Source organism: Xenorhabdus budapestensis (assembly GCF_002632465.1).
In the GTDB taxonomy this organism is placed as follows: Bacteria; Pseudomonadota; Gammaproteobacteria; order Enterobacterales; family Enterobacteriaceae; genus Xenorhabdus; species Xenorhabdus budapestensis.
In genome coordinates this window covers 1-57671 of sequence record NZ_NIBS01000014.1, presented here as the reverse complement: position 1 = coordinate 57671, position 57671 = coordinate 1, and the positions used below count along the sequence as shown (strand labels likewise).

51 protein-coding genes, 1 tRNA gene and 2 pseudogenes (1 of these 54 running past the window's edge) are annotated in these 57671 nt (G+C 42.3%); 15 read left to right on the top strand and 39 right to left on the bottom strand.

Features of this window, described 5'->3' with window-relative positions; genetic code table 11:
• The 3 genes from Xbud_RS12945 to yfcD form a co-directional block, all read right to left on the bottom strand.
• A protein-coding gene (locus Xbud_RS12945; RefSeq protein WP_099136450.1) for a type I polyketide synthase crosses the window boundary here: on the bottom strand, positions 1–3052 show its 5' portion. The gene continues 3020 nt to the left of window position 1, outside the view; 3052 of the gene's 6072 nt are visible here — the first part of the coding sequence; its start codon is at positions 3050–3052; the stop codon falls past the left edge of the window.
• 194 nt (positions 3053–3246) lie between these two features.
• Complete coding sequence (locus Xbud_RS12940; protein WP_099136449.1) at positions 3247–4254, bottom strand: DUF6347 domain-containing protein; 1008 nt, start codon at positions 4252–4254, stop codon at positions 3247–3249.
• A 472-nt stretch (positions 4255–4726) separates the two neighbouring features.
• Complete coding sequence (yfcD, locus tag Xbud_RS12935; RefSeq protein ID WP_099136448.1) at positions 4727–5248, bottom strand: NUDIX hydrolase YfcD; 522 nt, start codon at positions 5246–5248, stop codon at positions 4727–4729.
• A 208-nt stretch (positions 5249–5456) separates the two neighbouring features.
• Here yfcD and Xbud_RS12930 point away from each other — a divergent pair, with 208 nt between their 5' ends.
• Both Xbud_RS12930 and Xbud_RS12925 read left to right on the top strand, forming a co-directional pair.
• Complete coding sequence (locus tag Xbud_RS12930; protein ID WP_099136447.1) at positions 5457–6071, top strand: glutathione binding-like protein; 615 nt, start codon at positions 5457–5459, stop codon at positions 6069–6071.
• A 197-nt stretch (positions 6072–6268) separates the two neighbouring features.
• The gene (locus tag Xbud_RS12925) at positions 6269–7183 is read left to right on the top strand and encodes a TIGR01777 family oxidoreductase (RefSeq protein ID WP_099136446.1); all 915 of its coding nucleotides are present in this window, start codon (positions 6269–6271) and stop codon (positions 7181–7183) included.
• Here Xbud_RS12925 and Xbud_RS12920 read toward each other — a convergent pair.
• The 10 genes from Xbud_RS12920 to pdxB all read right to left on the bottom strand — a co-directional run bounded on the left by Xbud_RS12920 (position 7180) and on the right by pdxB (position 16929).
• Positions 7180–7764: a UbiX family flavin prenyltransferase gene (locus Xbud_RS12920; protein WP_099136445.1), complete on the bottom strand. Its 585-nt coding sequence runs from the start codon at positions 7762–7764 to the stop codon at positions 7180–7182. The genes Xbud_RS12925 and Xbud_RS12920 overlap by 4 nt on opposite strands.
• 47 nt (positions 7765–7811) lie before the next feature.
• A complete protein-coding gene (purF, locus tag Xbud_RS12915; protein WP_099136444.1) occupies positions 7812–9329 on the bottom strand; it encodes an amidophosphoribosyltransferase in 1518 nt (505 codons plus the stop codon).
• A 32-nt stretch (positions 9330–9361) separates the two neighbouring features.
• Positions 9362–9850 carry a colicin V production protein gene (gene cvpA / locus Xbud_RS12910; RefSeq protein ID WP_038264857.1) on the bottom strand — a complete coding sequence of 163 codons (489 nt, stop codon included), beginning with the start codon at positions 9848–9850 and terminating at the stop codon, positions 9362–9364.
• A 193-nt stretch (positions 9851–10043) separates the two neighbouring features.
• Positions 10044–10751: a cell division protein DedD gene (gene dedD / locus Xbud_RS12905; RefSeq protein WP_099136443.1), complete on the bottom strand. Its 708-nt coding sequence runs from the start codon at positions 10749–10751 to the stop codon at positions 10044–10046.
• Between the two features lie 6 nt (positions 10752–10757).
• Positions 10758–12038, bottom strand: a complete 1281-nt coding sequence (gene folC / locus Xbud_RS12900) for a bifunctional tetrahydrofolate synthase/dihydrofolate synthase (protein ID WP_099136442.1) — start codon at positions 12036–12038, stop codon at positions 10758–10760.
• On the bottom strand, positions 12031–12975 hold the full coding sequence (gene accD, locus Xbud_RS12895; protein WP_099136441.1) for an acetyl-CoA carboxylase, carboxyltransferase subunit beta: 945 nt from the start codon (positions 12973–12975) through the stop codon (positions 12031–12033). The genes folC and accD overlap by 8 nt, the downstream gene beginning before the upstream one ends.
• 152 nt (positions 12976–13127) lie before the next feature.
• The gene (locus Xbud_RS12890) at positions 13128–13817 is read right to left on the bottom strand and encodes a DedA family protein (RefSeq protein ID WP_416778045.1); all 690 of its coding nucleotides are present in this window, start codon (positions 13815–13817) and stop codon (positions 13128–13130) included.
• Between the two features lie 46 nt (positions 13818–13863).
• A complete protein-coding gene (gene truA, locus Xbud_RS12885; RefSeq protein ID WP_099136440.1) occupies positions 13864–14703 on the bottom strand; it encodes a tRNA pseudouridine(38-40) synthase TruA in 840 nt (279 codons plus the stop codon).
• The gene (locus Xbud_RS12880; RefSeq protein WP_099136462.1) at positions 14703–15713 is read right to left on the bottom strand and encodes an aspartate-semialdehyde dehydrogenase; all 1011 of its coding nucleotides are present in this window, start codon (positions 15711–15713) and stop codon (positions 14703–14705) included. Before Xbud_RS12880 ends, truA begins: the two co-directional genes overlap by 1 nt.
• A gap of 88 nt (positions 15714–15801) precedes the next feature.
• A complete protein-coding gene (gene pdxB / locus Xbud_RS12875) occupies positions 15802–16929 on the bottom strand; it encodes a 4-phosphoerythronate dehydrogenase PdxB (protein WP_099136439.1) in 1128 nt (375 codons plus the stop codon).
• Between the two features lie 262 nt (positions 16930–17191).
• Here pdxB and Xbud_RS12870 point away from each other — a divergent pair, with 262 nt between their 5' ends.
• Positions 17192–18076 carry a DMT family transporter gene (locus Xbud_RS12870; RefSeq protein ID WP_099136438.1) on the top strand — a complete coding sequence of 295 codons (885 nt, stop codon included), beginning with the start codon at positions 17192–17194 and terminating at the stop codon, positions 18074–18076.
• 225 nt (positions 18077–18301) lie between these two features.
• On the opposite strand, the gene Xbud_RS12865 is transcribed toward Xbud_RS12870, so the two are convergent.
• On the bottom strand, positions 18302–19270 hold the full coding sequence (locus tag Xbud_RS12865) for a hypothetical protein (protein WP_099136437.1): 969 nt from the start codon (positions 19268–19270) through the stop codon (positions 18302–18304).
• 389 nt (positions 19271–19659) lie between these two features.
• Between Xbud_RS12865 and Xbud_RS12860 the strand changes: the two genes are divergently transcribed.
• From Xbud_RS12860 to Xbud_RS12850, 3 genes are read left to right on the top strand one after another with little or no spacing between them, the layout of a single operon-like run.
• Positions 19660–20634: a Bug family tripartite tricarboxylate transporter substrate binding protein gene (locus Xbud_RS12860; RefSeq protein ID WP_099136436.1), complete on the top strand. Its 975-nt coding sequence runs from the start codon at positions 19660–19662 to the stop codon at positions 20632–20634.
• A gap of 13 nt (positions 20635–20647) precedes the next feature.
• Complete coding sequence (locus Xbud_RS12855) at positions 20648–21079, top strand: tripartite tricarboxylate transporter TctB family protein (protein WP_099136435.1); 432 nt, start codon at positions 20648–20650, stop codon at positions 21077–21079.
• 10 nt (positions 21080–21089) lie between these two features.
• On the top strand, positions 21090–22613 hold the full coding sequence (locus tag Xbud_RS12850; protein ID WP_099136434.1) for a tripartite tricarboxylate transporter permease: 1524 nt from the start codon (positions 21090–21092) through the stop codon (positions 22611–22613).
• A 51-nt stretch (positions 22614–22664) separates the two neighbouring features.
• Here Xbud_RS12850 and fabB read toward each other — a convergent pair whose 3' ends face one another.
• Positions 22665–23879 (bottom strand): beta-ketoacyl-ACP synthase I, encoded by a 1215-nt coding sequence (gene fabB, locus Xbud_RS12845; RefSeq protein ID WP_099136433.1) that lies wholly within the window; start codon positions 23877–23879, stop codon positions 22665–22667.
• A gap of 212 nt (positions 23880–24091) precedes the next feature.
• Between fabB and mnmC the strand changes: the two genes are divergently transcribed.
• The gene (gene mnmC, locus Xbud_RS12840) at positions 24092–26137 is read left to right on the top strand and encodes a bifunctional tRNA (5-methylaminomethyl-2-thiouridine)(34)-methyltransferase MnmC2/FAD-dependent 5-carboxymethylaminomethyl-2-thiouridine(34) oxidoreductase MnmC1 (protein ID WP_099136461.1); all 2046 of its coding nucleotides are present in this window, start codon (positions 24092–24094) and stop codon (positions 26135–26137) included.
• A 155-nt stretch (positions 26138–26292) separates the two neighbouring features.
• Here the strand turns inward: mnmC and Xbud_RS12835 are convergent, their stop codons facing one another.
• The 13 genes from Xbud_RS12835 to hutI all read right to left on the bottom strand — a co-directional run bounded on the left by Xbud_RS12835 (position 26293) and on the right by hutI (position 40204).
• Entirely contained in the window at positions 26293–26811 is a 519-nt protein-coding gene (locus Xbud_RS12835) for a GNAT family N-acetyltransferase (protein ID WP_099136432.1), read from the bottom strand.
• A 112-nt stretch (positions 26812–26923) separates the two neighbouring features.
• Complete coding sequence (locus Xbud_RS12830; protein WP_145956635.1) at positions 26924–27400, bottom strand: hypothetical protein; 477 nt, start codon at positions 27398–27400, stop codon at positions 26924–26926.
• Between the two features lie 534 nt (positions 27401–27934).
• Entirely contained in the window at positions 27935–28222 is a 288-nt protein-coding gene (locus Xbud_RS12825) for a YfcL family protein (protein ID WP_099136430.1), read from the bottom strand.
• Positions 28223–28245: 23 nt separating this feature from the next.
• The gene (locus Xbud_RS12820; protein ID WP_099136429.1) at positions 28246–28797 is read right to left on the bottom strand and encodes an elongation factor P hydroxylase; all 552 of its coding nucleotides are present in this window, start codon (positions 28795–28797) and stop codon (positions 28246–28248) included.
• A gap of 36 nt (positions 28798–28833) precedes the next feature.
• Positions 28834–29634 (bottom strand): sulfite exporter TauE/SafE family protein, encoded by an 801-nt coding sequence (locus Xbud_RS12815; protein ID WP_099136428.1) that lies wholly within the window; start codon positions 29632–29634, stop codon positions 28834–28836.
• 104 nt (positions 29635–29738) lie between these two features.
• On the bottom strand, positions 29739–30824 hold the full coding sequence (gene aroC, locus Xbud_RS12810; RefSeq protein WP_099136427.1) for a chorismate synthase: 1086 nt from the start codon (positions 30822–30824) through the stop codon (positions 29739–29741).
• Between the two features lie 170 nt (positions 30825–30994).
• Positions 30995–31927, bottom strand: a complete 933-nt coding sequence (prmB, locus tag Xbud_RS12805) for a 50S ribosomal protein L3 N(5)-glutamine methyltransferase (RefSeq protein ID WP_099136426.1) — start codon at positions 31925–31927, stop codon at positions 30995–30997.
• Positions 31928–32108: 181 nt separating this feature from the next.
• Positions 32109–33479, bottom strand: coding sequence for an amino acid permease (locus tag Xbud_RS12800; protein ID WP_099136425.1), 1371 nt, complete (start codon positions 33477–33479; stop codon positions 32109–32111).
• Positions 33480–33558: 79 nt separating this feature from the next.
• A complete protein-coding gene (hutH, locus tag Xbud_RS12795; RefSeq protein ID WP_099136424.1) occupies positions 33559–35118 on the bottom strand; it encodes a histidine ammonia-lyase in 1560 nt (519 codons plus the stop codon).
• A 14-nt stretch (positions 35119–35132) separates the two neighbouring features.
• Positions 35133–36857: a urocanate hydratase gene (gene hutU, locus Xbud_RS12790; RefSeq protein WP_099136423.1), complete on the bottom strand. Its 1725-nt coding sequence runs from the start codon at positions 36855–36857 to the stop codon at positions 35133–35135.
• Positions 36858–37151: 294 nt separating this feature from the next.
• Entirely contained in the window at positions 37152–37883 is a 732-nt protein-coding gene (gene hutC, locus Xbud_RS12785; protein ID WP_416778029.1) for a histidine utilization transcriptional repressor HutC, read from the bottom strand.
• Positions 37884–37918: 35 nt separating this feature from the next.
• Complete coding sequence (gene hutG / locus Xbud_RS12780) at positions 37919–38878, bottom strand: formimidoylglutamase (RefSeq protein ID WP_099136422.1); 960 nt, start codon at positions 38876–38878, stop codon at positions 37919–37921.
• A 60-nt stretch (positions 38879–38938) separates the two neighbouring features.
• Complete coding sequence (gene hutI / locus Xbud_RS12775; RefSeq protein ID WP_099136421.1) at positions 38939–40204, bottom strand: imidazolonepropionase; 1266 nt, start codon at positions 40202–40204, stop codon at positions 38939–38941.
• 110 nt (positions 40205–40314) lie between these two features.
• Here hutI and Xbud_RS12770 point away from each other — a divergent pair, with 110 nt between their 5' ends.
• Together Xbud_RS12770 and smrB are read left to right on the top strand one after the other, a co-directional pair.
• A complete protein-coding gene (locus Xbud_RS12770) occupies positions 40315–40935 on the top strand; it encodes a hypothetical protein (protein ID WP_169923069.1) in 621 nt (206 codons plus the stop codon).
• Positions 40936–41026: 91 nt separating this feature from the next.
• The gene (gene smrB / locus Xbud_RS12765) at positions 41027–41569 is read left to right on the top strand and encodes an endonuclease SmrB (protein WP_099136419.1); all 543 of its coding nucleotides are present in this window, start codon (positions 41027–41029) and stop codon (positions 41567–41569) included.
• A 37-nt stretch (positions 41570–41606) separates the two neighbouring features.
• Here smrB and sixA read toward each other — a convergent pair whose 3' ends face one another.
• From sixA to Xbud_RS19570, 4 genes are all read right to left on the bottom strand, one after another.
• The gene (sixA, locus tag Xbud_RS12760; RefSeq protein ID WP_099136418.1) at positions 41607–42104 is read right to left on the bottom strand and encodes a phosphohistidine phosphatase SixA; all 498 of its coding nucleotides are present in this window, start codon (positions 42102–42104) and stop codon (positions 41607–41609) included.
• Positions 42105–42402: 298 nt separating this feature from the next.
• Positions 42403–44571 carry a fatty acid oxidation complex subunit alpha FadJ gene (fadJ, locus tag Xbud_RS12755; protein ID WP_099136417.1) on the bottom strand — a complete coding sequence of 723 codons (2169 nt, stop codon included), beginning with the start codon at positions 44569–44571 and terminating at the stop codon, positions 42403–42405.
• The gene (gene fadI, locus Xbud_RS12750) at positions 44571–45881 is read right to left on the bottom strand and encodes an acetyl-CoA C-acyltransferase FadI (protein ID WP_099136416.1); all 1311 of its coding nucleotides are present in this window, start codon (positions 45879–45881) and stop codon (positions 44571–44573) included. The genes fadJ and fadI overlap by 1 nt, the downstream gene beginning before the upstream one ends.
• A 298-nt stretch (positions 45882–46179) precedes the next feature.
• Positions 46180–46302, bottom strand: coding sequence for a DUF406 family protein (locus Xbud_RS19570; RefSeq protein ID WP_145956633.1), 123 nt, complete (start codon positions 46300–46302; stop codon positions 46180–46182).
• A gap of 353 nt (positions 46303–46655) precedes the next feature.
• On the opposite strand from Xbud_RS19570, the gene fadL reads away from it, so the two are divergent.
• Positions 46656–47978, top strand: a complete 1323-nt coding sequence (gene fadL / locus Xbud_RS12745) for a long-chain fatty acid transporter FadL (protein WP_099136415.1) — start codon at positions 46656–46658, stop codon at positions 47976–47978.
• Between the two features lie 61 nt (positions 47979–48039).
• Here fadL and mlaA read toward each other — a convergent pair whose 3' ends face one another.
• Complete coding sequence (gene mlaA / locus Xbud_RS12740) at positions 48040–48792, bottom strand: phospholipid-binding lipoprotein MlaA (protein WP_099136414.1); 753 nt, start codon at positions 48790–48792, stop codon at positions 48040–48042.
• 198 nt (positions 48793–48990) lie between these two features.
• Between mlaA and Xbud_RS12735 the strand changes: the two genes are divergently transcribed.
• The 4 genes and pseudogenes from Xbud_RS12735 (at position 48991) to Xbud_RS20565 (ending at position 51832) form a co-directional block, all read left to right on the top strand.
• A tRNA-Arg gene (locus Xbud_RS12735) sits at positions 48991–49065 on the top strand.
• A 112-nt stretch (positions 49066–49177) separates the two neighbouring features.
• Positions 49178–50503 (top strand): annotated as a pseudogene (locus Xbud_RS21365) (tyrosine-type recombinase/integrase).
• Between the two features lie 430 nt (positions 50504–50933).
• Positions 50934–51431: a Panacea domain-containing protein gene (locus tag Xbud_RS12720; RefSeq protein ID WP_244589949.1), complete on the top strand. Its 498-nt coding sequence runs from the start codon at positions 50934–50936 to the stop codon at positions 51429–51431.
• The gene (locus tag Xbud_RS20565) at positions 51428–51832 is read left to right on the top strand and encodes a hypothetical protein (RefSeq protein ID WP_244589948.1); all 405 of its coding nucleotides are present in this window, start codon (positions 51428–51430) and stop codon (positions 51830–51832) included. The genes Xbud_RS12720 and Xbud_RS20565 overlap by 4 nt, the downstream gene beginning before the upstream one ends.
• 55 nt (positions 51833–51887) lie before the next feature.
• Here the strand turns inward: Xbud_RS20565 and Xbud_RS20200 are convergent, their stop codons facing one another.
• From Xbud_RS20200 to Xbud_RS19840, 3 genes are all read right to left on the bottom strand, one after another.
• Positions 51888–52376, bottom strand: a complete 489-nt coding sequence (locus Xbud_RS20200; RefSeq protein WP_211283525.1) for a hypothetical protein — start codon at positions 52374–52376, stop codon at positions 51888–51890.
• Between the two features lie 924 nt (positions 52377–53300).
• Positions 53301–53765, bottom strand: a complete 465-nt coding sequence (locus Xbud_RS12700; RefSeq protein ID WP_099136409.1) for a type II toxin-antitoxin system death-on-curing family toxin — start codon at positions 53763–53765, stop codon at positions 53301–53303.
• 4 nt (positions 53766–53769) lie between these two features.
• Positions 53770–53946, bottom strand: coding sequence for a hypothetical protein (locus tag Xbud_RS19840; RefSeq protein WP_169923068.1), 177 nt, complete (start codon positions 53944–53946; stop codon positions 53770–53772).
• Positions 53947–54644: 698 nt separating this feature from the next.
• Here Xbud_RS19840 and Xbud_RS12695 point away from each other — a divergent pair.
• A complete protein-coding gene (locus Xbud_RS12695) occupies positions 54645–55619 on the top strand; it encodes an Abi family protein (RefSeq protein WP_099136408.1) in 975 nt (324 codons plus the stop codon).
• A gap of 237 nt (positions 55620–55856) precedes the next feature.
• On the opposite strand, the gene Xbud_RS12690 is transcribed toward Xbud_RS12695, so the two are convergent.
• From Xbud_RS12690 to Xbud_RS21360, 3 genes and pseudogenes are all read right to left on the bottom strand, one after another.
• Entirely contained in the window at positions 55857–56477 is a 621-nt protein-coding gene (locus Xbud_RS12690) for a tail fiber assembly protein (RefSeq protein ID WP_099136407.1), read from the bottom strand.
• Complete coding sequence (locus Xbud_RS12685) at positions 56477–57463, bottom strand: phage tail protein (protein WP_422645748.1); 987 nt, start codon at positions 57461–57463, stop codon at positions 56477–56479. The genes Xbud_RS12690 and Xbud_RS12685 overlap by 1 nt, the downstream gene beginning before the upstream one ends.
• A gap of 20 nt (positions 57464–57483) precedes the next feature.
• Positions 57484–57616, bottom strand: a pseudogene (locus Xbud_RS21360) (pyocin knob domain-containing protein); the annotation flags it as partial.
• Between the last annotated feature and the right edge of the window lie 55 nt (positions 57617–57671).

The window sequence follows — 57671 nt, the reverse complement described above, 5'->3', positions numbered from 1 at the left end:
CTTCGATGTTATCGACGACTCCGCTTTCAACTTCATGCTCAGGGTGACTTTCAATTTCTGCCGATACTGCCTTTTCTGGCTGTGGTAATGATCCCGCGATAAACCGCTCAACAACAGCATGATCACCATCACGCAAGGCATGTTGACGCCGAGCTTTATTTTTCTCGGATAAGAAGAAACCGCCGCTTAGTCTGAATGTCAGACGTTTACCTTTGTCTTCTTCCACTGGCTTGATGCGGACATGCTGGTTTATATCCCACAGCCTGACACCTTCTGCCAGTAATTTGGCCTGAGCACGGGCTAACTGTAATCTCTCTTCCCCTTTATCACTGGGGTTGGTTGAAATCACGGTATGCTCCCGGTTTTTCAAAATATCAGATACTAATTTGCCTAAGACACCTTTCGGCCCGAACTCAACAAATAAGCGCCCTCCCTGCTGGTAAATTGCCTCTATGGTCTGACGGAACTTAACTGGTTTTATCAGTTGTTCTGCCAACAATTCCCGAATTACTCGTGGTGAATTGTCATAGGGTTCTGCTGTTGCACTAGAGAATAATTTGCACTCTGGTGGCTGGAAATGGATATCAGTCAGGCACTCACGGTAAGGCTGATAGGCCGGCTGAATAAATTTCGTATGGAAAGCGGCAGAGACAGGCAAAATACGGCAATGAATATTCTGTTTTTTCAACTCATCATGTAGCTGATTAATCTGGTCAGTTTCTCCTCCAAAGACCACCTGCTGTTCAGAGTTATCATTAGCAATGACAATACCTGTATAACGTTGCAGAATTTCTTCACGTTGTGCATGGGTCAAAGAAGCTGCCAGCATCGCACCAGCATCCGAATCAGTACTACAGAGCTGGCTAGCTGATGCAGCGGCCCATCCCCTTGCCAGAGAAACGCGGTGGAAATCTTTCTCGGAAAGTACTCCCGCAGCCCAGAGAGCTGTGACTTCACCATAACTATGACCCGCGACAAAATCAGGTCTGAAGCCCATATTTTTTAATATATTGAAATAACCCGCACTGATTGCCCCTAATGCAGGCTGGGCATTAGCAGTGTCTGTCAGCCGTTGCTGCTGTTTTGTATGTTCTTCTTCTGAAAAGGCAGGTACGGGATAAATAACAGGGGACAATTCATGACCTGACTGACTGATAGCGACATCATCCAGTGCTTCCAGTGATTGACGCATTTCAGGATAGTCATTGGCAATATCCCGCGCCATATTGACATACTGCGAACCCTGACCGGGGAACAGAGCAACAACCTTGCCATCCAGTGCTTTTCCTTTAGGCTGATAATAGATCCCGCGGGGATGTTCCCAACCGTTGGTGCTATTTTGCTGTAACTGGCTTTGTTGTAACTGATTAACAGCGATAGAAAGCAATTCCGCTGTTTGTGCTACAGATTGAGAAACGAACACAACTCTGGCCTGATGCGACTGTAAGTTTTCAATGTCTTGTTGCTCAAGATGCCGACGAATGGCATTTTCCGGTAAATCGCCAGTGAAGCGGGATAAAGCTGCCTCACACAGTGAAAGCAAGTCCGCGGGATTTTCACCTTTAAACAACATGATCCAAGGTGATTCATTCAACCGATAACGGCCGTGTGTCTGTTTTTCATACTCTTCCAGAATAGCGTGGAAGTTAGTACCACCAAAACCAAAGGCACTTAATGCCGCCCGGCGTGGTGCATTGCTGAATGAACGTAGCCACGGTCTGGCTTCACTGTTGACGTAGAAAGGGCTGTTTTCTGACATCAACAGATCGGTAGGCTTCTTCACATTAATAGTTGGTGGCAATACCTTATGGTGTAACGCCAATGCAACTTTGATCATAGAAGCAGCGCCGGCTGCACAACGGGTATGTCCAATCTGGGATTTGATACTACCAATCGCCACTGATTTCGGCGGGATCTGAAACTCGCCAAACACAGCATGCAGACTCTTAAGTTCTGTATCATCACCTGATGCTGTCCCTGTACCGTGTGCTTCAACCAGCTGAATATCACCCGGCACAATCCCCGCACAAGCATAGGCTCGTTTCAGTGCTTTTACCTGCCCTTCCAGACGGGGTGCAAAAATACTTTTAGCACGGCCATCACTGGAGGCTTCGACAGATTTTATGATTGCATAGATCCTATCACCATCCAGTTCAGCATCTTCAAGACGCTTCAAAACCAACATACCCACACCATCCCCCAACATCATGCCATCAGCATTCTGATCGAAGGGGCGGGATACATTATTTCGCGATAATGCAGGGGTTTTGCTGAAACACAGGAAAGAAAAAATGGAGTTTTCCAGATTGACACCACCTGTTAAGACCGCATCACAGCTACCGGAATGTAACTCACCAATTGCGGCTTTGATTGCAGCAAGGCTGCTGGCACAGGCAGCATCCACCATATAAGATGTGCCACCAAGGTCAAAATAACTGGCAATTCTGCCGCAGGCAACATTGCCCAAAAACCCCGGGAAGCTGTCTTCATTCCACTCAAGATACATTCCGTGCGCGCGTTCAATAATATCGCTTGCCACTTCTTCGGAAAGACCTGACTTCATCATGATTTCGCGCAAGTAAGGAGTCTGCTGACGGGCAGACAGCGAGAATGATGTATTACCATTACCGCCTCCCCCCAAAATTACACCAATACGCTCACGATCAACTTTACTGTTTTTCTGATCCAGCAAACCGGCATCCTGCATCGCCTGCTTGGCAACATACAGAGCAAATAACTGGGTTGTACTGAGCGAATCGAGAATCGCGGGCGGAATCTTGAACTCCACAGGGTCAAAATCAATGGCAGGCACAAAACCAGCACGATGACCATAAGTTTTATCGGCGGCTGTTGGGTCTGGATGGTAAAAGTGTTCTTTTTTCCAATATTCTTCCTTTGACATCTCAGTGATATCGATCAGTGAATCCTTTTTGCCTATAATATTTTCCCAGAAATTATATAAATTCGGTGCATCCGGGAAATGAGTTGCCATCCCAACGATCGCAATATCCCCACTAATTTTCCTATCATGCAAAAAATACGTCTTGGACATACATTCCTCGCGTTTTGAACAAAACAGTCTCGTATCCAGCACATATTTAATGCACTGCATTGAGTGTTTTCACTGTCATTCACTGTCATCCGCTGTCAGGAACATCATTATTAACCATTAAATATGCTTTCGAAATCTATTCGAATACACGTAAATCAAGGTAGATTAGTAAGATATTCTGACAAGAATGTTACTTATATTTTTTTGGATAAAACTTTTGCTCTCCCTCTCAATAACCCGGCTATTGAACCTGCCACAGCGGATGTGGCTCCAACCACAGTTTCAATAACTGTTATTTGTATTGGAGAAAGATGATCTATAGATAAAAAATGCGTCACGATAAAGATTAATGCTATGACACATGCACTAAAAGCATGAATTAAAAAATACATTGAGCTTTCATCAAGCTTATCATCTTTTTCAAAGCGTAATAAATTTGCTTCGATATCAAGGATAGTTTGTTTCTGTGTCACATAAGCTATCCATAAAGAAATAATATAGGATGTTCCTCCTGCACTAAAAGCCACTACTGAAACGGTAATTACCTCTGTAAAATTACCACTTTCTTCTCGAAAATAACCATATGCTAGTAAGCCTGCAATCGCACCGGAAATAATTGCCCAAGGTAAAAAATAATTAAATATTATATGTGCGTCACTGTCTTCTTTTCTTACCTCAACTTTTTTAGTAGAAAATAGTTTCCCGTATAATTCAACAGCGTAATACTTAAGTTTGGATACAATAAAACAACTTGAAAACACTACCAATAAAAAACTTATAATTAATGCTAACCAAATGTTTAATTGTAATGAAAGTGAAGTATTCTGTAATAAAAAATAAAAAGGAAGTAGTAATATAATATAAAACATTAAAGCATAAAGGATAATTAGCCCCCATAATCGATAAGGACTTCCACGCCCACTCATCAGAACACTTGCTTCTCCAACTTTATTTAACAAAGCGCGATGAGTGTATTTATCAGAATGAGCTTTGACATTATCATAAATAATTTCAAAAGAAACTGTAATGATAGAAATCAGTGGATAAATAATAAGGTAAACACCTACTGAAGGCGGCTCTCCCCATATACCACAGAGAAAAAAGTAGATCCCACCAATAATAGTAATATCAATAAAAGCACGCACAACAGCATTGGAGAAATCAGCCATTGTCAGACCTTGTTTGAGGTTTAATGCAACCATGACACTCCCCTTGTAAATCTGACTTACTATAAATAATTATCACTGATACTTTTTATCTTTCAAGTTAACTATTTATCGGCTATTTCTATTTTTTCCGCTCTAATTGTAACTTGAAATCTATTGAGTGTATTTATTATTTTCTGTGTTATAAATTTTATAATTCTTACCACTATAAATATATGCGACTGACATTTTCCGTAATAGCGTCTTTGTATACATCTAATTGACTATAGTTTCAATTTAAAAAAATTGGCTCAATTCAAGAAAAAAAGCCAATTAATCATTTAAAAACAAATAATTAATACAACTTTACCTATATTAAAAGATTAATTATTGAGTGGTATATAAAAAAAGTAATATACATCCTATGAATTTCAAATTGCAGTCAATAAAGCAGCAATTTGAAAGACAAAAGCATAAAAGGCTCTTCAGAATGAGGAGCCTGTAAACGTTATCTTTTCAATTACGGATCTCAGCTAACATCTTTTTTGTTGCGATCCAACCATAAAGAAAGCGCCTTCAAAGAGTCAGGTGTAAATTCATCGCAACGAGCAGTAATTTCTCCAGGTGACAGCCAGTAAACCGCGAAAACTTCTTCTTCCTGTAACGCGAATGGCCCGTGGCTGACACAGCTGAATAACCCTCCCCATGTACGACAGATATCTTCCTCATAATAGAAAAGCCCATGCTCCGCAAAAGGAACTCCGGCAATTCCCAACTCTTCTTCGGCTTCACGGCGGGCAGATTCAAGCATACTTTCCCCCAGCATCACCACACCACCAGCAGTTGCATCCAATTTACCTGGGTAAAAATCTTTTGTTTCTGTGCGATGCTGAACCAGTATTTTCCCCATCCCATCATGTACAACAATGTAAGTTGCCCGATGCCTCAAGTTTTGGCTACGCATTTGCTGGCGAGTTGCCTGTGCGATGACTTCATTCTCTTCATTAACGATATCAACCCACTCAATATTTACTGATTTCTCTTGAGTCATCCTAGAACCTTTACGAAATAATCTATGAATCTAACTCTTGCTGTGTGGCGGCCTCTCTATACCCTTCGTCTTGATACAAGCACCTAACCGGAAAAATAAATCCACTCACACAGCTATAGAGGATCGATGGCATTTTACAGACAAACAAAATCAATGCTAATGTAATAAATCTAACATTTATCCTAACATTATTATTACTAGAGGTTATATGATAGATCTATACTACGCTCCTACGCCTAACGGCTATAAAATTTCACTGTTCCTTGAAGAAACCGGTCTCCCTTATACCATTCATCCAATCAATATCGGTACTGATGAACAATTTACCCCGGAATTTTTAGCCATCTCACCCAATAACAAGATCCCCGCAATTGTCGATCATGAGCCTGCTGATGGAGGGGAACCCATATCTATCTTCGAATCAGGCGCTATCTTGCTCTATCTGGCAGGAAAAACCGGGAAATTTCTGAGCCAGAATGAACGGGAACGCATTCAACAGCAACAATGGCTATTCTGGCAAGTGGCGGGATTCGGCCCGATGCTTGGACAAAACCACCATTTCAATCGTTATGCCCCAGAAGTCGTACCCTATGCGATAAACCGCTATGTGACAGAAACTCAGCGTTTATACAAGGTACTGAATACCCAATTGGAAAAAACACCGTATCTTGGCGGCAATGAATACAGTATTGCTGATATTGCCACCTATCCGTGGGCGCTGTGTTATGAATATCAAAAAATTAATTTGCAGGATTACCCTGCTGTTGAAAAATGGCTCGAAAACATCAGTCAACGGCCAGCAACAAAGGCAGCATACAAATAATGATGGAAGCTCGTTTAGCAACGAAACTTTTCACTAAAACTTGATATTGATAACAGATAACAGCATATTTCGCTGCTGTATAAGCCATCCCTTGCTATAGTCAATCAATGATTATACCGATGGATTTCAAGTTGCAGCCAACAGAGCTGTAACTTGAAAGACGAGAGTATATCCACTTTTGGTTACAGGGGGTGGTTATGCATATTTTAGTTACGGGAGGAACCGGGCTGATAGGTCGCAAGCTAATCTATCAATTGCTTTCACTCTCCCACTCCATTACCATTTTGAGCCGTTCTCCACAAAAGGTTTACTCTTTATTCAGCGATAAGGTGGAATGCTGGACGACATTGAATGAACAGAGCAATCTGGACGATTTTGATGCAGTTATCAACCTTGCTGGTGAACCTATCGCTGATAAGCGCTGGACACCAGAACAAAAAAATAAACTTTGCCAAAGCCGTTGGCAATTAACTGAAAAACTAAGCGCTTTAATTAAGGCTGGTGAGTCCCCCCCTGCTGTTTTTATTTCCGGTTCAGCCGTTGGGTATTATGGTGATCAGGGGCAAGCAGTTATCTCAGAAAATGATCCTCCCCATGATGAATTCTCTCACCAGCTCTGTGAACGCTGGGAAAAGCTGGCATTACAAGCTAAAAGTGAAAAGACCCGTATATGCCTGTTACGGACAGGTATCGTTTTAGCCAGTAATGGGGGAGCACTGAAAAAAATGCTGCCTCTATTCCGTTTGGGACTTGGAGGAGCAATAGGAAGTGGCAAACAATATATACCGTGGATCCATATTGATGATATGGTCAACGGCATCTATTACTTGCTGGTTTCTCCAGAACTGGATGGCCCTTTCAATATAACTGCGCCCTATCCTGTTCATAATGATCAGTTCAGTGCGATATTGGCAAGAATCCTGCGTCGCCCCGCTTTTATCCGTATACCTGCTTTTGTATTAAGAATCGCAATGGGAGAAGCAGCAGCACTGATTTTAGGGGGGCAACAAGCTGTACCCAAACGGTTAGAAGAAGCTGGATTCAGCTTCCGCTATTTTGAATTAGAAGAAGCCTTAAAGAGTTTATTAAAGGAAAATGCTAACCAGCATTAAACATCAGTGAGTTTCGTCCCCTGCCAACGATTGAATAAATCCTCTGGCAGTTCAATATCAAACTGATCAAGTACCCGGTTAACTGTCTGGTCAATGATATCCTGAATACGCTCAGGGCGGTGATAAAACGCAGGAACTGGCGGCATTATCACTGCCCCTATTTCAGCAGCCTGAGTCATTAACCTTAAGTGCCCCAAATGCAATGGTGTTTCTCTGACTCCCAACACTAATTTGCGCCCTTCTTTCAAGACAACATCTGCGGCACGGGTGATTAAGCCATCCGTGTAACTATGCACAATACCCGACAATGTTTTAATAGAACAAGGTAAGATCACCATTCCTGCGGTCTTAAATGATCCTGAAGAGATAGAGGCAGCGATATCACGGTTATCGTGCACAACATCGGCAAGAGCCTGAACTTCCCGCAAGGTATAGTCAGTCTCCAATGCCAATGTCTGTCGGGCTGATTGGCTGATCACTAAATGTGTTTCAATATCTTCTACAGGCTGTAAGACTTGCAGTAATCGGATACCATAAATCGCACCACTTGCTCCTGTCAGCCCGACGATCAGTTTTTTCATGTGTCCTCTGAGATACTAGAAATAACTCAATGATAATAGGAATATAATTATCCTTCATTATATATTTCTAAACTCTCAATTTCGCTCTGCCCGCGTAATTTCATGGCATCATCCTTACGCAGATTTTCCAGATAATCGAGATAAATCTGGTCAATGTCTTTTGTGACATAGATACCATCAAAAACTGAACCTTCAAATCTTTCAATATCCGGATTTTCTTCACGCACCGCAGCGATCAGATCAGTGAGATCTTGGTATATCAACGCATCAGCACCAATGAGCTGGCGAATTTCTTTGATTTCCCTGCCGTGAGCAATTAATTCATTAGCATTTGGCATGTCAATCCCATACACATTCGGGAAACGAACTTCAGGCGCAGCCGAAGCAAAATAGACTTTCTTAGCGCCAGCTTCACGCGCCAATTCCACAATTTGTTCTGAAGTCGTGCCACGTACAATAGAATCATCCACCAGCAATACATTTTTACCCCGGAATTCCGCACGATTGGCATTCAGTTTACGCCGAACTGATTTCCGACGCTCCTGCTGACCGGGCATAATAAAAGTGCGTCCGACATAACGGTTTTTAACAAATCCCTGACGGTAAGGTTTATCCAGAATATGGGCAATCTCCAGTGCCACGTCACAAGACGTTTCAGGAACAGGGATCACAACATCTATCTGTAAGTCTTCCCATTCACGGGCAATTTTTTCACCCAGTTTCCTACCCATGCGCAACCGTGCGTTATAGACAGAAATTTTGTCAATAAAGGAGTCAGGACGGGCAAGATAAACAAATTCGAACAGGCAAGGTGTTAATGAAGGATGATCTGCACACTGGCGAGTAAATAATTGCCCCTGCTCAGTGATATAAATTGCTTCGCCAGAAGCGACATCCCGCAGGAACTCAAACCCTAAGGTATCGAGTGCCACACTTTCTGATGCCACCATATATTCACTGCGCCCATCTGCCAGTGTACGTTTCCCCAATACCAAAGGCCGGATACCGTTCGGATCGCGGAAAGCCACCAGACCATGCCCAATAATCATAGCAACACAGGCATAAGCACCACGAATTTTTCGGTGCATTGCCGCTACTGCTGCGAAAATATTATCTGGCTCTAATGGGAAATGCGGGAATTTGGTTAATTCATTAGCAAAAACATTCAACAGGATTTCAGAATCAGAAGTGGTATTAACATGGCGGCGGGCATTTTCAAACAGGATTTTTTTCAATTCATGGGAGTTTGTCAGATTGCCATTGTGTGCCAATGTGATACCAAAAGGAGAATTCACATAGAAGGGCTGTGCTTCTGAAGCACTGGAACTACCCGCTGTTGGGTAACGGACATGCCCTATTCCGATTGTCCCCTGTAAACGTAACATGTGTCGTGTTTCAAACACATCTTTAACCAAACCATTGGCCTTACGTAAACGGAACTGATTGTTACCATCAATAGTCGCAATACCTGCTGCATCTTGTCCACGGTGCTGAAGCACCGTTAATGCATCATAAATCGACTGGTTAACCGATGTAAAACCAACGATACCAACAATACCGCACATGTAGTCTTTCCTCATCAGTCAGGCGGAGAGGATTATTTCTCCGGTAGGAAACTCGACGCATTTTGCAGGTAGTCAAAAAACCACCTGATAATTTGACTGAACTGCGGGATCAGTTGTGACTGTTGCCAGTCTGCACTTTTGGGAAGTGGTGTAAAAGAATCCGCAATAAATAGAATGGCAGAAACAATTAATACGCCACGCAATGCCCCAAAACAGATCCCCAGAACCCGATCTGTACCTGATAAGCCTGTTCGCTGAACAAGTGAACCAATGACATAGTTTACTACTGCGCCAACGATCAGTGTTGCAATGAATAAGATAGCAATCGCTACTCCATTACGCACCAACTCATCTTCAAGGCGAGTAAAATAAACCGCCAGATAAGTATAAAAGTGGCTTGCAACAAAGAAAGCACATCCCCAAGTAATCAGAGAAAGCGCTTCACGAACAAAACCGCGAATCAAGCTAACCAGTGCAGAGAAACCAATAATGGCAATAATTGTATAATCAATCCAGACCATATTTTAATCCAAAATAGGCTCCCGACACTCAGGCCGGGCGCATTCTAACAGAAAACGAAAACGTTTGCGTAGCAGATTTATCACTGTACCAAAAATAATTAAAGAACCTATCAACCTAACCTTTATCGACTCTATAATAAGGCTTTTGATCTTTCACGGGAGATTCCAGCTCCGCATGAAAGATCAATTTTTGTTATGGCTTGTAATTTTTGATTTGCCCCTGCAAACCCGTTGACTCTTTCAATTCAGGCAAAACAAATGCCAAAGCCTGCCTTGAGGCATTAGGCCCGACATAAATCCGGGTCAATTGCCCCTGTACCGGAGAAGAAGGGATAGTATAAACCTGATGTCCCGATAGACGCAGCCTGGTCACTATCTCATTTACCTTATCTGCATTTTTTAACGCACCAAGCTGGACAACATATGCTACTGCTTGTGGCGCCTGCTCTACAGGTTGAGGTTTCGCTTCTGGCCGACTTGCTGGACGGCTTTCAGACTTAATCTGTGGCCTGGCTTCTGGTTTAGTTTCCACTTTCTGCATAGAGGAAGATTCAGGTCTTGCCTGCTTGGGATCTTTAGTGATTGTAACAGGAGGAGGAACCCGCGGCGCAGATTCAGACGATGACGAATCAGACAGCATGTCTGTTCCTGACTGCTGTTCCTGAGTTTGTGTCTGCATCGCCTCAGCCGCGCCTTCTGGTGGTGTAGATGGCATACTTTGAGTCAGTGGCGGAATAGAATCAATATTCTCTTCATCACCAGGCTTAGGCACTAATGGAATAGAAGCGAATTTTTCTTCATTGTATTTCTTATCGCCGTCAAACAGCATCGGCAACACGATGACACTCAGTGCCACAAGAACGATGGTTCCGACTAAACGATTTTGAAACTTACTTGCCACGTCCCTTCACTCCTCCAATGATTCCATAACATGGGCGACAGTATGGAAAGAGCCACAAACCACAATGATATCTTGTTCTGATGTGTCTTCCATGGCCTGATGCCATGCCTGTTCCACTTCCGTGAATGTCCGGGATTCAGGGAGATGTTCAGCCAGCACCTCTGCTTCTGCACCTCGGAGTTCATGTAATGATGCACAATACCATTCGTCAATTTGCCGGGAAAGACAGGCAAGCGTCCCCGCAATGTCTTTGTCTTGCAGCATACCGACAACACCCCGTATTTTGCTGTCTGGTGAACGGGGCAATTCAGCCAGTTTTTGTACCAGATAACCAGCCGCATGAGGATTGTGTGCCACATCCAGAATAACCAGTGGGTTTTCTCTGATGATTTGGAAACGTCCCGCCAACTGAGCACATTTTAAACCTTCATGCAGTGCGCGTTCATCAATAGCCTGACTGATTTTATCATTCTGCTGCAACAAGCAGTGGATCACTCCCATTGCCGTTGCTGCATTAGCCAATGGCAGATTAGGAATAGGCAACGAGTTAAACTGCCGGGTCGCTGTTCGCCAGTGCCAGCCGCCTTCGTCTTGTAAAAAATCCCAATCGGCACCACGACAGAACAAATTCGCGCCCAGTTCATTGGCCACTTCCGCAATGGAGTGAGGCATATCAGGTTCACCGACGACAGCAAAGTGATCACGGCGGAAAATACCAGCTTTCTCTCGCCCGATATGTTCGCGATCTGCTCCGAGCCAGTCCGTATGATCCAGCGCAATACTGGTGATTGCCGCAACATCAGCATCCACAATATTAGTCGCATCCAAACGGCCGCCTAAGCCTACTTCGAGGATCACAACATCCAGATCAGCTTCTTTGAAAAGCTGCAATGCTGCTAATGTACCGTATTCAAAATAGGTTAAGGAAATATCACCACGCTGAGATTCAATATCCGCAAAGACACGGCAAAAATCCTGCTCTGTCGGTTCATTACCCTGAATACGTACCCGTTCGGTATAGCGCACCAAATGCGGTGAGCTATACACCCCCACTTTCAGACCAGCAGCCAGAAAAATGGATTCAAGAGTATGACAGGTTGTGCCTTTACCATTAGTGCCGGATACCGTAATGACTTTAGGGGCCGGATGTAATAGATCCAGCTGCCTGGCGAGTGTACCCACACGTTCAAGCCCCATATCGATAGCTTTCGAGTGCAGATTTTCAAGATAGGAAAGCCACGTCATCAGCGACGACATGGCTTGAGGAGTTTGTAAGGTATCAGACATCTTCTTTATTAGGATTGATGTTTGTGTCAACTTCAACGTCAGCAGGTTCGGCAACAATTTCTGTCACCTCTGTCTTCGTACCGGGTTGTGGCTGATGCGTCAGCATGGCAAGCAGGCTGGCGATTTTTTCCCTTATTTCCGGGCGACGCACAATCATATCAATTGTTCCTTTTTCCAGCAGGAATTCACTACGCTGGAAACCTGCCGGCAATTTTTCACGGACAGTTTGTTCAATAACCCGTGGGCCTGCAAAACCAATCAGTGCTTTAGGCTCTGCAATATTGATATCACCCAGCATCCCCATACTGGCGGTCACACCACCCATTGTTGGGTTAGTCAGAACACAGATATAAGGCAAACCCCGATCCTGCATTTTCGCCAACGCAGCACTGGTTTTTGCCATCTGCATCAGCGACATCAGCGCTTCCTGCATACGTGCCCCACCACTGGAAGCAAAGCAGACGAATGGGCAGTTATCTTCCAGAGCCTGTTCAACAGCGCGAACAAAACGTGCTCCTACAACCGAGCCCATTGAGCCAGCCATGAAGTTAAACTCAAATGCACCAGCCACTACTGGCATATCGTGTAATGTACCTTTCATCACGATCAGGGCATCTTTTTCCTGAGTTTGCTTCTGAGCCGCAGCCAAACGATCTTTATATTTTTTAATGTCGCGGAATTTCAGGATATCTTTAGGCTCCAGTTCACTGCCTAACTCTGTCGTGCTTTCTTCATCCAGAAATGCCTGCAAACGCTGACGGGCAGAAATTCGCATATGATGGTCACATTTCGGACACACTTCAAGATTACGCTCTAACTCAGCGCGGTAAAGTACCTGACTGCAACTGTCGCATTTTGTCCAAACTCCTTCAGGAATACTTACCTTACGAGTTTGCATTATTTTGCTTTTATTTAGAATCTTTTCAATCCAGCTCATTAATGAACCTTTCCGTCTGATTCTGGCACATACTTTTAACAATGTATGCTTGGTATACTTGGGTATGTGCCAGCTTTATGTTTTACGTGCCATTAAACCACAATGCTATAACAGTGTGGACAAAAAACTACTCAAACCTGTTTGATGATTATCTAATTATTATCTACCGCTTTTTTAGATGCGGCACGGCGATGACGCCAAATTTCAATAACCCCAGGCAGAATAGAAATAAAGATAATTGCAACAATCAATAGTTTCAGATTATTCTGAACAATCGGCATATCACCGAATAAATAACCAGCATAAGTGAACAATAATACCCATACAAACGCGCCAATGACATTATAAGCAGCAAAATGGCGATAAGACATTTTTCCCATCCCGGCAACAAATGGCGCAAATGTTCGGATTATTGGCACAAATCGCGCCAGAATTATCGCTTTTCCACCATGTTTTTCATAAAACTGATGAGTTTTATCCAGATAGCTACGGCGAAAAATCTTAGAATCCGGGTTATTAAACAATTTCTCACCGAAAATACGTCCAATGGTATAGTTTATGGCATCACCAATAATGGCCGCAATGATGATCAACGCCACCATAATATTCACGTTAAGATTGTTAGAATCTAATGCCGATAGTGCTCCCGCTACAAATAGCAGAGAATCTCCCGGCAAGAATGGTGTCACCACCAGCCCCGTCTCGCAAAATACGATTAAAAATAAGATGCCGTATACCCAATAACCATAATCAGCAACCAATTCGGCCAAGTGAGCATCAATATGTAAAATAAAATCGACAATGAACTTCGCGAAATCAATAAAATGAGTAAACAACTCCATAATATTCCTCGTTATGCCTAAACATCCCTGTCATCATTCGAAAGTATCAGATTAATTTATCGGCCAAAAATAAGGGCCCCATAACAGGCTCAGGCAAGCCAAAATGGACAGGATAATCCACTGCGACTAAATATAACCCTTCAGCTTTAGCTGTTGCGGCTGCTTTTGTCCGATCTTTCAGTGCCAGTAATTCAGCCATCCATTGGATGCCCTGATTACCACAACCAATTTCCAACAAACTACCAACAATATTGCGCACCATATGATGAACAAAAGCATTGGCCTGGATATCCACAACAACATAATACCCATGACGACTGACATTAATATGCATCAGATTACGCCACGGCGAATTAGACTGACACTGTACTGCCCTGAAAGAAGTGAAGTCATTCTCTCCCAGCAGACATTGTGCCGCTTCATGCATTCTTTTCTCATCCAGCAGGTAGTGAAAATGCGTGACACCTTTCGCCAGTACCGCAGGGCGGTAACGATGGTTGAAAATAACATACCGATACCGACGCGCTGTTGCACTGAAACGAGCATGAAATTCATCATCTACCGTTTTTACCCAACGTACTGCAATATCCGGCGGTAAATGAGTATTAACGCCCATTGTCCATGCTGCATCTTTACGTTGTGCTGACGTTTCAAAATGCACTACCTGCCCGGTTGCGTGAACACCTGCATCCGTTCTGCCCGCACAGAAAACAGAAATAGGCTCATCTGCCACTTTTGACAGTGCTTTTTCCAAATATTCCTGTACACTTCTGACTTCTTGCTGGCGCTGCCAACCATAATAGCGGCTGCCGTCGTATTCAATCCCCAGTGCAATTTTCACTTTTTTTGCTTCTGGCACAGACTGATTCAGTTCTGTATCAGACATCAGTAAAATTGCTCCTGTATCAGTTTTTCTGCGGTTTCAACCGCCATCAGAGCGCCGCCAAAGCGGATATTATCGGCAACAGACCAAAACTGTAACATCTCCGGCATTCCGTAATCATTACGCAAACAACCGATACTCAACCCATCAGCACCTGATGCATCTGTAACCTGAGTCGGATAATCGCCCTCTTCCGAGAGCTGAATTTCTTCAAGACGTTCAAATTCTCCACGCGCTTCTTCTACACCAACCGGACGCAATGTTTCCAGACTAACCATCTGGGCAATACCGTAAAACACGGAAGATTGAACACAACTCACTGAAATAGGCAAACCTTCATCCTGCAATATCCTACGCACTTGATCGACGATACGATGCTCTTCGCGTACCGTACCTTCAGCATCAGGCAATAGCGGTAGCAAGTTAAACGCCAGTTGTTTACTAAAACGTCCTTCATCGGGCAGAATACCATTCAATAAACGGGCACTTTGCCCTGCCAACTCTTCAATAGCAGCTTTACCATGTACGGAAACAGGCAATATATTGGTCAGCTGTAAACGTGCAATGCCCGCAGCATCAATTAACGGTTTGATAGCTGTTAGCACCTGACTTGTAGCACTATCAGCAACCGCAATAATGTTACGGTTACGATATTCAGCTAAAGCATACGGGTTCACTGTCGGAACAACCAATGGGATATCCGGCTCTGTTGCAAACAACCCACTGCTGTCAATAACCAGACAACCCGCTTCTGTTGCTTTTGTAATATATTGTGCTGTCACTTCCATACCCACAGCAAAAAATGCGAGCTGTACCTGTGACCAGTCAAATTCTGCGGCATCGTGAACAGTGATATTTTTGCCGCTAACACGCTGGATTTTCCCGACACTTTGCTCACTGGCTAGAAGATGCAGTTCACCAACCGGAAACTGGCGTTCCTGCAATAACGCCAATATCGCTTCACCCACTGCGCCCGTTGCACCCAAGAGCGCAATACTCCAACCTTCTGACATGTTGGTTTTCTCCACTTCTTTTTTATTCCACTGCTTTTTTATTTTGGTAACAGGCAAAAACCTCTGCCTGCGTTAAATCTCTTTTGCATTAAATCAATTTAGCGTTAAACCCAATTACGGATAGTAATTGAGCACTGCTTTCTGAATCACAATGCACTGTCAGGGAAGACCACTCCCGACGTTCCGGATAATTTTTCCGCAACTGGTCAAAAGCACCATCCTGTCCGGCTACCTGACGTAATGGTGTATCATCACGGCGCACATCATACACTAAATGCATCAAGCGCTTCAGGATGCTTTGTGTCACTTCGCCATGAACTGTGATATGGCTGAAATCAGACTCAGGCAACAGCTCAGACAATTCTGTCTTCTGGAATTTCCCCAGGAATTCACAATACGCCTCAAAAACCTGAGTTGTGCCACGAGCCTTACCTTCCAGAGTATATCCCGCAATATGCGGTGTACCGATATCAACCAAGTTAAGCAAAGGTAATGAAAGGTTAGGCTCTGGCTCCCAGACATCAAGTACGACACGTAATTTTTTTCCGTTTTGCAGTGCTGATAACAGTGCTTGGTTATCAACCACTTCGCCACGGCTGGCATTAATTAAGATTCGGTTATCCGGCAGAGCAGAAAACAATTCTGCATCTGCTAAATGGTAAGTTTGATAAGGGCCTGATGTGTTAAGCGGCGTATGGAACGTCAGAATATCTGATTCCCTGACCAGCTTTTCCAAAGGCCAGAATTTGCCTTCATCTCCCCGATCGGCACGAGGTGGATCACACAGCAAGGTTTTCACGCCCAAAGCAGCCAGTCGGTCAGCCAGACGTCCTCCGACATTACCAACACCAACAATGCCGACAATCTTATCTTTCAGTTGAAACTGATCCTGCTCAGCCAATACCATCAGTGCAGAAAAGACATATTCAACCACAGCAATTGCATTACATCCGGGAGCAGCGGAGAAACCAATACCTGCCTGCTTTAACCATTGCTGATCAACATGATCCATTCCGGCAGTAGCAGTACCGATAAATTTCACCGGACTACCTTTTAGCAAGGATTCATTAACTTTAGTAACAGAGCGAACCATAAAGGCATCTGCACGTTCCAGAATCCCCTTAGGCACAGGGCGGCCCGGAATTGCCTGAACTTCCCCTAATTGCTTAAAGAGCTGTTCAGCGTAAGGCATATTTTCATCGACTAAAATTTTCACTTTTCTCATCCAACGGCTTAAATGGGCGTGATCCGCTATTCTGCCATTTAATCGGCATAATACCTAATCCCCCTTTATCTTTCGAGTTGCCTCTTTGCCAGAAGTCACTCGAAATCTATTGGTACAAGATCTATTTCAAATAACAGAGGGGATTTGTAACTTGTCTTGATGGCTACATCAATTGGCAGATTATAAATATATACAATAAATCGGTCATTGTTACACTAAGTGCACGATATTCTGATATACGCGATTTAACTCAATGAAGAATTTATTGTTTCCCCTTATTGCTGTACTAATTTGGTCAATTAACGCTGTGGTCAGTAAAGCCGCCGCCACTTCAATTGAACCTGCTGCTATCGCTTTCTATCGCTGGTTCATCGCTTTTTTGGCTTTAACTCCTTTTATCTTATTACCCGCACTGAAACAGTGGAAAATGCTTACCCGATATTGGTGGAAGTTATTGATCCTCGGCTCCCTCGGTATGGTTCTTAATCAAAGTCTGGTTTACTACGCTGCCCATACTGTCAGTGCAACACTGATAGGGATCTTTACTTCGTTGATCCCATTGCTGACTGTCATACTCAGTATTTTTGTCCTGCGAGTTGCCCCGACAGTTGGAATTATGCTCGGCACAGTTTTTTCTCTGTTTGGCCTTATATGGTTAGTTGGCAAAGGAGAACCTGCTTCCCTGTTACAACACGGATTAGGGTCAGGATACATGATGATGTTTATTGCATCAGCAGCCTACGCTCTGTACGGCGTTCTGACCAAACGCTGGGCAATTCCATTACCCAACTGGCAATCACTCTATGTACAGATCGGCTTCGGGGTATTATTACTTTTGCCTAACTTCATGATGACAGAAGATGTCCGGTTAACCAGCAATAATATTTCTCTTGTGCTATTTGCAGGTATTCCGGCTTCAATTATTGCTCCTTATCTGTGGATACAAGGGGTTATTCGCCTTGGCGCTAATATGACCTCAATCTTTATGAACCTGGCTCCGGTTTTCACCGCAATTATTGCCATCTCGGTACTCCATGAGAAAATGTATAGCTATCATCTGATTGGTGGGGGTATTGTGCTGGCTGGCGTAATTCTTGCTCAACAATTACGTATCCCAATCACTCGTCAGAAAACTTAAGTAGCACTTTATCAACAATAGTTTTACCAATTATCGCCCAATGCTTCACTGGGCGATAATTGTAAATAGTTATCATGATAAAATAGCTTATGACTTTATCATTTATATAATAGGGTCATAAAAGTTAATCGGAAAACAATACCAAAGAAAACAGAGCTAAAGAAAAAAATCAACCAGATATTGAATATCCAAATTAATTTTATACAAGAATCACTTGTTAACTGACTATTTTATTTTTACTTGATTATTTACTCTAAAATATCCTCCGAATTGGGTATATTTTCCGCGTTCTGCATTACGGGGATCTTTTATAATTTCATTCTTATTATCCGTTTTTCTGACTGACATTCTCCCTGGTTTATGAGCCCACATATGGGAACGTTCGTGCTTATTATTTAAAACCAATCTATACCAATGGTAGTCCCAGTCATCCGCATAATCGTCAGTAGTAAAAAGTGCTACAACATGGTTCGGGTAGTCTCTTTCATTTCGATAATCATCCAACATAACTAATCCATCTGAAATTGCGCCATCTATAACAACTTTCATAGTACGTTCTTGTCGGAGTTTCTCGGTATTCCCTCCCGGTTGAGAATAGCTCCCACCTGCATAATTACAGGCGTAAGAATAACAGTTATGTAACTTCTGCTTTTCAGGTGTAGTCCAGAAATTTGTATTGAACAAGCCCGCTTGTACAGCAATCAACTTACCCGTTTTCGGACTCACAATATTTACTGTATAGAGTTCATCACTATTTGCATCGTGTAAAGTATATCTTTTTTCATTATGCAGATCTTCATCTGGATCGCCTCCCTCAGAACAATCGGAAGTATCTTGCTGAAGATTAATTATATCCTGAAATATTGCGGCCTTAAGGTTACTGTTTTGCTTAGAGGACTCCATTAAAGCGAAGCCAAGATATCTACTTTGATAAAGATCAAAGGCTCTTCCATCACATACATAAAAAGAATTAGTCAACCCATAACTATGTGCTATTGTCTGTTCAGTGCCATCAATTTCGACTAAAAAACCAGAGAATCCAAGTTTTCCACAAGTTTCTCCAAAGTTAATTCCCTTAATATTATCCCTGAATAGCCCTAGTAACCATCTTGAGTTCATTTCATAATCAAGATCATAGTAATACCAGTAATAATCTTCCAGTCCAGAAAAAGTCAGTAATGTTACTTTAATCATTCTAGGCCCCATATATAATTTTAGTATGGATGTTATTACCCTCAATGAATACAACGAATTACAAAAACATTTATAATCCATAAATTTATTTTTATTAATATCAAAATTATTTAGATAAATATCTAAAACAAACATATTCCTATTAATTTTTTAAAAATTATTTTATATTCTGAAAATACTACAAGTATGCAAAGTCACTTTCAGTAATCATATTACATAACTTCAAAAAACCTTGAGGCATTTAAAAAATCAACATCTTTCAAATTAAGTGATTAATGTCACATCCAGACACTTTTTTCTGTTAATAGAATATTTCGGTTCTATAAATAATAATGTACCGGGAATTTATAAAATTGTTTCCATCACTGGTGCTATGTAAGGAATAAAAAATGAAGATACTCAAAACATTATTAACTACTATCGGCTTATTTTTCTGTACCAATACCTTTGCTATTGATGCCCCTGACAGAACTGAATGTATTGCCCCTGCTAAACCCGGTGGTGGCTTCGATTTAACCTGCAAGTTAGTGCAAGTCTCATTGCTGGATACCAAAGCTATTGATTCGCCTATGCGGGTAACATTTATGCCCGGAGGTGTTGGAGCCGTTGCCTATAATGCTATTGTTGCCCAACGGCCTGCCGAACCCGGCACTATTGTCGCCTTTTCTGGTGGCTCTCTGTTAAATCTTGCTCAAGGAAAATTCGGACGCTATAACGTGAATGATGTGCGCTGGCTGACCAGTGTTGGTACTGATTATGGTATAATTGCTGTTCACAAAGACTCTCATTACAAGACCTTAAAAGATCTCATTGATACATTCCAGAAAGATCCTGCCAGCATCGTATTTGGTGCCGGAGCTTCCATTGGTGGTCAGGATTGGATGAAAACGGCCTTACTGACGAAACAAGCTGATGTTGATCCGCGCAAAATGCGCTACGTCGCCTTTGAAGGTGGTGGTGAAGCAATCACAGCGCTGCTGGGTAAGCATATTCAGGTTTTCTCTGGGGATATCAGTGAAACCTTACCTTATCTGACGAGTGATAAGCTGCGTGTTCTTGCTGTCTATGCCGATAAAAGGCTTGATGGTGCTTTGGCAAATATCCCAACAGCCAAAGAGCAAGGCTACAACATCGTATGGCCAGTTATTCGTGGTTTTTACATGGGTCCCAAAGTTTCTGATGAACAATATCAATGGTGGGTAGACACATTCAACAAACTACAACAAACAGATGAATTTAAAAAACAACGCGAACTACGTGGTCTTTTCGAATTCAATATGACAGGTAAAGAGTTGGATGACTATGTGCAAAAACAGGTTACTCAATACCATGAGATGGCAAAATCCTTTGGTTTAGCAAAATAACGGGAATAGCATCATGAGCGATCGTATCTTTGCTGCTATCTGGTTAGCTCTGTGTGGAATAGGATTAGTCATTGGCTGGGGTATTCATAGTGAATACAGCTATGAGCCTCTGGGGCCGCGACCATTCCCGATTGCCATTATCTCATTAATGGCGCTATGTGCTCTGTTACTGCTATTCAAGAAAACTGAGAAGACTCATTGGCCTACACCACAAGTGCTGCGCCGTTTATTGTTGCTAATTGTTTCACTGGTCTTTTATGCAGGAACATTTGAGTGGTTAGGCTTTCCTTTGGCGACGACATTATTGACCATCAGCATCGCATTGCTGTTTAATGCCTCACTCCTCGCCGCAATGATTTCTGGTGTGAGCTTAGGTATATCACTCTTTTTTGTATTTGATCGCCTGTTAGATGTCACGCTACCCATTGGTAGTCTGTTCAGGTAAGGAGAATAAAATGGATACTTGGATATACCTGACACAAGGTTTTGAAGTTGCATTAATCCCTAAGAATCTGATTATCGCATTAATAGGCTGCTTTATTGGTACTGTTGTTGGTTTACTCCCCGGTCTAGGCCCAATAAATGGTGTTGCCATTTTATTGCCGTTAGCTTTTGCCTTGAAATTACCCGCAGAATCCGCCTTAATTTTATTGGCAACGGTTTATATTGGTTGTGAATATGGAGGTCGGATATCTTCAATTCTGCTGAATGTTCCGGGAGATGCCGCCGCGATTATGACCGCTCTTGATGGATACCCTATGGCAAAACAGGGGCAAGCTGGTGTTGCATTGTCTATCTCAGCAATCAGCTCATTTTGTGGTTCACTCTTAGCCATTGTTGGTATCATTTTGTTTGCTCCTCTTCTGGCCAAATGGTCTTTGGCGTTCGGGCCTGCTGAATATTTTGCTCTGATGGTGTTTGCGATTGCCTGTCTTGGCAGCATGATGAGCCAGAACCCTGTCAAATCTCTACTGGCTGCTTTGATTGGGTTAGGATTAGCGACAGTAGGAGTCGATGCTAATACTGGGGTTTATCGCTTCACGTTTGATAGTGTCCACCTTTCTGATGGCATTCAGTTTATTGTCGTTGTAATCGGTCTGTTCTCTGTCAGCGAAATTCTGCTGATGCTTGAGAGCACCTCCACTGGACAAAAAGTAATAAGTAAAACCGGACGATTACTATTTAACAAAAAAGAGGCCCAAACCTGTACCGGACCAATATTACGCTCCTCAGTCATTGGTTTCTTTGTTGGTATCTTACCCGGTGCCGGAGCAACAATTGCCAGCGCAATCACATACATGACAGAAAAACGGCTTAGTGGAAACAGCGATTCATTTGGTAAAGGCGATATCCGTGGTGTGGCCGCACCTGAAGCAGCCAATAATGCATCAGCATGTGGTTCATTCATTCCTATGCTTACTCTGGGTGTCCCCGGTTCAGGTACTACAGCCGTAATGATAGGTGCACTGACGCTCTACAACATCACACCGGGGCCTGCTATGTTTACAGAGCAACCGGATATAGTCTGGGGATTGATTGCTGCCCTACTTATCGCCAATATTCTTTTACTTATCATGAACATTCCGATGATTGGGCTGTTTACCCGTATGTTGAGTATCCCCCTGTGGTTCCTAGTGCCAGCCATAGCCACCATTTCAGCAGTCGGAGTTTATGCCATACACAGTACAACATTCGATCTGATGTTGATGGTCGGTCTGGGGGTGTTCGGTTATATTCTTAGGAAAATGAACTTTCCAATGTCGCCGCTCATTTTAGGGTTTGTATTAGGTGAAATGCTGGAGCAGAACTTAAGACGGGCACTTTCAATCAGTAACGGTCATTTTGAAATTTTGTGGGGCAGTACCATTGCTCAATCTTTGTTGGTTTTAGCTGCGCTGGTTATTATCGTCCCACCTATCTTGCGGGTAGTTCATAAAAAACGTAAGAAAAATGAGAAGATTTATAGCCAATCCACGTAGTTGGTAAATTGGCTTTTATGTAGGTCGGTAAAACTTTTCAGTTTTGGAAAATCAGTTCAGATACTTGCGCATTACCAGAGAGGCATTTGTACCGCCGAACCCGAAGCTATTAGACATAACCGTCTTTAGCTCGCGTTCGGTAGGTTCAGTAATAATATCCATACCAAGGGCTTTTTCATCCAGCTCTTCAATATTAATACTTGGTGCAATAATTCCATGCTCTAACATTAATAAACTGTAAATCGCTTCCTGGGCACCGGCAGCCCCCAAAGAATGCCCGGTCATCGCCTTAGTTGCTGAAATAGCTGGTGTCTTGTCACCAAATACTTCTCTAATCGCTTCCAGCTCTTTCAAATCGCCAACAGGTGTTGATGTGCCATGAGTGTTAATATAATCCACCTCACCTTCAATACCATCCAGAGCCATTTTCATACAACGCACAGCCCCTTCACCTGAAGGTGCAACCATGTCCAAACCATCTGAATTCGCTCCGTAGCCAATAACCTCAGCATATATATGTGCACCACGAGCCAATGCGTGTTCTAATTCTTCAACAACGACAATACCGCCACCGCCAGCAATAACAAAGCCGTCACGGTTTTGATCATAAGTACGGGAAGCACAGTCTGGTGTTTCATTATATTTGGTAGAGAGTGCTCCCATTGCATCAAATTCACAGGCTATTTCCCAGCTCAGTTCTTCACCACCACCGGCAAAAATAACGTCCTGTTTACCAAGCTGGATTAATTCAACGGCATGACCAATGCAGTGTGCAGAAGTCGAACAAGCAGAACTGATAGAGTAACTTACGCCTTTAATTTTGAACGGTGTTGCCAGGCAGGCGGAAACGCCGGAGGCCATTGTCCGTGTCACCATATAAGGCCCAACTCCTCGTAAACCGCGGGCACGCATACCATCCGCACAGACAACCTGATTATGTGGAGAACCACCACCAGAGCCGACAACCAGCCCTGTACGTAAATTAGAAACCTGCTCATCGGAAAGACCAGAATCTTTGATTGCCTCATCCATCGCCAGATAAGCATAAACAGAAGCATCGCTCATAAAACGCTGTGTTTTACGGTCAATCAAACCCGTTGTATCCAGTTTGACATTCCCCCATACGTGACTGCGAAGCCCCATTTCTTTGAATTCTTCGGAAAAAGTTATCCCGGAACGGCCTTCTTTCAGAGATTTCAGCACCTCTTCCTGGTTATTACCAATACTAGATACAATGCCCAAACCAGTGATTACTGCTCGTTTCATTAATTACCTCACCAATATGTTTACCTACGGGATTTCCTTCTCGCACTTTAGCGTACACTTGTACGCTGAACAAGTCCGATCAGGATAAAAATCATGAACAATTGATCATAACCCAGACTTTAAGATTGCTCATAAGTGGTGTAACAGCATCAAGACCGTTAAAATCCTCTATTATTCTCAACAATACAGGCCTTATTTTGAACAACAGTATTGTGCAAAACAGTGCTATCAGTAGCGCAACCCTAAGCTGGAATGAACAAGGCACACCTATTTCTAAGCAATTTGATGATGTTTATTTCTCAAATCAAGATGGGTTAGAAGAAACCATATATGTATTTTTAAAAGGCAATCATTTTCCCCAACGTTTTAGCACACATTGCCGTTCTGATTGCGTCATTACCGAAACCGGATTCGGTACTGGGCTAAATTTCCTTGCACTCTGGCAGTCTTTTTCAGAGTTCAAACAGCAACACCCAGACGCTACGCTAAAAAGGCTGCACTATATTAGTTTTGAAAAATATCCATTAAAAATCGCTGACCTAAAAAGTGCACATCAACGCTGGCCAGAGCTTCAGAAGTTTTCTGAAGAATTATGTCAGCAGTGGCCTTTACCACTCGCAGGTTGTCATCGGTTAATTCTGGATAATGGCGCTATTACTCTGGATCTCTGGTTTGGAGACGTAAATGAACTATTGCCCAAAGTAAATTCCAACCTGACAGGTAAAGTTGATGCGTGGTTTTTAGATGGTTTTGCTCCCGCCAAAAACCCACAAATGTGGAGCGAACAGCTGTTCACTGCAATGGCAAAATTTTCTCGTCCAGAAGGAACATTTGCGACATTCACATCAGCAGGTTTAGTACGCCGTGGACTACAAACAGCAGGCTTCACTGTCACAAAAGTTAAGGGATTTGGGCATAAGAGAGAGATGCTGACAGGCATTTTACCTCCCTCAGTTCACAACTCCAAAACTGATATGCCTTGGTTTGCCCGCCCTGGCACAAATCATACTGATGATATCGCAATCATTGGCGGAGGTATTGCCAGTGCATTCACTGCTCTTGCTTTACTGCGACGTGGTGCAAAAGTCACGCTATATTGTCAGGATACACAGCCAGCACAAGGTGCATCAGGTAACCAACAAGGCGCGCTTTATCCTTTACTGACTGGTCGTCATGATCCATTAGAGCGTTTCTTTACCTCTGCATTCACCTTTGCCCGTCGTCAATACGATGAACTGATTAATGAAAATGTGTTATTTGAGCATCAATGGTGTGGTGTTAGCCAATTAGCTTACGATGAAAAAAGTAGCAAGAAAATCGACAATATGCTGCACACAGCATGGCCGGAAGATATTGCTACTGGGATGGATCGCCAACAGTTGAGTCAAATCAGCGGACTAGATGTCAACTATCATGGTATCCATTATCCACAGGGAGGATGGTTATACCCAGCTCAATTGACTCAAGAAGTTATCAAACTTGCACAACAGCGTGGTATGAGTACATATCTCAACCACGAAATAATACGACTGGTTCAATATGAAAATGGTTGGCAACTACACATTAAACATCAGGGACAAATACAACTTAAAAACCACAAAGTGGTTATCATTGCCAATGGGCATTGCCTGGCTCAATTTGAACAGACCGAAAAATTACCTGTTACCGCAGTCCGTGGTCAAGTCAGCCATATCCCAACAACTGACCTACTTAGCCAGCTAAAAAGTGTGCTGTGTTACGATGGTTATATGACTCCCGTTAACCCCAAAAATCAGTATCACTGTATTGGGGCGAGTTATCAGCGCGATCAATTAGATACTCAGTATTCTTCTGCCGAACAGCAGGAGAATCGTGACCGTCTCCTGAAGTGTTTCCCTGATGTTGATTGGGTAAAACAAGTTGACATTTCAGAGGATAAATCCCGTCAGGGGATACGATGTGTAATTCGGGATCATATGCCAATGGTCGGCAATGTACCTGTTCTCAGTGAAATTATGGCAAAGTATGCCGATTTACCTCAACAGATACAATCCAGGGAGAAAATAGACGAATCACCTCGTTACCCTGATTTATTTGTTATTGGTGCATTAGGTTCACGTGGTTTGTGCTCTGCTCCTTTAAGTGCTGAATTACTTGCAGGGCAAGTATTTAATGAAGCCTTACCATTTGATGATGAAACATTAGCAGCCTTGCATCCGAATCGTTTCTGGGTCAGAAAGCTGTTACGCGGTAAAAAAGTGAAAGCAGAAAAACCTTAATTTTTGACATCCTCACCGCCCTAAAGAGGATGTCGCAAAGACTGAAGTTTTACTACGCACGCATAAACCCCAATTTGCATCAGGCATAACAAAATTATGCCTGATGCTACTGAACCCACATTAATTAAAACGATTAAAATTTAATTGTAGCTTTCTCATGTAATCACTGAGCGTTTCATTGCACAACGCTGAACTGCCGAAAACCCATATTTAATTTCATCTTGTAAAATCTGTTCCAATACTTCACTCATCTGCTGAGGTTCTAAAATGGAAAATCCCAGTCGTTGATAAAAGGGAGCATTCCAACTGACATGACGGAAAGTCGTCAAGGTTACAGCCTGTAGTTTACGTTGTTTAGCAACCTGAATAACTGTTTCTATTAATGCTTTACCTATTCCCCTTCTCTGCCAATCTCCATGCACAGACAGTTCAAAGATATGCAGTCCATCACCCAAAGGTTTAGCCAGAATAAAGCCTATCGGATGCTCCTTATCTCTCAAAGCTACCCAGCTATTATCCTGAGCAATATATTCCAAATGTTGTTGTTCCATTTTTACATGACCATCAGCAATCCAGGCCAAATCAGGTATAAAACGAAACAACTGTGCAGCAGAATATTCAATTGCAGGTAATTGACTTATATCTGATGTTTGTGTACGACGAATAGTAAACATAACTTACCCTGACAACTTATTTATTTTATAGTCATATTAATAACATTGAAATAAATATTACACTAATAAATAAGAATTAAAAACATGTCAGTTCATTGACTCACAAAGCTATTCAAAGCATAAATTTCATTGCTGCGATAATAATACCAGAAAAACCAAACATCACTGTTACCATCCACTTAGTTTGAGCTGTTATTTTATCTGATACTTCCTTATATACAGATGACATTTCTTTATTTACAGATGTTATTTCATTATGAATCAGTGCCTTTACTGATTCAATATCAGCTTTTGTCGCATAGTTGGATTTTATAACTTCCACATCTATTTTTAATTGTGAGACATCTGTTTTTAACAGTGAGACATCTTCTTTTAACTGTGAAACATCTGTTTTTAACAATGAAACATCTATCTTTAACTGAGAAACATCTATTTCCAGGTTTTCAAATCTTTTTTCCAATTGTAGGTTCATATTTTGTCTTCCCCTCCGTCTTGACGCACTAAAACTTATCGATTCAGGTAACAAAAACATCTTATCATCAGTATAAAATCCATATCCACTTCGCACAGAGCAACTTCCCAATCCCATAGTGTTATCTCCTGAAATATCCTTTTCAATTCTGAACTTTCACAGATAATTCATCCTATTTATTATGAATTACGTGCTCTATTTTTTATTTAATCGCATTTCTAAAATTAAATTTCCTCTCCAATTACTCTGGTAGAGTACCCATATCTTCCCTTTATTGAGGCAATCCAGAAATTATTGGATATACAACTAAAAAAACACCTAATTATTTACTAAACTGTAACCTAAACTTTACCATCATTAATTTTTTTAATCATCACGCGTTCTACTAATAACATAATTATTTTAATCTCCTCAAAAAGAACGGCGTCACACAAAATATGATTTAAAAACCCTCTAAGTAATTCTGCTAACCACATTATCTTAATCTATATACACTATAAAATGATCAATAAAGATTTACACTTTTCAGTTTATTATAGTTATTGCGAGCTATTGCGAATTTTTATGTAACCGAACATTGAGGTTTACTTTACCTGAACAAAAAATAAGGGCTGAAAAACAGCCCCAAGAAATAATTTCAGCATCAATAAATCACGCTTTCACACTGTCCAGAAGTTTTGCCAATAGCTTTTGCCAGGTCGTCAAAACTAAAACTTGATCCGGTGGCGTCAATTCTCCCGCCTTAATCGCTTTATGGACACTTTCTTCTACACGCAGGTGAAGCTGTTCAATAGTATTAGTGCCTTCTTGTTCCAATTCGGCAACAGCCAGCGTCAGATGCCCGCGGAGGTATCCACCAGCAAATAATTCGTCATCACTGGCATGTTCAACCATATCATCTATATATGCCAGAATGCGTGTTTCAAACTCTGCGAGCATTGTTTTTCCTCAAAAAATCAATATTAGTCAGCAAAAGGATCTTCCGGGTAAGGGAAATGTACTGCTTTTAGTGGAGGCGTATTGTAAAACGATTGCAGTGCATGAAGAAAGCGTGCTGCACGGATGGGTATTCCGTTTTCAAGATATGTCATGGCTTGCGCATGAACTTTCCGCTGAAAAGCAAAACGATCCGGCTCAAAATCGCCATCCAAATTATCGCAACTAATGTTGAAAGGAAAACCAGCAGCTACACAAAATAACCATTCTAATGCTTGTGGTTTAACTTCGACTTTCTCAAATTCCGCTTGAGTCTGAGCATCACGACCGTCAGGGCAATACCAGTAACCAAAATCAACCAATTTGCGACGTTCTTTACCCGCAATACACCAATGCGAAATTTCGTGCAATCCACTGGCGTAAAAACCATGGGCAAACACAACCCGATTATAAACTACCTCTTCATCTGCGGGCAGATAAACCGGCTCATTATCACCTTTTATCAAACGGGTGTTATAATCATCGCTAAAGCAATTATCAAAAATTTCAATCAGTTGTTGATAGTGATGTCCAGCCATGTATTAATACAATATCCTAAAATTAATATCCTAAAATCAAAAATAAAATGCCAGCCAGGAACGGATGGTGTCGCCATGTTGATCATGGAGGAGTTTGATACTCATTAGAAAAGAGATAGTCACCAGCATTGGACGGATCAACTTTTGCCCTCTGCTCAATACCAAACCAGCGCCTAAACGAGCACCAATCATCTGACCAGCCAGCATGACAAAACCCAACAGCCATAGAACCTGCCCGCCAAGAATAAAGAAACCTAATGCACCGAGATTGGCTGCGCAGTTTAACACTTTTGCATGTGCTGTTGCCTTCGCCAGATTGTAACCACAGAGCGTTACGTAAGAGAGTGCCAGAAAAGAACCGGTTCCCGGCCCGAATACACCATCATAAAAACCTATCCCGCCTCCCGCAAAACAACCAAAGGCAATCGGCCCTAAACGATGCTGTCGATCTTCTGCACCAATATTAGGTACAAGCAGAAAGTAAAGGCCAATAATCATCACTAACATAGGCAGGGCGTAACGCAATAAATCTGGTGATACAAACTGAACCAGCAATGCCCCCGACATGCCACCTAACACTGTCATAACGATGGAAAATCGCTGAGGGCGTAGGTTCACTATACCACGACGGATAAAATACAGGCTGGCAGATAACGAGCCACCTACGGACTGAAGTTTTCCTGTCGCTAATGCCTGCACCGGAGAAACACCTGCTGATAGTAGAGCAGGAATAGTCAGTAATCCACCACCACCTGCTATAGAGTCGATAAAGCCCGCAACCAGAGCAACTAAAAAGAGAAAACCATAAACTTCCGGACCCAGTAATGGCCATTCCATTATTTATTTCACCAGAAAATTAATTACCCGTTTCATCAGGATATCTTTTGGCATCGTTAGATGCTTAATCTCGGAAAATATACCCAAGAAAAGCTGTTACCGATTTACCAGCGCGGAAGTGAAGATGTTACATCTGCACACTGCGCTCTCTGACGCAGCAGATGATCCATCAGTACAATCGCCATCATGGCCTCTGCAATAGGAACCGCCCGAATACCAACACAAGGGTCGTGTCGACCGCGAGTCACCATTTCTACCTCTTCGCCCTGACGATTAATGGTCTTACCCGATACCATAATGCTGGATGTCGGTTTCAGCGCGATGTGAGCAATAACTGGCTGGCTGCTACTGATCCCCCCCAGAATGCCGCCAGCATGGTTACTGGTAAAACCTTGTGAAGTGATTTCATCCCGATTTTCACTGCCACGTAAGTTAATAACATCAAAACCATCACCAATTTCAACCCCTTTCACGGCATTAATGCTCATCAAAGCATGGGCGATATCTGCATCCAAACGATCAAAAACCGGCTCTCCCAATCCTGCTGGTACATTCTCAGCAACTACCGTCACCTTAGCGCCAATGGAGTCCCCCTCTTTTTTCAGAGCACGCAATAGCTCATCAAGTTGGGTTAGTTTACTTTCATCAGGGCAGAAAAACGGGTTCTGCTCAACGAGATCCCAATCTTTCAATTCACAATGAATATTTCCCATCTGGGTCAGACAAGCACGAATACGGATGCCATGCTTTTCAAACAAGTATTTTTTTGCAATCGCACCAGCGGCAACACGCATCGCAGTTTCACGGGCAGATGAACGTCCACCACCACGATAATCACGCAATCCATATTTCTGCTCATAGGTATAATCTGCATGACCGGGGCGAAAAACGTCTTTAATCGCACTGTAATCTTGTGAACGCTGATCGGTGTTTTCAATTAATAAGCCAATACTGGTTCCTGTTGTCACACCTTCAAAAACGCCAGAAAGAATTCGTACCTGATCAGGTTCACGGCGCTGTGTAGTGTAGCGAGAGGTTCCCGGACGACGTCTATCCAAATCGATTTGCAAATCGTCTTCTGTAATAGCAATGCCCGGCGGAACACCATCAACAATACACCCCAATGCAACCCCGTGAGATTCACCAAATGTCGTGATACGGAAAAACTGCCCAATACTGTTTCCTGCCATTCCTATCCTGCCATTATCTCTTATGCGTTTATGTGTTAAAGATGTGTGTTAAAGATTTGATATTGACTAACAATAACCTAACCAATGGTTAAAGCCTAATTGATTTCATCAATTTAATTTAAATAAAATTGATGAAAAAACGCCTTAACCATCAGCACAATGACAAAATATTAGTCTTTAAATAGATGGAAATGTTCGTGATATTCGGTCAATTGTTTGCGTGTCAGCATAAAAACACCATCACCACCATGTTCGAACTCCAACCATGTGAATGGCACATCAGGATATTGTTCAATCAAATGAACCATGCTGTTACCCACTTCACATATCAACACACCTTCTTCTGTGAGGAAATCCAGTGCTGTGGCGAGAATGCAACGGGCCAGATCCAATCCATCACTTCCCGCTGCCAGCCCCAACTCTGGCTCACGGTGGAACTCATCCGGCAAATCGTTCATGTCTTCCTCATCCACATAAGGCGGATTAGTCACAATCAGATCGTATTTCATCGGAGGCATATCATGGAATAAATCTGACTGAATCGGTATGACACGATGCAAAAGCCCATGATTTTCAATATTGTGCTCAGTAACGGCCAAAGCATCAGCAGAAATATCAACCGCATCAACTTCCGCTTCAGGGAAGGCATGAGCACAAGCAATTGCAATACAGCCACTTCCTGTGCACAAATCAAGAATGGTCGAAGGCTCCTGTGGGAGCAACCCGGCAAACTGATTGTTAATCAGCTCACTAATTGGCGAACGTGGCACCAAAACCCGCTCATCAACATAAAATTCATGCCCACAGAACCACGCCCGGTTAGTCAAATAAGCAACGGGAATACGCTCGTTGATACGGCGCAGAACACGTTCAACAATACGATGACGCTCTGTTGTTGTCAGGCGGGCTGTCATCATATTTTCTGGAATATCCAGAGGCAGGTACAGTGTTGGAAGAACCAATTGCAAAGCCTCATCCCACGGGTTATCCGTTCCATGACCATAATAGATGCTGGCTGCACTGAAACGGCTGGTTGTCCAACGCAGCATATCCTGAATGGTATGCAGCTCTGCGACGGCTTCATCTACAAAAATCTTATCCACAAATACCTCTAAACCACAAAAATGTCATTAGTGCGTTAGTTTGCCATGATCCATGCCACAAATCAGCAATCTGAATGTACGAATTATTTTAAGCTCAGAGACTCATGTAAGAGTAACAAAAACACAAAAACCACCCTGCATCAACAGGATGGTTTTTTATTAGCGTTACCCATTTTCTTTATCAGGCAGTTTTTTCACTCGATTTTTTTACCCATAAGAAATAACTGACAGTCAGTAGCACGATCCACACGATCCCCACAAACAGTGCAACGCGCGTATTGGGGAAATAACCCAGTACCATGATGATAAATGCCATAAATGCAATTGTCAGAGCTGGAGCTATTGGCCACAACGGAACCGGAAATTTAAGCTGTTTAGCCTCTTCCGCCGGCATTTTCCGGCGCATCATATATTGTGACAACAAAATCATCAGCCATACCCACACGGTGGCAAATGTTGCAATGGAAGCAATAATGACAAAGATTTGTTCAGGCAACAGATAGTTCAAAACGACACCGATTAGCAAAATTACTGACATTGCCAATACTGTGATCCACGGTACTCCATGTTGAGTCAGTTTGGTGAAAGAAGCAGGAGCCTGTTTTTCCTGCGCCATGCCATACATCATTCTCCCCGCGCCAAAAATATCACTGTTAATCGCTGAAATGGCAGCAGTAATAACAACAATATTCAGGATATTGGCTGCGGAGTTAATCCCCAGACTGGAGAAGATCTGGACAAACGGGCTGCCATTCTGACCAACTTGATTCCACGGATAAATACACATCAGCACGAACAAAGTAAGAATATAAAATAGCAAAATACGCAGCGGCACCGCATTAATTGCCCGTGGAATGGATTGTGCCGGATTTTTCGCTTCACTGGCGGTAATACCGATAACTTCAATACCACCGAATGCAAACATCACAACTGTAAATGAAGCAATCACTCCTGCAATACCATTCGGCATGAAACCACCATGTTCCCACAGGTTTGACAACCCGGTAACATGACCCGCTTCCTGACCAAATCCATACATCATAATCGCGAAACCACCGATAATCATGGCAACAATCGCTGCGACTTTAATGATGGAAAGCCAAAACTCCATTTCACCAAACACTTTGACGTTACACAGATTTATCGCCCCGATGAAAAAGACGATACCGAGAACCCAGATCCATTGATCAACATGGGGAAACCAAAGTTTCATATAGAGGCCAAATGCGGTGACATCCGCCAGACAAACAACCAACATTTCAAATACATAAGTCCACCCGGTCAGAAACCCCGCCAATGGCCCCAGATAATGATTGGCATAATGGGAGAAAGAACCCGGCACGGGGTTATGGACAGCCATTTCCCCTAATGCACGCATAACCATAAAAACTGCCGCACCACCAATAGCGTATGCCAACAATACCGCAGGCCCTGCAGCTTGAATGGCTCCCGCAGAACCATAAAAAAGCCCAGTACCAATTGCCGACCCCAGTGCCATAAACCGAATATGACGAACACTTAACCCACGCTTGAGTTGTGAGATGTTTTGCATGATTTATCCTTATTTCTTTTATTATTAGATGTGAAAGATAAATACAACGATAAGGCCGGAAAATCGGCCTAAGAATAATTTAATTTATGTAGTTTTTCAGGGTATTGCTATTCGACAGGATCGTACCAGCCGGCAACAGTGCAGAAAGTTGTTGCTCTGCTAACAATTGAATAGCCGTTTCAATGTCTGGTGAGAAAAAACGATCTTTATCGTAATATGTTACTTTCTCACGCAGAATATGGCGGGCTTTTTCCAGAATCGGACTACTTTTTAGGCCTTCACGAAAATCCATCCCCTGACAAGCCGTCAACCATTCAATCGCCAGAATTCCCCTGACATTATCCGCCATTTCCCACAAGCGGCGACCTGCTGCCGGTGCCATTGACACATGATCTTCCTGATTCGCTGAGGTCGGCAGGCTATCAACACTGGAAGGATGTGCCAGTGCTTTATTTTCACTTGCCAAAGCAGCCGCGGTTACCTGAGCAATCATGAAACCGGAATTAACTCCGCTGTTTTTGACCAGAAATGGTGGCAACTGAGACATATTACTATCCATCAGCAGAGCAATCCTGCGTTCTGATAACGCGCCGATTTCCGCCAGTGCGATAGCCAGATTATCCGATGCCATTGCGACAGGTTCTGCATGGAAGTTACCACCAGAAATCACTTCATCCTGTTCAGTAAAGACCAGTGGGTTATCAGAAACTGCATTAGCCTCAACCATAATGACATCAGAAGCATGGCGAATTTGGGCCAGACAAGCTCCCATTACCTGTGGCTGACAGCGTAACGAATAAGGATCCTGCACTTTCGGGCAGTTTTCGTGGAAGGCAGAAATGTCACTTTGTTCTTCCAGTACGATACGGTATAAAGCTGCAACATCAATTTGCCCTTGCTGCCCACGCACTTCATGAATACGCGCATCAAATGGTTTACGGGACCCCAATGCCGCTTCAACAGACAGGGCACCACAAACAATGGCAGATGCAAGTAACTCTTCCGCCGCAAAAAGCCCTTTCAGAGCAAATGCAGTTGAGGTTTGTGTACCGTTAAGTAGTGCCAGCCCCTCTTTTGCCACCAGTCGAATTGGCTTCAGTCCCGCTTTTGCCAAGGCTTCTTTTGCCGGCAACCATCCACCACGATAACGGGCTTTGCCCTCTCCCAACAATAACAGACTCATATGCGCCAGTGGAGCCAAATCACCAGAAGCCCCAACCGAGCCTTTACTTGGAATGCAAGGGTAAACTTCGGCATTTACCAATGTTACCAATGCCTGAATAACTTCCAAACGAATACCGGAATAACCACGAGCCAGACTGTTGATTTTCAAGACCATAATCAACCGGACGATTTCATCCGATAAAGGCTCACCAACACCTGCTGCATGTGACATTACGATAGAGCGTTGCAACTCTTCTAAATCCCGCTCTGCAATTCGGGTATTTGCCAGCAAGCCGAAACCGGTATTAATTCCGTAAGCGGTTCTGTTTTCGCTGATAATGCGGTTAACACATTCAACACTGCTCTCAATCGCCGGGAAGCATTGTGCATCCAAAGTTATTTGTACGGAATGCTGATAAACATGGCGTAACTCTTCAAGCGTCATTTTTCCCGGATGAATAATGATGTTTTTCATATTAATAACGTTCCTTATTTCGTTTCTGCCGCTTTTGTATTTACTGATGAGTTTTCTACTGCTCGCGTATTCAGCATGGGTAAGTTCAATCCCTGCTCTTTTGCACATTGAACCGCCAGTTCATAACCCGCATCAGCATGACGCATAACACCCGTCGCCGGATCGTTGTGCAGTACCCGGGCAATACGTTCTGCTGCTTCATCCGAACCATCACAAACAATGACCATGCCTGAGTGTTGAGAAAATCCCATGCCCACACCACCACCATGGTGCAAAGATACCCATGTTGCACCACTGGCTGTATTTAATAGCGCATTGAGTAATGGCCAGTCGGAAACCGCATCAGACCCATCTTTCATTGATTCCGTTTCACGGTTGGGGCTTGCCACTGAACCTGAATCCAGATGATCACGCCCAATCACGATTGGCGCTGAAAGTTCGCCACTACGTACCATTTCATTAAATGCCAAACCCAATTTAGCCCGATCTCCCAGACCAACCCAACAAATACGTGCAGGCAAGCCCTGGAAGCTGATACGTTCCCGTGCCATATCCAGCCAACGATGCAAGTGGGTGTCATCTGGCAACAGCTCTTTTACTTTGGCATCGGTTTTGTAAATATCTTCAGGATCACCGGAAAGAGCAGCCCAACGGAAAGGCCCAATCCCGCGGCAAAAGAGTGGGCGAATATAGGCAGGCACAAAACCCGGGAAATCAAAAGCATGTTCAACACCCATTTCTTTTGCCATTTGACGGATATTATTACCGTAATCAAAAGTAGGAATACCCTGTTTCTGGAAAGTCAGCATCGCTTCAACATGTACTGCCATTGAGGCTTTCGCAGCCTGAATCACCACTTCTGACTCTGTTTCAGCACGGCGGCAATACTCTTCCCATGTCCAACCCACTGGCAGATAACCATGTAATGGATCATGGGCACTGGTTTGGTCTGTTACCATATCAGGACGAACACCACGGCGAACTAACTCCGGCAAAATTTCTGCTGCATTACCGCACAGTGCTACCGATACCGCCTTACCTTCCTCGGTGTAACGCTTAATACGTGCCAGTGCATCATCCAGATCAGTTGCTTGTTCATCTACATACCTAGTACGCAGACGAAAATCAATACGGCTTTGCTGACATTCAATATTGAGTGATGAAGCCCCCGCCAATGTTGCTGCCAGAGGTTGTGCACCACCCATGCCACCTAAACCGGCAGTCAATACCCAACGACCTGTCAGATCACCGTTATAATGCTGGCGTCCCGCTTCAAAAAATGTCTCATAAGTGCCTTGTACAATTCCTTGACTACCGATGTATATCCAACTACCGGCAGTCATCTGACCATACATTGCTAACCCTTTGGCATCCAGTTCATTAAAGTGTTCCCACGTTGCCCAATGTGGAACCAAATTTGAGTTTGCAATCAATACACGAGGCGCATTCTCATGGGTTTTGAAAACTCCGACAGGCTTACCTGATTGCACCAGTAATGTTTCGTTATTCTCCAGATCTTTCAGAGTTTCAACGATTTTTTCATAACTTTGCCAATTTCTGGCTGCACGACCAATTCCACCATAAACGACCAGTTCATGCGGATTTTCTGCTACGTCAGGGTCAAGATTATTCATCAACATACGGAGCGGTGCTTCCGTCAACCAACTTTTTGCTGTGAGTTGCTTTCCTCTGGGAGCACGAATGACCGCGTTACTGAATTTATTATTTTGCGTTGTCACGGTTTTTTCCTTTTTCGCCTTTATGAAAATTTATTAATTGTATAGTTGTATATACATGTATATTCAATAGGCAAAAATGTGACGAAGATAAAGTCAATAATTTTGTGTGTTTTCTTTTGTTAGGAAGATCAATAAGATGATAATGATTTATTTTCAGGCTGGCAGAAGCGTATTTTTGCTGGTTTTGTGTTTTATATCACATATTATTTACATTGTTATCACAATATACTCTTTCCTCTCTCCTCTATGCGTAAAGCAAAGAGGAGATGTCTCAACCAAATCATAAGCTCCGAATCATGAACTAAAACGCCCTTTCAATTTATAACGGTTGCCGGGAAATAATAATTTAGCACTGGAAACAATATGCTCTTTCGACCAGGTTCGTCGGCTTATCAACAAGCAAGGAGTATTTTCTTCTATTTGCAGCAAACGGCAAGAACGGGCATCACCTGCAACCGCTTCTACAATGTGCTCTCCTTCCGTAAGAGGAGCCACTATCGATAAATAATCATGAGCAGTTTGCTGACTGAAATCCTGCCGCAGATATTCTGGCACCGCCAACGCATTGACATAACGATCTTCAATTTGTACAGGAATGTCGTTTTCATAATGAACAATAATTGAATGATAAATAAATGTGCCAATCTCGATTGCCAACTCTGCGGCCTGAGTCATATTAGCCGTCACTTCTGCAAGCTTCAGTACTTTGCAACTATGCCGATGGGAGCGAGCCTCAATCTCATCAGCAATACTGTGTATTTCAAACAGGGCAGATTGTCCTTTAGGCTCTGCAACAAATGAACCTACCCCCTGCAGACGGAACAGAAATCCTTCTGCTGTCAGCTCCCGCAATGCCCTGTTTGCTGTCATGCGACTACAGTTAAATTGCTTAACTAGTTCAGATTCTGAAGGAACCCTATCATGCGGCTTCCACTCCCCTGTATAGATTTTTTCAACAATTGCTTGTTTAACTTTTGCATACAGAGGCACAGGCTTAGCCGCTTTATCTGATAAATCAATGGTCACAATAAATTCCTTCTTACTCCTATTTATTTCACGAATTATCCATTCCACCAATGCACTAATTGCCATGCAAGACGAGCCGCTGCTTTACCGCCCATACCCTGAATATCATACAGCGGATTAAGTTCAACTAAATCAATAGCCTGTAATTTTTTACTCTGACAAATGGATTGAATCAATGATAATAAGCGTTCTAGCGGAACGCCCAACGCAGCCGGAGCCGATACTGATGGCATTTGCCAGATTGGCAACACATCCAAATCAATAGTCATGTAAATGATTTCAACCTGATTAATGATATCTTGTATCTGTTTCTGTACTTTATCCAACATAGAGTCAATACATTGAGTATCCCAAATAATTGTGACATCAAGGTGATTAGCTTCGTCTAATAAAGCCTGCGTATTCGAGGCCAGACTGGCACCTACACAAGTGTAATTGAATGGACGTTGTTGCTGATGACAATAATCAGCAAGCTGACGAAATGGGGTTCCCGATGTGGGTTGTGGCGCATTCCGCAGATCCAGATGCGCATCAAAGTTAATAATCCCTACCCGTTGAGTTGGAAACGCACGATAAATGCCCATGCCATGAGCAAATGCCGTTTCATGTCCGCCTCCAAAAATTAACGTCCGCATTTTCTGATTCTGACACTCATAGACAACATCACTCAGGGCATTCTGGGCCTCACTTAATTGTCCACTATTAGCCCGGATATTACCCAAATCCACCAGCCATTCATGCCCATCATGACTCGCCATATTTGCCAATGACTGGCGCAGATATTCAGGCCCTAATTTAGCTCCCGGTCGCCCTTGGTTAAGTTTTACTCCTTCATCACATTCAAATCCCAACAATGCAATATGGTTCGGAAATTGTTCTGGAGAGAAACTGGTGGGCTGTTTTATCGTCTGGAATACTCGTAATGCATTGTTTGCTTCTGCAAGATCATTCCGTCCTTGCCAAATGTTTTTTGATGTCGGATGCCATAATTTCATGTTATACCCCTCACTATTTATTGTTCTCTAAATAATGTGTTGTTTTCCAAGCGATACTACTTATGAATTACGATGTATAGAGCTATGTGTGATTGCTCCGCGATAAACACGGTAAACCAATGGGTTATGTCCAAGTTCGTATAATATATCAACGGGGTCCCGGGCATCCCAGACAATAAAATCAGCTACATAACCTGCTGATAACTGGCCGTGGCTATCTGCCCGCCCTAATGCACGTGCCGCATGGATAGTCACTCCCTGCCATGCCTCTTCTGGTGTTAAACCAAACTGGACACAGGCCATATTCATCATCATACGCAAAGATGTAAAAGGGCTGGTTCCCGGATTAAAATCCGTCGAAATAGCCATCGGTACACGATATTGACGCAATAAGGCAATAGGAGGACGTTTAGTCTCTCTCAGGAAATAAAATGCTCCCGGCAATAACACGGCGACAGTCCCACTGCGACTGATCGCTTCAACTCCTTTTTCATCCAGATATTCAATATGATCAACGGATAATCCTTGATAATCCGCCACCAATTCAGATCCGCCTAAATTAGAAAGCTGCTCCACATGGCCCTTGATGGGAATATTGAGTTTTTTGGCTGCGTCAAAGACCCGTTTAGTTTGCTGGAGACTAAATCCAACGGTTTCACAAAAAACATCAACAGATTCAAATAACTGCTTTTGCCAAAGGGCAGGAAGAATGGTATTGCAAACTAAATCGACATAAGCATCAGGATTATGTTTATATTCAGAAGGAACTGCATGAGCTGAGAGTAAAGTCGGGCTGATTTCAACGGAGTTCTTTTGCTTTAGTGTTTGCATAACTTGCAGTTGTTTTTCTTCATTTTTTAGATCCAATCCATAACCCGATTTCATCTCAATTGTCGTTACACCTTCAGATATCAAAGCATTAAGTCGCTTTTGAGCGGCAATTTCCAATTGTTGGGCTGAACTTTGCCTGGTTGCATTGACTGTAGCATTAATTCCACCGCCTTTAGCACTGATTTTTTCATAAGAAACGCCATTCAAACGCTGTTCCCATTCCGATGCCCGATTGCCACCAAAAACCAAGTGAGTATGACAATCTATCAGGCCGGGGGTGATTAATCGCTGCTCCGCATCAATCACCTTACAACAATTAGCTGGCACACTTTCTGTTAGTAAAATCGCCAGAATTTTTTCATCCCGGATGATCAAATCATGTCGTTCCAGCATGCCGTAATTGTGTTTTCCATCTATGTTGTTGATTGTAGGGTTCATTGTGGCAAGTCTAGCATTGCGCCAAATAATATCGCTATCTTTAAGTCCAATTGACATTAGTTTCTCTCCGTTACTTTTTTCTTGTCAATGTCAACCTGTTGTTGTATATACATATATTTTATAACCAAAAAAATTTGTCAATCCATTTTATGAATAAAGGTGCAATTGTGAATTTTTTAGATGAGATTCGTAATGATAAAAATATATTAGATTTTATTAAATCACCTAAAACAGCCTGTTTCAGATGTGCCGATTACGTCAGTGAATATCTTCATAGAATGCATATACCACATCAGGCGATTGGCGTATTCATCTGGCGTGGCGTAGACGATAGCTGCCCTACAACTCACCTTGTTATTGAAGCTTACCATCAAAGCCAGAGAATTATTATTGATCCTACTATCATACAGTTCAAAAATACTGAATGGTCCTCCAAACCAATAGAACCCTTTTTTGGCGAAAGGAAAGAATGGCAATACTACTTAAAAAATATTTTTTTAAATAAGCTCATTATTTTAAAAAAATACCCCTCAAGTAATTTAGCTAAAAATTTTATGGATAATTTTCTTTTCGCCCTGCCTTCTGATTTCAAAAACGATATTCTTATTAATAAACCAATGTGGTATGAAAGATTAACCCAGAATCCTGCTCTCTGGGAGAAGCACGATCAAAATACGATCAATAGTTTTTTCCCCAGAGCCAGAGAAAAGAAACCTTTTCCACAAACTCTTCAAAAAAGACTAAAACACTGGCAAGCCATATTGAAGAAAAAAACAAATAACCATTAAATATACATGGTTATATTATGTAATAGCATTTAAGCAAAATGACAGAAAATCAGGTACACTGACCAAAAGTTGTTAATAAAATTAGTATGTAATGAAGAAGAAAATAACATTAAATGAAGAAGACATCAGTCTATTTAGAACGTCTGTTGCGGGAACCCGTCGTATTGCTCAAGATAAAGTCTTACACTCCCCCAGAAGAAAAAAAATCAGCCAGATTGCTCCTGAACGTCTAATGCAAGAGCAGGTTGATGCTAGTTACTATTTTTCTGATGAATTCCAACCCAATCTCGATATGGAAGGCCCGACCCGCTATGTACGTGAAGGTGCCAATCATTATGAACTGAAGAAGTTACGTCGAGGAGACTATCCCCCTGAGCTTTTTCTGGATTTACATGGATTAACCCAGTTGCAGGCTAAACAGGAAATTGGAGCCTTGATAGCCGCCTGCCGCCGTGAAACAGTCTATTGTGCCTGTATTATGCATGGTCACGGTAAGCATATTCTTAAGCAACAAACACCATTATGGCTCGCTCAACATCCCGATATTATTGCTTTTCATCAAGCTCCCAAAGAGTGGGGAGGAAACGCTGCACTGCTCATTTTGGTAGAACAGGATGAGTTTATACAGCGTTAAATGTGAATTCTCCTTTGATTAACTAGGATTTTGTCACTTATTGTTTATCACTAATATTGTTTGTCACTAAGTGTGCTGGAGAGGTTTGCCATAATAGGCGGCCTTTCTCTATCTGGTGATCCAACTCTACACAAGCAATACCGGATGTTGTAAACATAGGCGGAGTTTGTGCAGGACAAAGCTCAGACACTAAATAACCAACCAAAGGTAAATGGGAAACTAACAATACTGCTTTTTTCCCGTGCATTGCCAAAACTTGTAAGTAGCTCGCTACCAGTGCCGCGTCACCCGATGGTGTTAACTCCTTTAACACCTCCTCACTATCAGGCAATGTCAGGTTTTCACGAACTACTTTCAGAGTCTGCCCTGCCCGGATATAGGGACTGACTAAGACACAATCGATATCAGGCAACTGTTGAGCAAGCCAAAGGGCCATTTTCTGTGACTCCTGACAACCACGTGGCGTTAATTCTCGCATTGCATCGCTGATTGAATCAAAAGCCGCATCACCGTGACGCATAATAAAAACGAACATAATTCACCGTTGAGTTAAATTTTAGATTACATCGCTTTTAGGTAATTAATTATGAAAAAAATCATATTATTGACTACAACATCTAAACAGAAGGAAATCAATTAGAATTGATAGGCATTCTGCCTCAAAATAGAAACAAATAAAATCACTAATGACGAATTATATATGTCTTGTTTGGTTGTTATTATTTCATTTACCCAACAAGTAAAAATATTATAATAATAAGAAATTATTTGGCATAAAAAATCGGCTCTTGAGTTAAAAGAGCCGATATAATTGATTCCACAAAAACTATAAATTATTCATAAAATTTTTTATTCTGTTCAGCCATCTGAACCAGACGTTCACAAGGCGCAAATCTTTCTCCATATTGTTGCTCCAGGCGACGTAAAATTTCCACAACTTTATTACTACCTAGTTTATCCATATAACGGAATGGCCCTCCCAGAAATGGCGGAAAGCCAATACCAAACACTGCACCAATATCACCATCACGAGGACTTCGGATGATACCTTCATCCAAACAACGAACAGCTTCATTTAACATCGGCATTAAACAACGCTGAGCAACGTCTGATGGAGACATCTTAGCATTAGGCTTAATTTTCAACAGAGAATAGATAGAAGAGTCAACCTCTTTACTGCTTTTTCTAAATGACCAAAATCTAGTCTTTTTGACCTCGTAGGAATAAAAACCACGACCATTTTTCTTGCCTTTACGATTGTCATTCAATACTGCATCCAGAATTGCCGATGGAGTAAATCGGCTACCTAATTGCTCTATCAGGACAGGAATTATTTTTGTTCCAACATCAATACCGACCTCATCCAGCAAATTGATTGGCCCAATCGGGAAACCGAAATCAACTAACGCCTTATCGATATGGTTAACAGGTTCACCTTCTACCAAACAATAACCAGCTTCATTGATATAAGGGGACAAAATTCGGTTAACATAGAACCCTGCTTTATCACCAACGACAATCGCTGTTTTACCCTGTTTTTTCGCCAGCGCTACCGCCGTTGCAATTGTTTTTTCACTGGTTCCTGCATGTGGGATCACTTCCACCAATGGCATTTTATCAACTGGACTGAAATAGTGGAGACCGATAACATGCTCTGGGCGTTTAGCAACCGCTGCAATTTGGTGAATTGGCAATGAAGAGGTATTGGAGGCGAAAATAGTTTCCGGTTTTGTGTGTGCCTCAATTTCTGAGACCATTTTACGTTTCAGTACCAGATCTTCAAACACGGCTTCTACCACAATGTCAACTTGTTTAAAGCCACTATAATCAGTTGAGCCGGAAATCAGAGACATCTGACGGGAACGCTCCGACGGTTTCAGACGTCGTTGTTTGACTCGTTTAGAAAGCAGATCCCATGTATATTTAAGCGCCTGATTGATACCTTTTTCATTAATATCTTTGATGCGGACAGGTAAATTACCGCGAGTTACAGTAACGTTGGCAATTCCGCCCCCCATCAAACCACCACCCAAAATCCCCACGTGCTTGATCTTAACTGGCTGTTCTGAAGAACCCGTTTCGTTTTTTAATGAGGTGGCGGCGAAAAACAGGCTGCGCAATGCTTCCGATTCTGACGACATAGCCAGTTCACCAAATGCTTTGGCTTCCGCCTGAAAACCCGTCTTTTGCCCTTTTTCCAGTCCGGTACGAACGACATCAATAATCCGCTCTGGTGCCGGATAATGGCCGTGAGTTTTGGCCCGTGTTTTTTGTTGAACCATCCGAAACAACAGTGGCCTGCCCAAGGCACTTGCCAACAGACGCTGTGACCATGCTAACGGCTTACGCTTAATTATTCCTTTTTTGACATATTGAACAGCGACATTCAGCAAAATATCCAAAGGAACCGCATCATCTACAACACCCAGACGTTTTGCCTGATTTGCCTTAAGTTGGCGGCCTGTCAGCATCATATCCAAAGCAGAACTGACACCTATCAGACGAGGTAATCGCTGAGTTCCCCCCGAACCGGGTAATAACCCGAGCTGCACTTCCGGTAAACCAAGGCGCGTCTTATCATCCAGAGAACAAACACGCGCATGGCAGGCTAATGCTAACTCCAGACCGCCGCCTAGGCATGCACCATGAATGGCGGCAACAATCGGTAAAGAATAATTAGCAATCCGGGCAAATAATTCTTGACCTTTTTCAGCCAATTTCGTTGCTTCTTGTTGGGTTTGGCAGCCTGCGATCATAGTGATATCTGCACCAGCGATAAATGTATCGGGTTTGCCGGACACAATTACCAAACCTTTTAAGCCGGAAACTTGTTGTGCCTTCTCAAAAACTGTCAAAAATTGTTCAACAAACTCTGCTTTCAGTGTGTTGACCTTCTCACCCGGGACATCAATCGTAATAACGCCAATCTTGTCATCTCTGACAGAAAAACTGAATACCGATTGAGTCTCTGACATGATTATTTCTTTTTCAGCCTGAGCCATTATTCTACCTCCAATACCATCGCTGCACCCAATCCACCGGCAGCACAAGCTGTTGTCAATCCAAGCCCACCACCACGACGGCGCAACTCATTCAGTGTCTGAGTCACCATTCTGGCTCCAGTCGCAGCAAACGGATGACCATAAGCAATTGAACCGCCTAATACATTGAATTTATCCATATCCACTTCACCCATTGCCTGAGAGCGCCCTAATTTCTCGCGGGCAAACTTTTCACTGGCAAACATTTTTAAATTCGTGAGGGTTTGGGCAGCAAATGCTTCGTGCATATCTATGAGCGAAAGTTCATTCAAAGTAATACCAGCTCTGTCCAACGCCAACGGAGTCGCATAAGACGGCCCCAATAGCATATCCTGCCAAACATCAATTGCTGAGAAGGCATAACTGCGTAAATAACCTAATGGAGTCATGCCAAGCTCTTTAGCCGCAGATTCACTCATCAAAACAATCGCTGCCGCACCATCCGTCAGCGGTGTACTATTGGCGGCAGTTACTGAACCATGTTTGCGGTCAAAGGCAGGGTGTAATTTAGAGTAAGAGGTGAGTTCTGAATTTTTACGGATATTATTATCTTCCAGCAAAGATTCATGGTATGGCGGGAAATGTGCAGAGATCACTTCATCACGCAATAATCCCTGCTCCCAGGCTTTAGCAGCTAATACATGAGAACGGTGAGCCAATTCGTCCTGCTCTTTACGACTGATATGATAGGTTTTCGCCATTTGCTCAGCCGTATCTCCCATTCTTAACCCCGTTGAATATTCAGAAACAGCGGGGGATACTGGCAGTAAATCTTTTAACTTCAATTTACTAAGTAATTTAAGGCGTTGCGACAGGCTTTTAGCTTTGTTCATATCAACCAGCGTACGAGCCAATGATTTGGTTACCCCGATTGGCAAGACTGAAGAAGAATCAGCACCACCCGCGATCCCCACATTCACTGCCCCAGCCATAATGCTTTCTGCTACATTCGCTATTGCCTGAAAGCTGGTCGCACAGGCCCGGGAAACACTATACGCATCTGTACTGACACTTAAACCGGCACCTAATACGATTTCCCTCGCAATATTTGGTGCTTCCGGCATTTGAACAACTTGCCCAAAAACTAATTGGTCGATCTTCTCTGGTGGCAGCCCACTTCTGATGACCAACTCACTAACAACAGCTTTTCCTAAATCAACAGCCGGAATACCGTGGTAGTTAGTCGCCTGTTTCGCAAAAGGAAGGCGCAATCCACTGACAATAGCCACTCGTTCCTTTTGTTGTGCCACTTTTGTTGAAGAACGACTCATAGCAACTCCTGAAATAATCATTAACTAAATCAATTTATTAAAAATATTTACTCACCTCATAAGAGGTCAGACCTGATGGAGCATTGTTAACGCAATGTTGAAGAATAGCAAACAGAAATAAACTAAAATTGCGAGCAAGCGCAACTTTAATATATTTATAATCTACACAACTTGAACAAATAGTATGTAAGAAAAAGATAAAGAAATAATCATTGGTTACCACAGATAAGAGTCAGTTTTTCTACTACCTTAAACTACAGTGGAAAACAGTTGCCAAAAACTTTGACTCAAGATAAAACTAACGCAATCCTAACTGGAATATCATTACTTCTGCCTGACAACTAAACGTAAGATCCACTGTCAGTTGCCAGCAACAGGCGGCAGTTTCTTCTGCATAACAACGTTTAATTGCATCAGTCATTTTATTTCTCCGACTATGAAAATCTGCGACTGATTTTACGTTATCTTTCCCTTTGCTAACCAGTAATTACATTGTTTAATATCATTTATCTTACTATTTATTGATCTCAGCACACTAAAGGCTTTTTATTTACAATTTATCAATCTGAGTTGTCTCTTTTTTGTTAAGCAAGTCCCATTTCTGTAATCAATTTCATCATATTTTAAAAACATTCTTGCAACACATTATGAGGTCGGGCCTATACTTCCCGCACTGGTCTGATTTGTCATTATGATAAACTGACTCTACAATTCCGCGCTCTCAGCTACATTGAGTAGCATGTTAAATAATAATTAAACAATGAGGTTTTGGTTATGAACCAGAAAAACCTATTTACACGTTCAGCATTAGCAGTGGCGGTTGCAATTATTTCATCTAACGCTAGTGCTGCTGGTTTTCAATTGAATGAATATTCATCATCAGGACTAGGCCGGGCATTTTCTGGAGCAGGTGTCGTTGCAGAAGATGCTTCTGAAGGTAGCCGCAACCCTGCCGCCATGACCCTATTTGATCGTCCATCATTTTCTGGCGGCCTTATTTATGTCAAACCAAGCGTTGATATCACAGGCCAGTCCCCGCTTAAACACAGCACTGATGCGAAAAATATTGCACCAAATGCTCCGATACCAAACCTGCATTTTATTACACCAATCACTGAGCAATGGTTTGTTGGCGCATCAGCCACAAGTAACTTTGGCTTAGCCACAAATTTCAGCAATAATTATACTGCGGGTTCGCTTGGTGGGAAGACCTCACTCAAGACTGTAAACTTTAATCTGGGCAGTGCATATAAGCTGAATGATCAGTTCAGTTTTGGTTTAGGTGTGAATGCAGTTTATGCTGATGCTGAAATTATTCGCCATATGGGTGAATTAGGGCCTGCATTAACACTTAAATATAAAAAACTTAATATTAACATCCCAGCAACCGCAGAAGCAGCTCGTCTGGAAGGCAAAGATTGGGGTTATAGCTGGAATGCGGGTCTTCTGTACCAGTTTGATGAAAACAATCGTTATAGTTTGACTTATCGTTCGAAAGTCAAAGTGAAGTTTAAAAACGGTGATTACAGCAACGACAAACCAGTACTACTACCAGGTGGGTTAGGTGGAAATACAGTTAAAGGAACGTTAGATCTGAACCTGCCTGATATGTGGGAAATCTCCGGTTACAACCGTGTAGCACCTCAATGGGCAATCCACTATAGCTTCCTCTACACTGGCTGGAACGAATTTAAAGAATTGAGGGGTAAACCTAAAAACGGTAAGGGAGAAGATCTATTCGAAAAACACGAAGGATTCCGTAATGCCTACCGTATTTCACTAGGAACAACTTATTATCATGACGATAACTGGACTTTCCGTACCGGTATCGCTTTCGATGAAAGCCCTGTACCAGCTCAGAATCGTTCTATCTCTATCCCAGACCAAAATCGCTTCTGGCTAAGTGCGGGAACCACTTACGCATTTAATAAAGATGCCTCTGTAGATGTTGGTGTTTCCTACATGCACGGTAAAAAAGTCCATGTGAGTGAAAAATTACCAAAAGAAGCTCAACAAGGACCTTTCAGTGCACCATATGAATTCGATTCAAAAGGAACTGCATGGCTGTTCGGTGTAGGCCTTAACTACACATTCTAATCATCTTCCATGATCTAAAAAAGGATAGCCTGAGCTATCCTTTTTTAATCTCTCTATAAAATTAGTCGATAGAATCCAGCTCATCCTGAATAGCAGCAGCATTCGGATTTTTTTCTGGTATCAGCTTACCGCCATTAGCCAAAAAGTCATGACGTTGGAAATAAGCCTCGCGCATCATTAGATACGGATCAGAAGAGTTTTTCATCAAGCCATCTGAATCCAATAAACGCGCCCTGGTTTCAATACCTTGAAATACCCATTTCCCTACAGACATCCAAGGCGTGAGATAGCTTAAAACAGGGTAAGTCATATCTGCTAAATTACCCCCTTCGTCACGTGCGGTAAAATTGCCATAACCCGGTAAAACCACATAAGGACCATAAACAACATTATAGTACCCCAGCGTACTACCAAAACGCATTGGATCCTGTTTTACCAGTTTGGGGTTCGCCATCGAAGCAACATCAATAAGCCCCCCCATGCCCAGAATAGTATTCAAAAAGAACCGATTAAAGTGCTTCGCACCTTCGTTGATATCACCACGCAGAAAACTATTAACCATACTGGCCGGCTCTTCAAGATTACTCATGAAATTACCAACACCGTTTCGTGCAGGCATTGGCACATAATCACGCCAAGCTACCGCGACAGGCCGTAATATATAAGGATCGAGAACATTATAGTTAAAGTTGAACATGGTGCGGTTGAACCCTTCCAGCGGATCAGAGCGCCCCTGTTCATTCGTATTCGATGAACTCGCGCATCCCACCAGTAATACAGCAGTAAGAGCAACCCCGCTCAGACGATACTTCATATTGTTCTCCACATGATTACTTTTTGCCATTGTCTGTTTTCGAGCATTATGCCTTTCAGCCAATAGCCGCCAATATGTTAAATATACTGCCAATTTTTCTTTAATGGTAATCAAAATGATTGATGATTATATAGGCAAACAGTTCGTTATATCTTATCTCAGGAAAGAAAAAGAGATATACTGTGCCCTGTTTTATTCGCCCTCTTAGTTAAATGGATATAACAAGCCCCTCCTAAGGGCTAGTTGTAGGTTCGATTCCTGCAGGGGGCGCCAAGAACAAGTAACTCCGCATTACCAAGCATAACCAGAAAATAAAAAAATCCTTATTTAAAGCAGAGTTAGTGTTACCCACTGTTACCCTGTATAACTTGACTACACCAGCAAAATGTGGGCATATTTGTGGGCATCAATTCAATTAGCCACTTGGGATGCCCACATGTTAACGATAAAGCAGATTGAGTCAGCCAAACCTAAAGACAAAGCCTATCGCCTTGCTGATGGAGGAGGTTTATTTCTCTTTGTATCGAAAACAGGGAGTAAAATTTGGCGTTTTAGATACCGTAAAAATGGGAAAGAGCAAACTCATGTTATTGGCACATACCCAGAAGTTCCACTGGTCACAGCCCGGTTAAAGCATGCTGAAGCTAAATCTGTCCTTGCTAATGGCGGAGACCTGGAACCAGCCATGCCAAAACAGAAAAATAATGAAGCCCCTGATACGTTCGCTGTTATATATAATGAATGGTATCAATTCAAAAAAACTGTCTGGTCTGAAAGATATGCAAAAGAATTACAAAGCATGTTTCAAACCGACATTCTACCCTGTATTGGTCATATGACAATGGAAGAAATAGAACCAATGGTTCTACTCAAAGTAATCCGTCAGTTCGAAGAACGTGGAGCTATGGAAAGGGCAAGTAAGGCAAGACGTAGATGCGGTGAAGTGTTCAGGTATGCGATAGTAACTGGTAGAGCGAAATATAACCCTGCTCCAGATTTAGCGGGCGCAATGACCGGATACAAGAAGAAGCATTTCCCATTCCTGACAGCAGACCAGATTCCCGCATTTAATCAGGCATTATCCTCATATTCAGGCAGCATTATTTCAAGAGTTGCTACTCAGATTTTGCAGTATACAGCATTGCGTACAAATGAGCTGCGTAGTATGAAATGGGTTAATGTCGATTTTGACAATAAACTCATTACTATAGAACCTGAAATTATGAAAAACCGGAAATTGCATGTATACTCAACAAACTTGAAGATGCATGATTAAAAATTCATATAATACTGATTTTATAGAATAAATAATCATAACAAGCCTGCATCTTGGAGTTAAATTGGTATAGTTCCAATGTCAAATCAGGTCGCGGCATTACTAAAAACCCTTCAGCCTATGACTTCCAGTATTTCTAATTTTGTATTTGCTGGCAGAAACGACAAGAAAAAACCAATATGTGAGAACGCTGTATTACAGGTGATTAGACAAATTGGTTATGATGGGATCGCTAGTGGTCATGGCTTCCGCCACCAATTCAGTACCATTCTTAATGAGCATGGTTTTAGACACGATTTAATTGAGCGCCAACTAGCACACGCTGATCGCAATAGTATTCGAGGTATATATAATCACGCCCAATACCTAGATAAACGCCGAGAAATGATGCAATGGTTCTCTGATCATATTGATAAAATATCCGGGATAAAGTGATAACCAGCTAGATTAGCAAAACTACTATCACTATAGGGCAGAAATCTGCCCTTTAACATGTGGGAACCAGATAAAAATTTGTCTGATTTGAAATCGGGGAACGGATCACCACCTCAGAGAAAATAATTCTGGGGTGGCAGGAATAGGTTAGGGTGTGGTGTTAATAAACCCTGAAAATCACAAAAAAATGACATTTGCAATGTATTTATTTTTATCTTACAAATCAATTTATTATGTGTATTTTATGAAGAAAATTAGGTGTAAAATGTCTCAAAAAAGACAGAAATAATAGAGAATATTCACGCCTTAAGATATACTCCTCCGTGAGAGTTATCAATTTGATAACACGGATTCATTGGAGGTTTCTATGTTTTGCGAAATAAAAGTAGCCCAAATGGCTGCGTACCTGTTATCGAAAGGTGGCGGGCGCATGGCATACCTGAAACTCATGAAGCTCATGTATCTATCTGACAGGGAGCATATGAGGAAATACGGGGAGTCAATCAGTGGTGACCGTATGGTATCTATGCCTCACGGACCCGTACTTTCATATTCACTCGATTTAATGAATGGCTCTAGCCAAGGTTCAGATGAGGGCTGGGGAAGGTGGATTGCTGGCGCTAGTAATTATGAACTGGAGACAAAGCTACCATCAGTTGAGCGCGATGAATATGACGAATTAACAGATGCTGAGCTTGCTGTTCTGAATGGCGTTTATTCAGAATACGGTTATATGACACAATGGGAGATAAGGGACTACACGCACTCGCATTGCCCTGAGTGGATCGATCCTCACGGTGGTTCATACCCGATCGACCCAAAAAACGTTTTCTTTGCCCTTGGAAAATCAAATGAAGTTGCGATACAACTTGCAAACAGGATGCGAGAACAAAACGAACTAGATCGGGTTATTAGCGGATTAGTATGACAATTAACTTTGCACCTGTTAAAAAGGGAACCATAATGTTGCTTACAGGTGCGAAGGAACATTTGTTCTTTATTTGTAGTGATCCCGTGCTTTACCCTCAACTTACCAAAGAATGTTTTCTTGCTGTTAATTTAACCACTATTTATTCCGATATTGAATATGACAACACCTGTATTTTAAGTGTTGGCGATCATCCTTTTGTAAAGCATGATAGTTATATTCTTTATAAAAAAGCTGAGATACTGGGAGTTGATACAGTGACAAGTCAAGTCATTGCTGGTGATATCAGAGTATCAGAACCCTGCCGTAATGATGTGTTTGATAGAATACTGAACGGATTTAATACTTCCCCTCACGTAAAGCCCAAAGTAAGAAAGTTCTACACTAAATATTGCGTTTAATTTTAATATTGCACTTATTCAATACCATTAAATGGTGCCTATCATCAAAGAGCTATTACCAAAGTGAGGGCAACTGTAAAGATCCACTACTCTCGTCCCTTGATGCCCTTGCCCGAGTCGAAGAAATCGGTACAAAAGTCAATGAAGAAATAAGATTACTTATCAGTGTTGCACAGGAAGAACTCCAGCAACGCAAAACCAAAGCATCATCTGAGCAATAACTAACCAAGTCAATAATATTGACTTGGTTCACTCCCCCTCTTAAAGATGGTAAGTTGATTGAGTAATAACTAACCACACCTCTTAAAGAGGGTTGCCTCTTAAGTTGTTGTAATTCTTCGTAAACCAGATTTGGATTACGGGTAACTAATTGATTTATCTTGTAAAGCAAATGTGCTTTACGCCAAAGGGTAGCATTCGCCGTGCTATCCTTTTCTTTTTGCCTACCGATATTCTCAATGCTCAAACTATGACCAAGCTGCATATTTGCAGCTTGATTGAACATCAAATAGTTAAAAGGTATTGCGGAAATCACAATACCCAAGGTGGAATATCACACCTTAAAGATGGTCACGATTTTGACCATGTTGTTTTATAAGGATTTTACTATGACGGCTTAAACTCAAGCCCACCTGCGTTGTGATTTTCACAATAGAGACTTAGCAAATTTATTCAAAATCACGCTATAACGAAAAAAACACGAAATAACTGTACCATCTGTACCACGCTCACGGAAGCAATAACCAGTGGCAACCGTGGTGATCTTCACCATAGTTGATTAACTCATTGATTCTTCCGAGGTCCTCACTTTGGCTCACAGAGGATATCGATATTCCTTTCAATATTGTCGGTACTCAAACTGAACCTCTTAAAGAGGGGCAGTTCTTGCTCTATGCAACGAGGTAACCAACCGACAATAAGTCTGGTGGTTAAAATACAAGCAGACTGCATATTTGCAGCTTGATTTAATATCAATGAGTTATCGTCAAAGTGGGCATTCCCACTTAAATGGGCTTTCAAATCCCAATTGGCGTGATCAACCCAAAATTTGTCCGATTGGAACTGAGCGAAAAGTTTCGCTGAGTGACCAGCCAAAGTGAGGACCACGGTATTCTTCGAGGTCACTGAGATAATGACCTCGACAATAGGACTCCTTAAACTGGAGGAATCCCTATAGTTAATTTCCACAGAATAAAGTTAAACAAGTACACTGCTGCGATTTCAAATGACGGCAGTGAACGGTATCTAATCGCTCCGCTTGAAACAGAACGATACCTGCACCATGCAGAAGTTAAAAGGTGAAAAATCTCATCTTTATGTAATGCATTGATTTTACGTGATTATGTCACAGAACCGGAAATTAAGGGGATCAAGGGATTGGGAAGCGGGGGAATGTTACTTAAATGAAAAACCCGCCGAAGCGGGTTAATTAGAATTTCATGATTTAATCAAGATGAATTCGCATCATTCAATTCATTAGAGTATCTAGTGATGGATAACATAGAACTCTAGTATCGTATGACCTAGACCAGTGAAACAACCAATTTTCTAATTCTTCAAGAGAGTATTCTTTTCCCGCCAATCCAACAGCCATTTCAACAACTTCATCATTGGGGGCAGTAAGTTCATATCCATTAATTAATAAAAAGATATAGCCTGACATCATGGCTGTTCGCTTGTTAGCATTAGCAAACGGATGGTTCTGTATTAAGCTATCAATCAAAACAGACGTCAGCCTGAACATGTCATCTGTTTGTTCATAATACTTAACTAAACTAGGTCTAGCTTGAGATGATTCTAATTCGTTTGGCTTTAGAACTTTAATCATCTCTTTCGGTGTTTGTCGCTCAATTAGGGTTTTGTTTATATAAATGATGTCATCAACTGATAAATAATTCACACCTTCAACAAATTCTGCAACCCATGAAGACATTTATTTACACCTTTGATAGTTCTTCCATCGCCTTATCATAGCGAGCAAAGCCAAATGCAAAAGCATTATTGATTTGATCAATATGAGATCCATCGCCTTTAGCAGCCCGCGGCGGTGCTTGTTTGCTTTTGTCACGAGGTGGAATGCAAAGACGATTTGTCTTTTTAAGTGCTTGACTCATAAGAGAAACCTCTAAAACATGAGTATAGCTAAAACTATAAATTCGACTTGTTTTAGCTCATTGATAAATATTCCTTGAGGTGATATTAGTCTACTTGAACCTAAGGTTCAACAATAAAAACTGTATTTAGTTTGTTTGATTAGTCATCAGAGTGTATCAAAATGCATCTATCTGCATCAAAATGTTTCAGTTTTTAGCCCTCTGTGGCCTAAATGCATCGTCAGTGAGTCAACAACCCCCGACACTTCCCCCACAAAAGCAGCGGCTCCGAGTCGCCAAATGATAACATTTTATTAACATTAAATTAACGAATACTTTTTTGTTGCGGCCCTACAAATTAGCTCTCACCCCATGTCACAGATTAAGAAGTTCTGATCACATATTAGGAAAAGTTATTGGTATGCTGCACAAAGTCAGCGAGACGCAAGTATAGAAATCATGATTAATCTAGATAATGCATAATTACCCCTAGCATAAAAAAAGAAATTAAAACTGAAAAATATCTCTTATTTTGCATAAAAAACCAAAATAAAAAAATATATGAAATTTTATATCGGAAAAGGAAATAATACAGCATTGACAACAAACCATAAAATCTCTATAATTGCCCGCAATCGAGCCCGGCCCCCTGGCCAATCCCTGATAGTTAAGGATTGGTTATGGCTGGGCCTTATTGTATCTGAGACATGGAACTGTTTATGTCGAGACAAATGAAAGCCCATAAAAACTATGATGAGTTAATTGCCCTATTGGAATCCAGAGGGATGACAATAAACGATAGAGAACACGCAAAGAAAAAACTCAGTCAAGTGGGATATTATCGTCTGTCCGGTTTCTGGTTTCCTTGTCAGATCACGGTACAGGAAGAAAATGGAAAAACAAAAAAAGATAATAAATTCCTCCCTGAAACGTGTTTTAGGGATGTATACGATTTATATCTTTTTGACAAAAGAATGCGTCTGCTTATGATGGATGCCTTAGAAAGAATTGAAGTATTCATCCGCTCTATCATCGCCCATGAAATGGGTGCCATTCATCCGTTATCATATCGCCACGATAAACATATAAATCCTAGCCAACTAGAAAATAAAAAAGATACAAATAAACCCAGCCCAAGAAAAAAATGGATGGACAAGCAAGATAGCAAAATAGAATCCAGCAAAGATGATTTTATCAAGTGGCATAAAGCAGAATACGAGGGAATTCCTTTTTGGGTTGTTGTCGAAACGTGGGATTTTGGTCTAATGTCCAAATATTACGCTATGTTAAACGGGAAGCATCAGGATACTATTCTGAGTAAATTGGGAATTTCTAAAGGTAATGGCCCCATCCTAAGAAATTGGTTGAGTGCAATGAACGTATTAAGAAATAGATGCGCCCACCATTCAAGGATATGGAATAAAAACAATGAGCCAAAGCTGAAAGAACTAGATCACGAATACTTTAATGCATTAAATCTACAAGAATCTGCGTATAATAAAATGTACGGCATGATTACTGTATTATGGTTCCTTATTAAAAATATTGGACCAGGCTCAGATTGGCTTAATAACGTAGCGGAATTAATCAGTAAAAAACCAAACCTTCCTGGTTGTTACTTAAAATCCATGGGATTCCCAGATAATGATTGTTTACCACAGCATTTTTTAGAGTTAAGCAAAAAAGATGCATGAAGAATAGCGTCAACTTTCTTTTAGTTTTTTATTACTATAACCTCAAATCTTTCTCCCCCCATTAGGGGCACACCGCCCCTGTTCTCACCCCACCTATCCAGACAATTCAACACCAGCCTCACATCCCACACCAAGCCCCCCAACATCTGCCCACAATTCCCCCAATCCACCCAACTACCCGCTAATCTCACCTATTGGCTATTTATTGAATGAAGATAGGGGCATTAAGCCCCCTCCTCACTTCGGCGGTTCCGGCCATGCGATATCGGGGGCAGTGGAAATATCTATATCGGTCAATTTGACACTGTAGATTTCCCATTCCCGCAATAACGCGATTTCTTGTTCTGTCGCCATTTCCAGTCGTTTTCTGCGTTCAAGCTGTCTTATTCTTTCCTCAGCTTCATGCAGCAACGATTGCCGCTGGCTTTCAGCCTGCTGTACGGCATGTTGATGCTGTGCGGTGGTGTCTGTGACCCACTTTTTGCCATCCCATTTATCAAACTCAGTTCCGGGGGGCAGCAGGGTATGTTCCGGTTTCAGTTCCCCGATATAGTCAATCTCTGTTTCTTGCCGCGTTTCAGTATAGTAAACCGTTTTCCCCCGGTAATCAGGAATATGTACCCAAGATTTACCATCAGGAGCACGACAGACGGCAATATCATCGGATTTGGGTAACTCTGGTGCATCCAAATACGCATCCGCGACAACAGAAAATCCACGCGGCACACGATCATACGATTTACCCAAAAACTCACGGGTTTGGGAATGGCAGAGGTAAACTTCAGCCCAGCCTTCAACAATGGCCAATCCATTTTCATCAAATTCAGCCATTTGAATATTTGTTGTATATTTTGTCATTAGAATACTCTCGTAATATAAATAACGGATTTGTTAACAGGTCTGTTTTCGTTTGCCGTAGGAACGACGCGGGATGCATCAAATCTATATGAAACATAGTTACCCCCAGCCCCTGCCTGACGCCCGCCATATCCTACTTTGACAGAAAATGCGCCATCACCAAAATTCCCACCTTCGGTTGTTGGCGAGCCAAAACCCCCTGTGATATTTCGTATAGCATCGTCCTGAACCGTACCCAATTTACGTCCCGGATCGAGCCCCCGGCTTACCCCCCCCATGGTATCCAATCCACGTTTAAATAAGCCCCGGTCATCAGGCAATCGCCCGCTGGGAAACACTTTTGATAAGTCCGGGTATCGGGTTTTATCAAATTCCCGTCCGTTATTTTCCATAAATCCGTCAGGTATTGAGGCTTCAGATTGCCACTCAATGATGGCACCAATGGGAATACTCACTATTCGCTGCTGGGTAACACCGTTACCTTTATTTAAATATCGCGTATGTAATGTCGCTCCTGAATCAATCCAAATTTGCCCGATATCGCCGCCACGGGTGCCAATACTAACCCCTTTAGCCCATCCCACGCTGGGTCCACCTAAAAAGGGGCCGATATAATTATCACTAGGCAGGCCATCAGAATAAGCCGGGGTCGGATAAGCATGCACATCCCCGGCCATCAATGTAATATCGCCCGTTAACGGTTTATTGTTAATTTTCCGACTTGTCGGAACCGCATTTTTCACCTGATTGACCGTATCCCGCAGCCCAAGATTGTTAATGAACGTATTCTTATCCGGGATATCCGCCCCGTTCTGCGCTTTGTCGAGCCGACTGTTGGCGTTGTCGTTGGCATGGGTCACTAATTTCTGACTGGCGGCCAGTGAACCGGATTGGCCGAAACTGTCAGTCAATGCCACCTGAGAATCAGATACCAATTTTCCTATTGCCTCAGACAACTGGGCGTCATTGGTCTTATCCGGCTTCATTCCGGCTTTCAGCAACACGTTAATCATTTCCCGTTGCAAGGTATTAAACCACGCTGCTTCTACAGTAGTCGGCGGTATACCCGCTGCGACATTCCCGTTGGTGTGTTCACCGTTACTGTCTGCGGTGTTCGTAATATCACCGATTTTTTGCATCGCTAATCCTCACTCAATAAAAGTGATAAAAATGAAATGAAATTGAAATTTATGA

What these genes read in the sequence shown, in the direction of transcription:
- Xbud_RS12940 (WP_099136449.1), bottom strand. Translation starts at nt 4,254, where the DNA reads ATGGTTGCATTAAACCTCAAACAAGGTCTGACAATGGCTGATTTCTCC.
- yfcD (WP_099136448.1), bottom strand. Translation starts at nt 5,248, where the DNA reads ATGACTCAAGAGAAATCAGTAAATATTGAGTGGGTTGATATCGTTAAT.
- Xbud_RS12930 (WP_099136447.1), top strand. Translation starts at nt 5,457, where the DNA reads ATGATAGATCTATACTACGCTCCTACGCCTAACGGCTATAAAATTTCA.
- Xbud_RS12925 (WP_099136446.1), top strand. Translation starts at nt 6,269, where the DNA reads ATGCATATTTTAGTTACGGGAGGAACCGGGCTGATAGGTCGCAAGCTA.
- Xbud_RS12920 (WP_099136445.1), bottom strand. Translation starts at nt 7,764, where the DNA reads ATGAAAAAACTGATCGTCGGGCTGACAGGAGCAAGTGGTGCGATTTAT.
- purF (WP_099136444.1), bottom strand. Translation starts at nt 9,329, where the DNA reads ATGTGCGGTATTGTTGGTATCGTTGGTTTTACATCGGTTAACCAGTCG.
- cvpA (WP_038264857.1), bottom strand. Translation starts at nt 9,850, where the DNA reads ATGGTCTGGATTGATTATACAATTATTGCCATTATTGGTTTCTCTGCA.
- folC (WP_099136442.1), bottom strand. Translation starts at nt 12,038, where the DNA reads ATGTCTGATACCTTACAAACTCCTCAAGCCATGTCGTCGCTGATGACG.
- accD (WP_099136441.1), bottom strand. Translation starts at nt 12,975, where the DNA reads ATGAGCTGGATTGAAAAGATTCTAAATAAAAGCAAAATAATGCAAACT.
- Xbud_RS12890 (WP_416778045.1), bottom strand. Translation starts at nt 13,817, where the DNA reads ATGGAGTTGTTTACTCATTTTATTGATTTCGCGAAGTTCATTGTCGAT.
- truA (WP_099136440.1), bottom strand. Translation starts at nt 14,703, where the DNA reads ATGTCTGATACAGAACTGAATCAGTCTGTGCCAGAAGCAAAAAAAGTG.
- Xbud_RS12880 (WP_099136462.1), bottom strand. Translation starts at nt 15,713, where the DNA reads ATGTCAGAAGGTTGGAGTATTGCGCTCTTGGGTGCAACGGGCGCAGTG.
- Xbud_RS12870 (WP_099136438.1), top strand. Translation starts at nt 17,192, where the DNA reads ATGAAGAATTTATTGTTTCCCCTTATTGCTGTACTAATTTGGTCAATT.
- Xbud_RS12865 (WP_099136437.1), bottom strand. Translation starts at nt 19,270, where the DNA reads ATGATTAAAGTAACATTACTGACTTTTTCTGGACTGGAAGATTATTAC.
- Xbud_RS12860 (WP_099136436.1), top strand. Translation starts at nt 19,660, where the DNA reads ATGAAGATACTCAAAACATTATTAACTACTATCGGCTTATTTTTCTGT.
- Xbud_RS12855 (WP_099136435.1), top strand. Translation starts at nt 20,648, where the DNA reads ATGAGCGATCGTATCTTTGCTGCTATCTGGTTAGCTCTGTGTGGAATA.
- Xbud_RS12850 (WP_099136434.1), top strand. Translation starts at nt 21,090, where the DNA reads ATGGATACTTGGATATACCTGACACAAGGTTTTGAAGTTGCATTAATC.
- fabB (WP_099136433.1), bottom strand. Translation starts at nt 23,879, where the DNA reads ATGAAACGAGCAGTAATCACTGGTTTGGGCATTGTATCTAGTATTGGT.
- Xbud_RS12835 (WP_099136432.1), bottom strand. Translation starts at nt 26,811, where the DNA reads ATGTTTACTATTCGTCGTACACAAACATCAGATATAAGTCAATTACCT.
- Xbud_RS12830 (WP_145956635.1), bottom strand. Translation starts at nt 27,400, where the DNA reads ATGGGATTGGGAAGTTGCTCTGTGCGAAGTGGATATGGATTTTATACT.
- Xbud_RS12825 (WP_099136430.1), bottom strand. Translation starts at nt 28,222, where the DNA reads ATGCTCGCAGAGTTTGAAACACGCATTCTGGCATATATAGATGATATG.
- Xbud_RS12820 (WP_099136429.1), bottom strand. Translation starts at nt 28,797, where the DNA reads ATGGCTGGACATCACTATCAACAACTGATTGAAATTTTTGATAATTGC.
- Xbud_RS12815 (WP_099136428.1), bottom strand. Translation starts at nt 29,634, where the DNA reads ATGGAATGGCCATTACTGGGTCCGGAAGTTTATGGTTTTCTCTTTTTA.
- aroC (WP_099136427.1), bottom strand. Translation starts at nt 30,824, where the DNA reads ATGGCAGGAAACAGTATTGGGCAGTTTTTCCGTATCACGACATTTGGT.
- Xbud_RS12800 (WP_099136425.1), bottom strand. Translation starts at nt 33,479, where the DNA reads ATGCAAAACATCTCACAACTCAAGCGTGGGTTAAGTGTTCGTCATATT.
- hutH (WP_099136424.1), bottom strand. Translation starts at nt 35,118, where the DNA reads ATGAAAAACATCATTATTCATCCGGGAAAAATGACGCTTGAAGAGTTA.
- hutG (WP_099136422.1), bottom strand. Translation starts at nt 38,878, where the DNA reads ATGAAATTATGGCATCCGACATCAAAAAACATTTGGCAAGGACGGAAT.
- hutI (WP_099136421.1), bottom strand. Translation starts at nt 40,204, where the DNA reads ATGTCAATTGGACTTAAAGATAGCGATATTATTTGGCGCAATGCTAGA.
- smrB (WP_099136419.1), top strand. Translation starts at nt 41,027, where the DNA reads ATGAAGAAGAAAATAACATTAAATGAAGAAGACATCAGTCTATTTAGA.
- sixA (WP_099136418.1), bottom strand. Translation starts at nt 42,104, where the DNA reads ATGTTCGTTTTTATTATGCGTCACGGTGATGCGGCTTTTGATTCAATC.
- fadJ (WP_099136417.1), bottom strand. Translation starts at nt 44,571, where the DNA reads ATGGCTCAGGCTGAAAAAGAAATAATCATGTCAGAGACTCAATCGGTA.
- fadI (WP_099136416.1), bottom strand. Translation starts at nt 45,881, where the DNA reads ATGAGTCGTTCTTCAACAAAAGTGGCACAACAAAAGGAACGAGTGGCT.
- Xbud_RS19570 (WP_145956633.1), bottom strand. Translation starts at nt 46,302, where the DNA reads ATGACTGATGCAATTAAACGTTGTTATGCAGAAGAAACTGCCGCCTGT.
- fadL (WP_099136415.1), top strand. Translation starts at nt 46,656, where the DNA reads ATGAACCAGAAAAACCTATTTACACGTTCAGCATTAGCAGTGGCGGTT.
- mlaA (WP_099136414.1), bottom strand. Translation starts at nt 48,792, where the DNA reads ATGAAGTATCGTCTGAGCGGGGTTGCTCTTACTGCTGTATTACTGGTG.
- Xbud_RS12720 (WP_244589949.1), top strand. Translation starts at nt 50,934, where the DNA reads ATGGCATACCTGAAACTCATGAAGCTCATGTATCTATCTGACAGGGAG.
- Xbud_RS20565 (WP_244589948.1), top strand. Translation starts at nt 51,428, where the DNA reads ATGACAATTAACTTTGCACCTGTTAAAAAGGGAACCATAATGTTGCTT.
- Xbud_RS12700 (WP_099136409.1), bottom strand. Translation starts at nt 53,765, where the DNA reads ATGTCTTCATGGGTTGCAGAATTTGTTGAAGGTGTGAATTATTTATCA.
- Xbud_RS19840 (WP_169923068.1), bottom strand. Translation starts at nt 53,946, where the DNA reads ATGAGTCAAGCACTTAAAAAGACAAATCGTCTTTGCATTCCACCTCGT.
- Xbud_RS12695 (WP_099136408.1), top strand. Translation starts at nt 54,645, where the DNA reads ATGTCGAGACAAATGAAAGCCCATAAAAACTATGATGAGTTAATTGCC.
- Xbud_RS12690 (WP_099136407.1), bottom strand. Translation starts at nt 56,477, where the DNA reads ATGACAAAATATACAACAAATATTCAAATGGCTGAATTTGATGAAAAT.
- Xbud_RS12685 (WP_422645748.1), bottom strand. Translation starts at nt 57,463, where the DNA reads ATGAAGCCGGATAAGACCAATGACGCCCAGTTGTCTGAGGCAATAGGA.